Origin of the sequence: Mesorhizobium sp. CAU 1732 (genome assembly GCF_039888675.1) — a bacterium.
GTDB lineage: Bacteria > Pseudomonadota > Alphaproteobacteria > Rhizobiales > Rhizobiaceae > Aerobium.
The window spans coordinates 166,654-224,324 of record NZ_JBDQQR010000003.1 but is presented as its reverse complement, the minus strand read 5'-3'; the positions used below and the strand labels follow the sequence as shown (position 1 = coordinate 224,324).

Genomic DNA, 57,671 nt, shown 5'->3' with positions numbered 1-57,671 from the left:
TCGTGCAGCGAATCCACCTTGCCGCCGAAGCCGCCGCCCACCGTGCCGCCGATGAAGTGGAGGCGGTTCGACGGGGTCTTCAGGAGCTTCGACGTCGTGTCGAGCGAGAAGAACAGCGCCTGCGTCGAGGTATAGACCACGAAGCGGTCGTTGGTCTCGGGCGCGGCGATCGCGCCGCACGTCTCCGTCGGCGCCTGCTCGATCGGCGACATCTGGTATCGGCCTTCGATGATCTTGTCGGCCTGCGCGAAGCCGGCCTCAACATCGCCGAAGCGCAGCTTCTGGTGGTCGTATTTGCCGTGATAGACGAAGAGGTTCTTCGGATATGTCTCGTTGACCGACGGCGCGCCGGGCTTGATCGCCTCCTCGACGTCGAGGACGGGCGTGAGCTCTTCCCATTCCACGCGCACCTTGGCGACGGCGTCGCGCGCCTGCCGCTCGGTGTCGGCGATGACGGCCGCCACCGGCTCGCCCTTGTAGGCGACCTTCTTGTCGGAGAGCAGCGGCTCGTCGTCGAGGCCGAAATCGAGCAGGCTGAGCAGCGTGTTCAGATTGTGCGGCACGTCCTTGCCGGTGACGATGCGCACGACACCCGGCATCCGCTCGGCCTCCGACGTGTCGATCCTGCGGATGCGCGCGTGGTGATGCGGGCTTCGCACGCAGCGAATGTGCAGGAGCCCGTCGAACAGATGGTCGTCGTAATAGGGCGAGCGGCCGGTCACATGGCCGAGCGCATCCTGCCGCTGGGTCGGCTTGCCGATCTCGTTGAGATTGTCGTCTCGCTCGTCGGCGAAGTATTCCTTGCGGAACTCGATGGACATGCTGTCACCCGTAGCTGTGCGCGCCGCGCGACTTGGCGGCGTCGAGGATCGCGTTGATAATCGGCTCGTAGCCGGTGCAGCGGCAGATGTTTCCCGAGATCGCCTCGACCACGTCCTGCCGCGACGGGCTGGGGTTCTTGTCGAGAAGCGACTTCGCCGCCATCAGCATGCCGGGCGTGCAGTAGCCGCACTGCGCCGCGAAATTTTCCATGAAAGCGGCCTGCAACGGGTGAAGCTGGTTGCCCGTGGCAAGCCCCGCCGTGGTCGTGACCGTCCGACCCTCGGCGTTCTCGGCCAGCGTCAAGCATGACAGATGCGGGTCCCCGTCGATGAGGACCGTGCAGGTGCCGCATGTTCCCTGGCCGCAGCCATATTTGGGCGTCAGGTCGCCCACGCCGCGCCGCAGCACGTCGAGCAGGTTCTGGCCGTCTTCGACGAACACGGCCTTCTCGGCGCCGTTGAGGTGAAAATGGAGGGGTTTCTTGGCCATCTCTATCTCCGCTCCGCTGTCAGCAGCCGCTTCAGATGCACGCCCGCGACCTCGCGGCGATACCAGGACGAGGCGAGCGAATCCGTCGGCGGATCGAAGCCCTCGGTTGCGGCCGCCGCGGCGCGTTCGATGGTGGCGGCGTCGAGGGTCTGGCCCTCGAGGATGCGCTCCACAGCGGTCGCCCGGATCGGCGTCGGCGCCATCGCGCCATAGGCGACGCGCGCGCCGGTGATCCGGCCGCCGGACTGGGGCAGGAATGCCGCGATCGACATGACCGACACGCCCTTCGGCTTCACGCGGCTGACCTTTGCAAAGCGAAACGCGGAGGCGTCGCGCGGGCGGGCGACCGAGATCGACTGGACAAGGACGCCGGCGTTGCGGTCACGATCGCGCAGGAACTCGTCGATCGGCATGCCGCGGCCGGACTGTCCGGCGAGGTTGAGCGTCGCGCCGAGCGCGAGGAGCGCGGCGGTGAAATCGCCATAGGGGGAGGCGGCGAAGAGGTTGCCGCCCACGGTCGCCATGTTGCGGATCGCCGGACCGCCGATCACGCGCGCAACCGGTGCGAGGAAGGCCAGATCGCGATGCGCGACGATCGCCGCCATCGTGACGCCCGCGCCGAGCACCAGGTTTTCTCCTTCGATGCGGATGTCGCGGAAGGACGCGTCGCGCAGGCGGATGATCGTCTCGAAGGACTGGTCGGCCTCGTTGACCGCGCGCATGACGAGCGTGCCCCCGCTGAGAAACCGCGCGGAGCGGCTGGCGGAGAGCGCGCGCGCCGCGTCCTCCGTCCGGTCGTAGGTCTCGACTTTCACCGGCATCAAACCCCTCCACTAGACGCGGGCGCAAGCCCCATGAATTCGCGGACGGCGCGGAAGCCGCCTTCGTAGATGTCCTCGCCGACCTGGCGCTGCAGTTCGGCTTCGCGGCCGGGCGGTGTGTCGAAGCGCGATTCCCAGTGCCAGAAGGTCATGTCGCCATCGGTGACGGGGATGAGCCGCACGTGGGCCACGTAGTTCAGAAGCGGGATCGGCGTATCGAGCAGGCAGTAGCTGAAGGCCATGTCGATGTCCGAAAGCGCGAGCAAATGTTCCCGCAACTCGGACCCGTCCGCGAGATGGAAACGGCGAACGCAGCCCACCTTGTCGGAGGAGAGCCCGCGTTCGATATGGCTGTCCGCCACGGCGGGATGCCACCGGTCGTGGCCGTTGAAGTCGCGCAGGACCTCCCACACGGCCTCGACCGGCGCTTCCATGATCGTGCTCTTGACGATCTTCACCATGGTGCCGTCTATCTCGCAAAATGTCGTTTGAGCGCGTCGAAACCGGCCTGGAAGACGTTGCCGCCGATGCCGGCGACGAGATCATCCCCCTTGTCCTCATCGCACTCGAACTCGGCCGTCCATTCGCCGAATGTGCGGTTCCCGTCGGTGATGGGCGTCAGCCTTAGCGTGGCGACGTAGTCGGTCAGCGGCATCGGGCTCTCGAGGATCGCGTAGGTGCAGAACATGTCGTAGTCGGACAGGCCGAGCAGCTTTTCGCGGATGCGGTCGCCGTTCTGAAGGTTGAAGTCGCGCACGCAGCCGACCTTGTCGGACGGTTCGCCATTCTCGATGCGGCTTTCGCGGATGCGCGGATGCCAGCGGGGCAGGGCGTTGAAGTCGCGGATGCGCTCCCAGACCTTGGCAGGCGGCGCGTCGATGACGCTGGAGATGAACACTCTCGGCATGAAACGCCCCTATTTCTTCTTCGAGCCGGATGGCGTGTTGCCGTCGCCCGAACCGCCGCCGCCATCACCGGAACCGCCTTGCGGCCGCGATTGTTTCGACGCCTCGCTCGCGATGCGCTGCATGTCGGAGGCTTCGCGGATCAGGCCGCCCTGCTTGGAGAGGTTGCCCCCTTCGATGCCGATGTCGGCCAACAGGCTGTCGACCAGCGGCGCCTGCACGCGGTAGCGCAGGGCCGAGTTGATCACCTCGTCGGTCATGTTCCCGCGCTCGCCGCCATTGCCGCCGCCGAAGCCGTCCAACTGCATGATGCGGATGTCGTTGATCTTCTCCAGCGGCTTGACCGATGCGGAGACGATGCCCTCGACATGCTCGAGCAGCTTGCGACGGAAGAGCGAGTGACGCGCCGGATCGGTAAGCACGTTTTCCGCCTCGTTGAGCAGTTTCTGCGCCTCGGCCTCGACTGCGCGCCGGACCTTTTCCGCGTCGGCGGCGATCTTCGCCTCCTGTGCGCGCTTTTCCGCCATCACCACATCGACGCTGCGGCGGCGATTGGCTTCCTCGGTCTCGCGCGTCGTCTTGACGCGTTCCTCGGCCTCGGCAGCGTGGGCACGGGCGACGTCGGCTTCCGCGCGCGCCGCGGATTCCTCCAGCGACTTCTTGTAGAGGACGATGGCCTTTTCCATCTGCGCCGTCTCGACATTGCGCTCGCGCTCGACTTCGAGGCGCCTGCGCTCCGTCTCGTGGCTGATGCGGGCTTCGTCGATACCGCGTTCCGACGCGATCCGGGCGCGTTCGATCTCCTCCTTCGAGGCGATCTCGGCTTCGCGCAGCGCCTGGACCCGTGCGATTTCAAGCTGCTCGATGGAACGCTGGCGTTCCAGTTTCGCTGCGTCGACAGCCTGCATGCGCGACACGTCGGTCTTCTCGACATCGCGCTGTGCGGCGATCTCGGCCTGTCGAACCTTGGCGTCCGCCTCGGCGCGCGCGCTCTTCTTGGCGGCAAGCTCGATGGCGCTGGTCTGGTCCGCATCCTCGACGGCCCTGCGGCGCGTGATGTCGGAGACTTCACGTTCCTGCTGGGATGAAATGCGTTCCAGTTCCAGCGCGGTTTCCATCTCGATGCGCTGGCGTTCGACGGCGTCGCGACGGCGGATATCGATCGTCTCGATTTCCTTCTCGCGGTCGATCTCGCGCTGGCGCGTTTCCTGTTCGGCGGCGATGCGCTCGAAATCGAGCATCTTCTTCTGCGCGATCCGCGCGGCTTCGACCGCCTCGTCGGCTGCAACCTGTGCTTCGTCCAGCACCTTGTTGCGGTCGATCTCGCGGCTGCGGATTTCGACCTCGGAGGCGAGACGCTCGGTGTCCACCTTCATCGTCTGCGCGATGCGTTCCTGGTCGATGCGCGATTCCAGATCGATGCGCGCGGTTTCGACGCGTTCGCGCGCCGCGATGTCCGCCTCGTCGACGGCGCGGTTGCGGGCGATCTCGCGCTCGCGGGTTTCCTGCTCGTAGGAAATCCGCTCGGCCGCCAACTTCTTCTCGCGCGCGATCTTTGCGGCTTCCGTCGCCTGCTTGGATGCGATCTCGGCCTCTTCGAGCACGCGCTGGCGCTCGATCTCCAGGGTGCGGATCTTCCGATCCGTCTCGATGCGCTCCTCGTTGGTGTTCGCGGCTTCGAGGATGCGCAGTTTCTCGGTCGCCTCGCGTGCGGCGATTTCCGCTTCGTCGATGGCGCGGCTGCGTTCGATTTCGCGGCGGCGAATGCCTTCCTCGTTTTCGATGCGGGCGCTGGCGACTTCGCGCTCCTGCGCGATACGGGCCTTCTCGGTCGATTCCTTTGCCGCGATCTCGGCGTAATCGACATCGCGCTGGCGCGTGATTTCGCGCGTCTGCGTCTCCTGTTCGTTGACGATGCGCGCTTCCTTGATCGCGCGTTCCTGCACGATGCGCGCCTTTTCGATCTCCTCGCGGCTCGAAATCTCGACGGCGTCGATGGTCTTCTGCCGTTCGATCTCAAGGCGGCGAATGTCACGCTCCGACGCGATGCGGGTTTCGGCGATCGACTGCTCGTTGGCGATGCGGGCGCGCTCGATCGCCTCGCGGGCGGTGATCTGCGCGCTCTCGGCTTCTGTATCGCGCTCGGCGCGCTCGCGTGCCAGTTGCGCGCGCTGATGGGCGCGGCGGAACTCGACGTCGCGTTCCTGCTCAAGCCGTGCTTCTTCGCTCGCGCGCTCGATTTCGAGCGACTGCTTTTCGGCTTCGAGGTTGCGGGTGCGGATCTGGATCATCGCGCCCTGTTCGATGTCGTTGCGCAGCGTGCGGCGCTCCTCGATGTCCTTGATCAGCGAGGTGAGACCTTCGGCATCGAAGCGGTTCGACGGGTTGAAATATTCCAGCGCCGTCTGGTCGATGTCGACGATGGCGACCGATTCCAGCTCCAGACCGTTGCGCGACAAATCCTCCTGGGCCGCTTCGCGGACGCGGGCGACATAGACGCCGCGCTGCTCGTGCATCTCGCCCATCGACATCTCGGCGGCGACGGCGCGCATCGCGGATTCGAATTTGCCGACAAGGAGTTCGTGCAGGTTCTTCGCATCCAGAGTCCGGCGGCCGAGCGTCGATGCGGCGACCGAGACGGCCTCGCGGGTGGGGCGAACGCGGACATAGAACTCGGCCTCCACGTCGATGCGCATCCGGTCACGCGTGATCAGCGCCTGATCCTTGTTGCGCACGACTTCGAGCGCCAGCGTGTTCATGTTGACCGGCGTTATGTCGTGCACGATGGGCCACACGAACGCGCCGCCGTCGATCACCACCTTCTCGCCCAGGAAACCGGTTCGGACGAACGCGATCTCCTTGGTCGAGCGGCGGTAAAGCCACGTCATCACCCAGAAGACGATGGCGATGACGATTACGGCCGCGATGAGCCATAAAATGAGCTGACCTATGAGCTGTCCGGTCATATCGATCCCTCCCACGAAGGCGCCGTCGTCACGAATGTCGGTACGGTCGGCATGTCATTTCCCGCTGATTTGTTTGAACTGCCGCGTCTGCTCGGTGAGCGCGATTTCCGTCGGCAGCCGCTCCATCGAGGAGGCGCCGTAGAAGCCGTGGCAGTTGGTGGTGTTCTTGAGGATGAAGTTCGCATCGGCCGGCATGGCGACCGGGCCGCCATGGACGAGCACCATGATGTCCGGCCTCACCTTCAGTGCTGCCTCGGCCCATGCCTCGACGAGGGCGGGGCAGTCGTCCAGCTTGAGCGCGGTTTCCGCGCCGATCGAGCCGCCGGTCGTAAGTCCAAGATGGCACACGATAATATCGGCGCCGGCTTTTGCCATCGCGGCAGCGTCGTCTTCGTTGAAGACGTAGGGCGTTGTGAACATGTCCTTGCCGTGCGCCTTGGCGATCATGTCGACCTCCAGCGCGTAGGACATGCCGGTTTCTTCGAGGTTGGCGCGGAACACCCCGTCGATCAGGCCGACGGTGGGGAAGTTCTGCACGCCTGAGAAACCGATCCGCTTCAACTCGTCGAGGAAGACATCCATGATGCGGAACGGATCGGTCGCGTTGACGCCCGCAAGCACCGGCGTGTGCTTCACGACCGGCAGCACCTCGCGGGCCATGTCCACGACGATCTGGTTCGCGTCGCCATAGGCGAGCAGGCCGGCCATCGAGCCGCGACCGGCCATGCGGTAGCGGCCGGAATTGTAGATGACGATCAGGTCGATCCCGCCCGCTTCCTCGCATTTGGCGGACAGGCCGGTGCCCGCGCCGCCGCCGATGATGGGCTCGCCGCGCGCCTTCATCGCACGAAACTTCTCCAGGAGTTTTGCTCGTTCTATCGCCATTGCCTCACCTTGCCCGCGCGCGCCGCTGCGGCCGTCCGTCGCCATGAAGCGCGCGGTATGCCTTCGCCAGCGCGGCGGAGAATTCCGGATCGTTGATGTTGTGCGGCAGCCGGATCAACTGCCGCGTCGATGTCTGGCGCACGGTCGCTTCCAGCGCGCGGAACAGCGCGTCATTGGCGGCCGGGTCGTGGAACGGCTTGCCCGGCGCGTCGAGCGCGGAGACGCCACCCTCGGGAAGGAGAAACCGCACCGGCGCCTCCATCCTGTTCAGGCGCTCGCCGATCCAGCGGCCCATCGCGGCGTTCTCGTCCGCCGTCGTGCGCATGAGCGTGATCTGCGGATTGTGGCGGTAGAGGTTGCGGCTCCGGAATTTTTCCGGGACGGTTTCGAACGCGCCGAAATTGACCATGTCGAGCGCGCCGCAGGAACCGACATAGGGCATGCGCGTGCGGATGATCGCGCCCAGCCGGTCCTCGGTGGCGGGGAAGATACCGCCCACCAGCATGTCGCAGATCTCGGTGGTGGTGACGTCGATCACGCCTTCGACAAGGCGGGAATCGACCAGCTTTTCCATCGACTGTCCGCCGATGCCCGTCGCATGGAAGACGAGGCAGTCGTGATCCTTTTCGAGGTCAGCCGTGATCTGCTTCACGCATTGGGTCGTGACGCCGAACATGGTCAGCGCCACCGAGGGCAGCCCAGGTGCGGATGACGGCTTCGTGTCGCGCCGCGCGCGCACCATGCCGGCAAGCGCGTTGGCACCGTTTGCAAGAACCTGCCGGGTGATCGAGTTCAGGCCCTGAACGTCGGCGACGGCGTGCATCATCATGATGTCGGACGGGCCGACATAGGAACCGACGTCGCCCGAGGCGATCGTCGAGACGATGATTTTCGGCACGCCGACGGGGAGCGAGCGCATGGCCGGCGCGACCATCGCCGTTCCGCCCGATCCACCGGCCGAAATGATGCCGGCGATGCCGCTCTGCCGCGATATCCAGCGCTCGAAGGCCAGCGTCATGCCGGCGACCGATTCACCGCGATCCGTTGTGAAGACGCCGCTGGCTCCGCGTGGGTGGTAGGCTGCGATCTGGTGTGCGGGGATTTCCGCGCCTGAGTGTCGGCCGGTGGTCGTGGAGAGGTCCGCGATGCGCACGGCGAGCCCCGCATTGCGGATCAGGTCGCGCATGAACAGAAGCTCTTCGCCCTTGGTGTCGAGTGTGCCGGCGACGATCACGACCTGCTCGCCGGGAGACGCGAGCGAGCGCAGTTCGGCCTGCGGAGCGGGCGCGCCGGACCCTGCGGCAGTGCTGGTAACCGAGCGCGCCGACTGGATGATCTGCCGTACAGGGGCAGGCTTGCTCCACCGCGTGGGCGGCGTGGCATTCGAGACGTAGATTTTCTGGCTGGTCGCGATTGTCGGGGTCGCCGCTGCTTGCTCGCCCTCGGTCACCGCGCTGCCGGTCTGGCGGCGGCCGTCATCTTCGGAGTGCCGTCCGACGCCCAGAAGGCGCTGCTGCAGGTCGCGGTCGGCGGCAAGTTCGCCAGCATTGATCAGCCGATTGACCCGGCCATTGACCATGATGCCGACTGTTTCGGCCACGCCCGTTGCTACGCCGATATTCTGCTCGATCACGAGGATGTCGATGCCCTCGTTCTCGGAGATCGAATGCAGGACGTCCTCGACGTGGTTGACGATGACGGGTGCCAGTCCTTCCGTCGGCTCGTCCATGACAAGCAGCTTGGGGTTGACCAGCAGTGCGCGCGAGATCGCAAGCATCTGCTGCTCGCCGCCGGAGAGCTGGCCGCCGCCATTGTTCTTGCGCTCTGCCAGGCGCGGGAACGTCGCGTAAACCCGGTCGATGGTCCACGCGCCCTTGTTGGAGCCCGCGACCATGCGCAGATGCTCGTCCACGCTGAGCGAGCGCCACAGGCGACGGCCTTGCGGCACATACCCGATGCCGAGCTGTGCAATCTGCGACGGCGTCTTGCCGACCAGTTGCTCGCCATTGAAGACGATCGAACCGCTGGATACCGGGACCAGGCCCATGATCGCCTTGCACAGCGTCGTCTTGCCCATGCCGTTCCGGCCGACGACGGCGAGAACGCCGCTGCCGAGGGTCAGGTCGACGCCCTGCAACGCGTGCGATGCGCCGTAATAGACGTTGAGGTTGCGGACCTCGAGGGCAGGGGCTCCGATGCGGCGACGTTCAGCCCCTTGGCGCTCAACCATGCCCGCCTCCGAGGTAGAGTTCCTGCACTTCGGGATCGTTCTCGATCTCGCTCGGCAGGCCCTCCTTGAAGATGCGGCCATTGTGCATCATCGAGACGCTTTCGGCGACGCGAAGCGCCACGTCCATGTCGTGCTCGATGATGATGAAGCCGATATGGCGCGGCAGGCTGGTGAGGATCGTCACCAGGTCGGATCGCTCGGTCGGCGAGAGACCGGCCGCCGGCTCGTCGAACAGGATGAAGCGCGGCGCACCGGCGAGCGCCAGTGCGATCTCCAACTGCCGCTGCTGGCCATAGGAGAGTTCCGCAACCTTGGTCTCGGCGTGATCGGTCAGATGCACGGCGTCGATCAGTTCGGTCGCCGACTGCATCAGCGCGTCGCTGCGGCGCGGGCGGATCAGCGAGAACCGGCCGCGCGAGACGCCGCGGCAGGCGAGGTAGACGTTGTCGAGGACGGTGAGGCCGCCGAACAGAAGCGATATCTGGTAGGTGCGGCGCAGCCCGCGCCGGATCCGCTCATGCGCCGGAAAGCGGGTGACGTCCTCGCCGAACAGGCGGATCGTGCCCGATGTCGGCAGGAAGTCGCCGGTGACGCAGTTGAAGAGCGTGGTCTTGCCAGCCCCGTTCGAGCCGAGAACGCCGCGCCGCTCCCCCGGTTTCACCGTCAGCGTCACGTCGGTCAGCGCCGCGAGCGCGCCGAACATGCGCGTGACGCCGCGAAGCTCCAGCGCATTGCCGGTGCCGGCCGCGCCGAGAAGCTCGCCGCTGCTCCTGTTTTCGGCAAGGCTCATGTCGAGCCCTCCTTGCTGCCGAGAAGCGGGTCGGATCGTTTTCGCCTGCGATCGCGCCAACGGTCCCACAAGCCCATCACGCCATCCGGCGACCAGTAGACGACGGCAAGGAAGCCGATGCCGATCAAGAGCTTGAAGCGGTCGCCCGGCAGGCCGAGAACCTGCAGGATGTCGGGTGAGAAGGTCCGCAGGACGACGTAGATCAGCGCGCCGATGAACGGCCCGAGCGGGCGGCCAAGACCGCCGACGATGGCGATCACGAGCACGTCGATGACGGCGGGCAGGCCGGCCGTGCCGGGCGATATCTGTGAGTTCTGCCAGACCAGCAGGATACCGGCGACCGCTGCGATCGCGCCGGCAAGCGCATAAGCGGCGACGCGGTGAAAGAAGACGTTGAAGCCGAGTGCCGCCATGCGGCGCGGATTGTCCCGGACTCCTTGCAAAGCCAGGCCGAAAGGCGCGCGCGAGATATAGAGCACGCCCAGATAGGCGAGCGCGGCGCAACCCAGCGACAGGTAGTAGAACGGCACCGCGCGTCGCCAGTTGATGCCGAACAGCTCCGGCGGCACCACATTTGCGAAGCCGCTATAGCCGTTGAAGATCGTGTAGTTCTGGCGCGTGAAGTAGAAGAAGGCGGCCGCGATCGCGAGCGTGATCATGATCGTGTAGATGCCCTCGGTGCGAACCGCGAGCGCGCCGATCATCGTGGCGAAGAGCGAGGCGACGATGATCGCGACCGGGACGTAGAGCCACCACGGCCAGTTGAGGCTGATCGCCACGACGCCGCTCGACCCCAGGATCGCGACCATGTAGCCCGCAAGGGCCGCAACCGACATCTGCGCGAGGCTGACCATGCCGCCATAGCCGCCGAGAAACATCAGGCTGAGCGCGATCATGCCCAGGATGAAGGACCATCCGAAAATCTGGAACAGCACGAAATCGCCGGCCACGATCGGCATGCAGATCAGGGCGATGCCGACAACCCAATAGGCTGGTGGAATGCGCTCCAGCCAACCGATCACCCCGTCGCGCGCACGGGCGGGCGTCGTCACCGTGTTGCGCGTGAGGGGCTGTTCGGCAAGAGCCATCGATCAGCGCCCCAGAAGGCCCTGCGGGCGGAACGCCAGCACGAGCGCCATGATCAGGAACGTGAACACGACCGAATAGGTGGGGGCGTATACCGAGCCAAGCTGCTCGGCGAGGCCGATGATCGTGGCGCCCAGCGCCGCGCCCAGGATCGAGCCCATGCCGCCGACGATCACGACGACGAGCGAGGCAAGCAGGAAGCGCATGTCCTCGCCGGCGACGATCGACTGGAAGGTGCCGCCGACGATGCCGGCGACACCCGCAAGGCCCGCCCCGAACGCGAAGACGAGAACGAAGACGAACTGGACGCGCACGCCCGATGCCGCGAGCATGTCGCGATCATCGACGCCGGCGCGCACCAGCATGCCGATGCGTGTGCGGTTGAGCGCCAGCCACATCAGGACACCCAAGGCGATCGCTGCAACGAGGATGGCGATGCGCACGGCCGGGAAGGTGAGGTAGACGACTTCGCCTTCGCCGCGCACGCCTGCGATCAAAGGCAGGGTGACGGGTCCGCTCAGCCAGTCGGGCGAGAGGATCTGGTAGGACGAGCCGCCCCAGATCCAGAGCATGATGTCGGCCATCACCACCGAAATGCCGATGGTCACCAGCGTCTGGCGCAAATCTTCGCCCTCCATCCGGCGGAAGACGAGGAACTGCAGCGCGACGCCAAAAAGCCCGATCACGACGAAGACGACGACGAAGGACAGGAGCCACATTCCGGTCGCTTCGGCGAACTCGTAGCCGATATATCCGCCGAGCAGATAAAGCGAGCCGTGCGCGAGGTTGACGTTCTTCATCAGGCCGAAGATCAGCGTGAAGCCGCTGGCGACGAGAAAATAGAGAGCGCCGAGCGTGATGCCGTTGAAGACGGCATTCAGAAAAATGCGCTTGCGACCGAGGACGGCCTCAAGCCCCGCCGGCCACGGCGCGATCATAGCCCACAGGCATATCGCGACGACAAGCGCGACGATGACTGTCCAGACCGGGTGACGCTGAACGATACCGCTCACGCTGTCCTCCGGGCGTACGCTCCCGAGTCGATCATGCCAGCATCTCCTCCCAGGCGGGCGTGCCGTGGCTCATGAGCCATCCGGCCGTCCGTCTCTCCGAGAGCAACCTAAGCCTATCGCGTGGGATCGGTCATACCCGACAGTCTTTTGCCGTCGCTGATTATCGCAAAAGGCGCAAAACGATCGTCAGGCCATCGCTCAGGCGAGTTCAGCGAAATGGACGACGCGGCGATAATCGCTCGGAGCGATGCCGGCATTGGCGATGAAGAACCGGCTGAAGCTGGCCTGCGAGGAAAAGCCGAGATCGAGGCCGATATCCGTCACCGGCGAGCCCGTCGTGGTCAGGCGGTCGATCGCGCTCTCCATGCGCAGGGTGTTGAGGTAGATGTTCGGCGTGATGCCCACCTGCTGGCGGAAGAGCTTGTAGAAATGCGGGCGCGACAGGCCGGAATCGCGCGCGATGTTGTCGAGAACGATGCGCTCGGTCACGCTCTGCTTCATCAGCTTGACGGAGTTGCGGACGCGGAAATCGCGCGCCGGAGGCGCCAGGTTTGCAAAGTTCGCGCCATCGGCAACCCACTGCCACGACTGGTCGAAGCAGGTCTGCGTGAGTTCGTAGAGATAGCCGGCGACGAAGCTGTCGTCCGCATCCTCAAGCATCCCGGACGATATCTTCATCACAAGCCGGCCGACCGCCTCCGTCACGTCGATGGGATTGCGCCCGAAGCGGAGCGAGGCATTGGCCTGCCGGCTTGCTTCGAGAAACCAGAACGGCTTGATGTAGAGCGTCAGGAACAGCGTCGGCGCGCTTTCGTCAACCGAGATGTAGTTGTGCGGCTGCCAGGGGCTGACGGCGATCGCCTGTCCCTTGGAAAGCGGAAAGACATCTTCATCCACGCGGATCGAGGCGGCAGGTCCGTGCACGTGAAAAATGAGATGCCCTTCCCGGTGCGCATGCAACGCAAGAGACCGGTCCAGATTGTACAATGCCACCCGGCCGAACGGGCCATGGTGTACCGCCAGGGCAGTACTCATCTTCCTCCCTTTCCGCAATTCTTGCTGTCGCGGATTATTGAGCTCAGTCTATCCAAGCCTTTTCTGCTGTCTAGTCCTGATGCGATTCAAACAATCGGAGTGAAAGCGGCGATATATCCAAGCACCTACATCGCTGCCTGCATCATCGCCCAGTAATCATTGGCGGTAGCCCTGCGCGGATTGGTGCGGTTTGAATAGTCGAGCTCGGCGAAGGGCGCGGCGCGCGCGATGGCCTGACCATCGATGCCCATTTCGCCCAGCGTCGACGGCAGGCCGATGCGTTCGCGCAGCCTGATGACCGCTTCGCCGAGGTCGGCGTTCGACCTCAAACCGAACTCGCGTCGGATGTCGCGGTAGCGCTGGGCGACGGCTGGCGCGTTGAACGCGAGCGCATGAGGCAGCAGGACGGCGTTGAGCGCGCCATGATCGAGTTCATGACCGATCGCCGCGGCAAGCGCGTGGCTCATCGCGTGGACGGCGCCCAGGCCTTTCTGGTTGGCCAGCGCGCCGTTCAGCGCCGCTGCCATCATTTCGCGGCGCGCTTCGATGTCGTGACCGTCCGAGACGACACGCTCGATGCTCTGGACCGCGCGGCGCAGCCCGTCGCGCGCGATGCCGTCGGCGGGCGGGTTGTAGGCGGTGGCGATGTAGGTTTCCAGGCAATGGGTCAGGGCGTCCATGCCGGCGCCGGCCGATTGCCGCGCCGGCATGTCGAGCGTCAGCGTGGGGTCGCAGATAACGACGCGCGGCGTCAGGCAGGCGCTGACGAAGGTCGCGCTCGTGCCGTCCGACATCGAGAGGACGGAGGTGCCGATCGCCTCGGCGCACGAACCGGACGTGGTTGGAATTGCAATGACGCGCGGGATGGTGTCGCGGATGCGGGCGCGGCCGCCTTCGCCCGAATACTGATGCAGCGGGCCGTCATGGCTGACGCGCAGCCCAACCGCTTTCGCCAGATTGAGTGCCGCCGCACCGCCAAACCCGACCAGGCCGTCGGCTTCCTGCTCGATGAAGATCCGCGCGGCTTCGTCTGCCGACGCCTGGGTCGCGGTGTGCGAATTCATCTCGAACAGCAGCGGCGACATCGATCGCGGCACTGCCGCCAGCAACCGGTCGACCACGATCCGGCGCTGCGGACCATCATCCGAAATGATGAGAGGCCTGCGCATCGCAAGGCTCTCGAGTTCCGCCTCGAACGCGTCCTCGAGCACATGCTCTGCGAAGTGGATACGGGTGACGTAGCTGATCAGCGACATCGTGAGCCATCCCATCACTGCCGCCATGCCGCCGGCAATGTTCGGAGATTGCGAGAGACGGAACCCGCGAGCGAGAGGCTCGCGGGTTCGATCATGGCTCAGCCGCCGCGAAGCGCCGCGCAGTCAGGCGTATCGCGTGAGGGCAGGCCGATGGCGTCGAACTCTTCCTTCGACATGCCCAGCATCTGGTTCACATTGTCGACCTTCGCCTTGAAGGTGTTGTGAAGCCCGCCATCGGGTTCCTCGACTACTTCCGTGATGAAGATCGAGCCGATCGCCTGGCGGTTTTCGTCCAGCTTGATATGGCCGTTCGGTGCATCGAACTCGACCTCGGACAGGGCCTTGTGGAAATTGGCCTGATCCGCGTCCAGTTCGCCGCCGATCGCCTCAAGCGCCGTCAGCGTTGCGATCGTCGCGCCATAGTAATTGGTGGCGAAGAGCGACGGGCTCGGGAAACGCTCGTTTTCGGGGAACGTGTCCTGATAGTCCTTCACATAGGCCTGCCATGCCGGATCGTCCCAATCGTCAGCCTGAACGCCGGAGCTCGGCGTGCCAACCAGCATTTCCTTGGCGCGACCGCGTGCGGCCAGAACCGTCTGGTCGACCATGATCGTGCCGCCGATGATGTTGGCGTCGCCACCTGCCTGTTCGTACTGGTTCAGGAAGTTGATGGCGTCCGTGCCGCCGACGCCGAGATAGATGGCGTCGACATCGTCCGGCAGGGCCGCGATGATCGAGGCGAAATCGCCGCTGCCGAGCGGCAGCCAGAAGCGCTCGGCGATGTCGCCGCCCGCCTTGCAGAAGTCGACCGCGAAGCCCATGAAGTTGGTGTAGCCGAAGGAATAGTCGGCAGCGATCGTCGCGATCTTCTTCCAGCCCTTCTCTTTGACGACGTAGGAGCCGAGGCCGTAACCCCACTGCGCGCCATCGGGATGGTAGCGGAAGAAGTTCGGAGCCGGATCGACATAGGTCGTTTCCATGGCGCCGGATGCGGAGTTGACGATGGTCTTGTTCGGGATCGTCTTGGCGTAGTCGCGAAGCGCGATGCCTTCGGAGCCTGACAGCGGGCCGATGATGAAGTCGACGCCGTCCTGCTCGATGAGCTTGCGGGCGATGCGGCTGGCGGTATCCGGCGTCGCGTCCGTCGGTCCGAGGACCCACTCGATCTTCTTGCCGTTGATCTCGCCGTTGAACTTGTTGAGCGCGAGCTTGAAGCCGCGGATGCCGTCATTGCCCGGTTCGGTGAAGACGCCTTCCTGAGGCGCCATCAGGCCGATCTTGATGGTGTCGTCCTGCGACATGGCCGCCGTCGGCGCCAGGATGGCGATGGCGGCTACGGAGCCTATGAGTATGCGTTTCATGCTTGACTTCCTCCCTGATGAAACCGCCCGAAGGCGGCAGTGCGAAGTTGAGCTCTAGGCTGAATGCACTCCTCGCGGCTCGGTGCGCGCATGAGGGCAACGGCGCCCGGAAGCCGGAAGGCTCCGAAACGGCACCGGATTACTCGCGAGCGCGAGCCTGACCTTCATGCTGTCACCCCTCCCTGCGGGCGCCGGCGCGATGGTTCCTCCGATGCCGCACGTGTCGCGTCCTCCTCCGGACTACGGCGCGCGGCGTCATCGCGCCTCAGCACCTGGATCGTAGGTAAGGTTGGCGGCGGGACTGATCCCCAGCCGTTCCAGATTATATCCGAGGGTCTGATTTTCGGCCGGCTGGGTTCTTCCTTCTCCCCGTTCACGGGGAGAAGGTGGCACGCAGTGCCGGATGAGGGGCGGCGTGAAGGCGTCAGGTGATGGCTCCGATCCTTTTGACGTCCTTTTGAGGTCCGCAGAGACGTTCACTGTTCGCGCTGCCCCTCATCCGCCCTTCGGGCACTGGGGCGAGCCACGTGTCTCGCCCGTCCTTCGGACCCCCGCAGGCGGGGAGAAGGAAGTGCGCACTTCCTCGATGCCACGCCCCGTTTCCGGTCTGGCCATTTCGAGAATGCGTCTGCCGTCCCGCGCGATCATGACGTGTCGGGCCGCTCCATTGCCCAGGCGGCGAGGCCGTGCACGGTGTCGAGAATGTCGTGGACTTCGTGGGTTGGCCGCTTCTGCCAGCCTGGCGGGCGGCCGGGACGCAACGGCCAGACGCGGCGGATACGGCGGCTGTTTCGCGCGCTTGCGTGTCCGATATTTTGTGCGCTTGCGGCGTCGCGGCCCATACGTTGCGCACTGGCGTCGCGGGCCGCACGCCAGCGGGCGAAGCGCCGGGCCTGTCGCGGGAGGTCGTCCAGCGCGAAGGCGAGCGCGGTGAGGCGCCGATTGAGGCGGACAGCATTGACCGGGCCGCCCGGCGGGGACGGGCGGCGGATCGGAAACGGGTCGCTCAAGCCGGGGAAACAGATCCGCGGAACGCTGCTCCGCGACGACCGCCGAGGGCGGTGCTGGCGCGGCAGCGGGTCGAAGAGTTGAAAGCCGTGGCGGGCCGGGGACGCTTGGGGACCGGCGAGAACCTTCGGCCTGCGCAGGCGCGGCGGCGTAAGCGTGACGACAAGGCCACGCGCGGCAACGATGACCAGCCGCCGCGCCGCCGCCTCGGCCGGCCGCAGCAGGCGGAGCAAGGTCCGGTGGAGCATGCGCGGCATGGTGCGGTCCGCGCCGCCGGTGATGCCGGCCATCGCCACAAGGGTTACCAGCACGCGCTTCAGCGCCTGACGGTTCGTCTCGATCGCGGCCTTCCAGTCCATCGCATCCTCCGCGCCCCTTTGGTCAGGGCGGCGGGATTATTGCGCGGGTCGGGAGGGGGGTGGATAAAATGGCGGGGAGTTCGGAGGGGGTATTTCGCAAGTGGCTGATCGGGCTTGGGAAACGATTTCGGCGATGCGGAAATCTTTCCACCGGCGATCCACCTCAATTTCGTCATTCTCGGGCGATCGGAGCGCAGCGGAGGGAGACCCGGGAATCCATGCCTCGCCGGTGGGTGACGGGTGGGGTGGTCCCGATGGTTCACGGTCTCCGGTGACCCGGATAAGTCCCGGTTCTGGACCATCCTGCGGCGGGACCGGAGAGGCATGGATCCCCGGGTCTGCGCATCGAGCTTTACTCGACGCTCCGCCCGAGGATGACGAAGTGGGCGTGGGAAGGCTCACCGAAAACCGTCACCGCCTCCGAACTTGGCTCAGCCGAAACCAGCCCACCTTAGCGATCTCCACCCCACTTCGTCATTCTCGGGCGACCGGAGCGCAGCGGAGGGAGACCCGGGAATCCATGCCTCGTCGGTTGATGACGGGCGGGGTGGTGACGAATGGTCCGTAGTCTCCGGTGCCCCGGGTAAGTGCTGGGTTCTGCCCCATCCAGCGACGGAACCGGCGAGGCATGGATCCCCGGGTCTGCGCCTCGAGCTTCGCTCAATGCTCCGCCCGAGGATGACGAAGTGGGTGGGGGATGCTCATCGACAACCGTCAGTGTCTCAAAGCTGGCTCAGCCGAACCTCCCAACCTTGGCGATCTCCACCCCACTTCGTCATTCTCGGGCGACCGGAGCGAAGCGGAGGAAGACCCGGGAATCCATGCCTCGTCGGTGGGGGATAAAGCATTGCGGTGGTATCTTGCGCTGTGGAATTCGCCGGCTACCATCGAGCCATGACCGGCTATGTCTACATGCTCGCCAGCCAGAAACGTGGCACGATCTATATCGGCGTCACGAATGATCTGGGCCGGCGCATCCCTGAGCATCGCGATGGAACCGGCTCGAAATTCGCGGCGAAACACGGTGCTCTGCGGCTCGTCTGGTACGAGGAGCACTTTGACATTCGTGACGCGATCCAGCGGGAGACGTCGCTGAAGCGCTATTTGCGGCAATGGAAGATCGACCTGATCGAGAAGACCAACCCTGACTGGAACGAACTGCTGCGCGGCTGGGGGTGGTGAGGGCGGAGGAGCGTGGCGAGGGTTGGATGGCGTCGGGTTCTGCACCATCCTGCGGCGGGACCGGCGAGGCATGGATCCCCGGGTCTGCGCATTTCGCTTCGCTCAATGCTCCGCCCGAGGATGACGAAGTGAGGAGGTGAAGCGCATCGCCACCCGTCAGCGTCTCAAAGCTGGCTCGATCGAAACCACCCCACCTCAGCGGTCTCCACCCCACTTCGTCATTCTCGGGCGACTGGAGCGCAGCGGAGGGAGACTCGGGAATCCATGCCTCGTCGGTTGGTGACTGGCTGGGTGGTCCCGAATGGTCGCAGGCGCCAAGTTCTGCACCACCGAGCGACTGAGCCGGACAGGCATGGATCCCCGGGTCTTGGCATCGAGCTTCGCTCGACGCTCCGCCCGAGGATGACGAAGTGAGGAGGTGAAGCGCATCGCCACCCGTCAGCGTCTCAAAGCTGGCATCGATCGATGCCACCCAACCTTAGCGATCTCCACCCCACTTCGTCATTCTCGGGCGACTGGAGCGCAGCGGAGGGAGACCCGGGAATCCATGCCTCGTTGGTTGGTGAGGGGCGGGGTGGTCACGAATGGTCGCATGAGTGCCAAGTTCTGCACCACCGAGCAACGGAGCCGGCGAGGCATGAATCCCGGGTCTGCGCCGTGCCCTGCACATGCGTCTTTTCAGCAGATTGACCCAGGAACTGGTCGGCTGGCGGCTCGTTCCTCGTATCGACCATTCACCACCCCACGACACTTGACGCGCGCGAAAAGCGCGGCAATATTCCGCCACCAATGTGGGCGAATGACCACATTGTGGAAAGTCGTTCAAGGCCGGGTGCCGCAGTGTGGTCTATTTGACCCAGGCCGGATACAAAGCCGGTCGACACAAGGACTTTGCGAGGAGCCCATGCCAGACGATCAGAACTTGGCCGCCGGCAAGGGCAGCGACAAGTGGGTGCCGTACCGCAAGGCGCAGCCGCGCGAATCGCCGCCCGAGCTCGTCGTGCCGAACGCCATCCCGACCGATGAACGCATCTGGGTGCCGGTCGAGGAGAATGTGTGGTTCCGGCCGCTCCTGATGTGCGTGTCGCGCGGGTACTGGATGAACCTTCTGAAGGTTCGCAAGTCCGGCGTTCTGTCGCGCCACCGCCATCCGCTGCCCGTGCACGGCTATGTGCTGAAGGGCGAGTGGCGCTATCTGGAGCATGACTGGGTCGCGCAGGAAGGCTCTTATGTCTACGAGGCGCCCGGCGAGACGCATACGCTCGTCGTCGACGCGCATGTCGAGGAAATGATCACGATGTTCCAGGTCAATGGCGCGATGATCTATGTCGATCCCGACGGCAACACTGTCGGCTATGACGACGTGTTCACGCGCATCGACAAATGCCGCGCGCACTACGCCGGGAACGGCCTGGGCGAGGACTATATCGACCAGTTCATCAGATAGCGGATCTCGGCAGGCGGGGTCCAAACGGCCGCCCGGAGCTGTTCTCCGAGCTGCCGAACATTCCGGCCGATTCCGCGATTGGCGTCGGCTACACGTTCCAGCCCTGAGCGGGATGGTCTAAGTTGTCCCGTCGCCTCCAGGCGGCGGGATACGCACAGAAGTCAGGGTCCGTATGGGCCAAGGAGTGAAAGCAGCACGTCATGGATTTGGGAATCAAGGGCAAGACCGCAATCGTCTGCGGCGGATCGAAGGGGCTGGGCCGCGGCTCGGCTGAAAAACTCGCAGAAGCCGGCGTCGATATCGTGCTCGCCGCACGCACGCAGGGCCCGCTCGAGGAAACCGCAGGCAAGATCGCCGAAAAATACGGGATCAAGGTGACGCCGGTCGCCGCCGACGTCACGACGCCGGAGGGCCGCGCAAAGCTGCTCGAGGCAGCACCCGCCCCCGACATCCTCGTCAACAATGCGGGCGGCCCGCCCCCCGGCATGTGGCATGAATGGGGTGAGGATCAGTGGCAGGCCGCGATCCGCGCCAACATGCTCTCGCCGATCCATCTGATGACGGCCGTGCTGCCGGGCATGATCGAGCGCCGCTGGGGCCGCATCGTCAACATCACGTCGGGGTCGGTGAAGTCGCCGATCGCAGCCCTCGGTCTGTCGGGTGCCGCGCGAAGCGGCCTGACCGGCTTCGTCGCAGGCACGTCGCGCCAGGTCGCGCAGTATGGCGTGACGATCAACAACCTCCTGCCGGGCCAGCACGACACTGACCGTATCGAATCGCTGATCAAGAACACCGCCGGCAGCAAGGGCATCTCGGTCGAGGAGGCGAGGGCGGAAGCCCATGCCGCGAACCCGACGGGGCGTTTCGGCACGACCGAGGAATTCGGCGCCGCCTGCGCATTCCTGTGCAGCGCCTATGCCGGCTACATCGTCGGCCAGAACCTGCTGCTCGACGGCGGCGCGTTCAACTCGACACTGGGTTAAGCCCGCGATCGCGCGCCGGGTTCGTCCGGCGCGCCACGCGAACCACGCGCGATGACAGCGCGGGAGGAGGACCAATGAACGTTGCCGTCACACAGGCGGAGACGCTGGCGACCGACTGGGCGCGCGTCTTCTTCGCAGGCAAGAGCGTCCTCGTCACCGGCGGAACGTCGGGCATCGGCGCGGCGATCGCATCGGGCTTCGTGAGTTCGGGCGCGAGCGTCGTCGCGACGGGCGCCACGCTTGCCGAAGTCGAGCGGGCACAGAGCGAGCCGGGTCATGCCGGCATCGTGTTTCATGAGCTCGACGTGCGCGACGGCGAGGCCGTCACCGATCTGATCGGCTCGTTCGAACGGCTCGACGTTCTGGTCAACTGCGCCGGCATCATTCGGCGCGGCCACGAACTCGACCCCGACATCTTCGCGTCGGTGGTCGACATCAATCTCAACGGCACGATGCGGACATGCAGCGCGGCGCGTGCGCTCCTGGCGAAATCGGGTCAGGGCGCGATCGTCAACACCGCCTCCATGCTCTCCTTCCAGGGTGGCGGGCTCGTGCCGGCCTATTCCGCGAGCAAGGGCGGCATCGTCCAGCTCACCAAGTCGCTGGCCATCGCCTATGCGGACGACAACATTCGCGTCAACGCGGTCGCGCCCGGCTGGATCGCGACGCCGCTGACGGAAGCGCTTCAGGCCGATCCGGAGCGCAGCGAGGCCATTCTCTCGCGCACGCCGATGAAGCGCTGGGGCCAGCCGCAGGACATCGTCGGCGGCGTGCTCTTCCTCGCCTCGCCTGCCGCCGCCTTCGTCACCGGCGCGATCCTGCCGATCGACGGCGGCTACCTCACCACGTGAAATTCGGACATCGCCGGCTCGGCATTCCGAAGACGCTGTCGGACATGGGCGTCACGCAGGAGGTCGTCGCATGGACCTGCGAGCGGGCGCTTGCCGCCACAGCCACCGGACCAACCGCGCAGCCTGACCACCGCCGACTGCGCGGCGATTCTCCGGTCCGTGCTTTAACGCATCAGGCCGGTGTGAGACGGCTGCCGTTCACCGCGAACGGGATGCGGCTCGACGCAAACAAGGCTGCCTCGACGCGATTGCGCAGCCTGAGTTTCTTCAGGACATGGGTGAGATAGTACTTCACCGTTTTCTCGCTGAGTTGCAGGCGGTAGGCGATCTCCTTGTTGCTCAGGCCGTGCGACAGCAATTTGAGCACCTGTTCCTCGCGCTCGGTCAGCTCGATCGCCTCATTGGCATGCCCGTCGAGGGCGACGCTTGGGGCGGACAGGCGGCCGAGCATTTTGGCGGCCAGTTGCGGCGAGACGTAGAGGTCTCCCTGGGCGACGGACTTCACCGTCTCGACGAGCTCGTTCCGGCCGACGCCTTTCAGCAGGTAGCCCCGGACACCGCTGCGGAATGCGTTAGCCACGCTTTCCTCCTCGTCCACCACCGTCAGCATGAGAATGTTGGGGTGTGACGCACCCAGCATGATCTCGTCCACGGCCTCCAGGCCGCCGCCGGGCAGCTTCATGTCGAGCAGCATGACATGCGGTTGCAGATCGCGGGCCAGACGTATGGCGTCGGCAGCACTTGCGCCTTCGCCGACGACCTCGAAGCCATCATTCATGCTCAATGTGTGGACGACGCCGTCGCGGAAAAGCGGGTGATCGTCGACCACGGCAATACGGATCCGGTGTTCCATGTCGTTAGCTCGCTCCCAAAGGCAGCCAAGCCGTCAGCGTCGTCCCCGCCGCCGCGCTGCTTGTTACCGTGAATGTTCCTCGTATGCTTTCCAGCCGGCCGCGAAGGCCGATCAGACCCAGCCGGCCGGAGAAATCGGATGCCTGTCCGGGGGCGATGCCCGGACCATTGTCACGCACTTCGGCCCGGATGCCGGCATGGTCCGCGACCACCAGAACATGGTGGTCGGCCCGGCCCGCATGGCGGAACGCGTTCGACAGGCCTTCCTGAATGAAGCGGCACAGGCAGATCTTGATGTAGGGCGGGCAGGTCGCCGGCAGATTGTCGAAGCTGGCCGTGACCGGTTTTCCGGTCTTGTCTTCGTGACTCTTGATGGTAATCGCGAGGCATTCGCTCAGCCCGATATTCTCGAAATTGGGCAGCAGAAGTCCTGCGGAGATCGAGCGGATTTCCGCCATCGCTTCGGTCAGCGCCGCGCGCACGGCTGCGCGGTCGGGGTCGGCCTCGGCGGCTTCGATCGCGTCGAGCCGCAGGAGGCCGAGGCTGATCAACTGCGCGGGCCCGTCGTGAAGGTCCGAGCCGATGCCGCTCAGGAACCGTTCATTCTCCTCGATCACGTTGCGTGCGCCCCGCTCTATGCGCTCGCGCAGTTCGGAGTTGTTGGCGATCGCACGGGACAGGCTGGTGATATGCCGGGTCAGTTCGTCGCGCTGCAGCTCGATCGTGCGGCTGCCGTCGCCGACCAGCGTCGAGAAGCCGACGAAGATCGAGACAAGCACAAAGCCAGTCACCATCCAGCCCTGGATCTTCGCGTTCCTCAGATGCAGGAACAGATCGTCCGCCTGTTCGTAGAACTCTGCGACGGCGATGACCTTGCCGGTCGATTCCGCATGCACGGGGGCGTAGACTTCGAGAAGGATGCCACGGTCTGCGTATTCCGCCGCGCTTTCATGCCCGGGTTCGTTTTCGGCCGCGCTCTCATGCCCCGGTTCGTTGAACTCGGCGGCGATCGAGCCCTCCAATGCGCGCTCGAGCGTATCGTCGATCGGGAAGATGTCGCCGATGGATGCGCGATCGCTGCTGTAGAGGATGCGGCCGTCCAGACCCCATACCTTCATCGCCACCACGCGCAGGCGCACGGCGGCCGAGTTCAGGATGACGTCCAGCTCATCGAGGCGTGCGGGCGAGAGACGCCCTCGCGTTCCGATCTCCTGGACGGCCGGGGAGACGAAGTGGCCGATGTAGTTCGCTGCGGCACCCGCCTCGCGCGCCACCGCCGTCTGTTCGATCTTGGTGGAGACCCAGTTGCCGAGCGTCAGCGTGCTGACGAAGGACAGCGCGAGCGCGAGGATGGCGAACTTCTTCGCAAGCGTCAGGTCGCGCCAGAGCCGGGGCACTGACAGATGCATCGGTTGCTGCATCGCATGGATGCGGGTGTTCACTGGAAGGACCCCCCGGACCGTAATAATTTGAATCGAAACCCAAACAGAAAGCGGCGGCGACACTTCAGAAGGCACATGCTGTCGCGATCTGCCAAATCTTGTCCTGGATTGGGTAACAGGTCGGTGATTGGCCAGCAAAATGAACGTGCTGCTGTGATCCATCACCGTTGTGATACTCGATCGGGCGCGTGGCGTTCTAAAGAGGGCCGCCTACGGCTTTTGCAGTATCACCTCCAGACGTGCAGAAGCGGGAGGCGCGAGTGGTTCGGCCCGGCTGAGGGCTGCGCGGCCTCGCAGATGCAATGCGCTCGTTCCGGACGGCGGCACCTCGCGGGATGCTTGGTCAATCAGCGTTCCGGCATGGTCGCGGCTTCACGAGGGGCAGCCGGCACTCCCGCCCTTCGTCTCAGTCTCGACCAGACCTTAGTCCGATATCGGCCGGCCATTCGTCCACAGATGCCGCGGGCCTTTGTCCGTATAGGCAAAGAATCCTCCCAAGCGCATCGTCCGACGCTGAAACTGAACGGTGTAATGGCACCAACGGAGGGCGTCATGGTTTCCTATATTCGGTCGGATCTCGATTTCATTCTCGCGCAGATCAGAATCGCGGAGGCGCATGCCGATGGCGTGCCGCTTTACGGGCCCGGGGGGCAGATCCCCTCCTACAACATCTCGTGGGGCCTGCGCACGGTGGACGGCACCTACAATCACCTCCTGCCCGGGCAAGAGGAATGGGGTTCCGCCGATCAGCCCTTCCCGGAAGGACTGGGCACCGATTTCCGAACGATCATGGTCGACCCGGACGGCGCGGGGCCGCTCGGCCCGATGCCCGTCAGCTACAATCCGGGCGCCGACAATGACGGTCCCGGATCGGCCGGCACCGGTGACGTCTTCGACCCGACGGTGCGCACGATCTCGAACCTGATCGTCGACCAGACGCTTGGAAATCCGGCGGCCATCCTCGTCGCGCTCCAGCGCGCGAGCATCGTTCCAGCGGCTCAGCAGATGGCGGTGATGGGCACGATCAGCGCGGCCTACGACGCGATCGAGCCGCTTTTCGAGGCGGTAACGGCCGCCGAGGTGGCGTCGGCAGCCGCAACTGCGGCCGCGGCGGCCAATCCCGAGGATCCGGACCTGGCAGCCGCAGCGGCGGCGGCCCTTCAGCAGCTCGCAGACGCCGAGGCGGCGCTCACCAGCGCCAGCGGCGCGCTCGACGCCCTGCTCGAGGCGAACGGCATCGAGATGGAAGGCGCGAATATATCGCTACCCAACGTCGCGCCGGACGAAGGCCTGTCGGCCTCGTTCAACTCATGGTTCACCTTGTTCGGCCAGTTCTTCGATCACGGTCTCGACCTGGTCGGCAAGGGCGGCAGCGGGACCGTGTTCATTCCGCTGATGCCCGACGATCCGCTCTATGTCGAAGGCAGCAACACCAACTTCATGGTTCTGACGCGCGCTACGGTCGCGCCCGGCGCAGACGGCATTCTCGGTACGGCTGACGACGTTCGCCCGATCAATACGACGACGGCTTTCGTGGATCAGAACCAGACCTATGCGTCTCACGCCTCGCATCAGGTGTTCCTGCGCGAGTACGTTCTCAATGCCGCTGGTGATCCAGTCGCGACGGGCAATTTGATCCAAGGCGGCAATGGCGGCATGGCGACATGGGGCGACATGAAAGCGCAAGCCGCCGATCTTCTCGGCATTCAATTGCGCGACATCGACGTTGGCAACGTGCCGCTTCTTGCGACCGACCAGTATGGCAACTTCCTGCGCGGACCGAACGGCTATCCGCAGATCGTCACCACCGCCGGCCTGATCGAGGGCGATCCCTCGGCGAATGGCGGGCTGGGCATTCTGGTGGACGATCCGGCCCATGTGCCGCCTTATACCGCGATCCGCACCGGTCATGCATTCCTGGCCGACATCGCGCACAATGCCGTGCCGGACGGCCTGGAAGACGGCGACACCGAGATCGGCGGCAACATTCCAGCCGACGGCCAGTATGACGACGAGCTTCTCGACGCGCATTATGTCGCCGGCGATGGCCGCGCCAACGAGAATATCGGCCTGACGGCGGTCCATCACGTCTTCCACTCGGAGCACAACCGGCTGGTGCAGCACACCAAGGACGTCGTCCTGTCGGATGCGGCGGCCATGCTGGCAAACGGCGCGACGCAGGCCGAAGCCGTTGCGTTCCTCAACGAATGGCTGGTCGACGACGTGGCGGCGGTTCCCGGCTCCGGCGCCGGGCTGGTGTGGGACGGGGAACGTCTGTTCCAGGCGGCCAAGTTCGGCACCGAGATGCAGTACCAGCATCTGGTCTTCGAGGAGTTCGCCCGCAAGGTTTCGCCGAGCATCAACACCTTCCTCGTGCCGGACGGCTTCGACGCGACGCTCAACCCGTCGATCGTCGCCGAGTTCGCGCATGTGGTCTATCGCTTCGGCCACTCGATGCTGACCGAATCGATCGACCGCTTCGATCCGACGTTCCAGGCGGATCACATCAGCCTGATCGAGGGCTTCCTCAATCCGCTCCAGTTCGAGAACAATGGCGGGACCACGACCGTCGATGCAGACATCGCGGCCGGTGCCATCATCCGGGGCATGACGCGGCAGGTCGGCAACGAGATCGACGAGTTCGTCACCTCGGCGCTCCGCAACAACCTTCTCGGCCTGCCGCTCGACCTCGCGACCATCAACCTGGCGCGCGGACGCGATACCGGCGTTCCCGGGCTGAACGAAGTGCGGCGGCAGTTCTACGAAGCCAGCAACCAGAACGTCCTGCTCAAGCCCTATGAGAGCTGGATCGACTATGCGGGCCATCTGAAGAACGAGGCATCGATCATCAACTTCATCGCGGCCTACGGCACGCATGCGCTGATCACCAGCCAGACGACGATCGACGGCAAGCGCGACGCTGCGCTGACGATCATCACCGGCACGTCGTTCGGTGGCTTGGTCGTACCTGCCGATGCCGAGGACTTCCTGAACGGCACGGGCGCGTATGCCACTGATCTCGGCGGCCTCGAGAATATCGATCTGTGGATCGGCGGCCTTGCGGAAGAGATCATGCCGTTCGGCGGCATGCTCGGCTCGACCTTCGGCTACGTCTTCGAAATCCAGCTCGAAATGCTGCAGAGCGGCGACCGCTTCTACTACCTGCAGCGCCTCGACGGGCTGCACCTCTTCGGGGAGATGGAGAACAACTCCTTCGCGGCGATGATCATGCGCAACACCGATGCCACGCATCTGCCGTCGGACGTGTTCTCGACCCCCGGCCTCATCCTCGAAGTCGACCAGACGCGTCAGTTCAACGATCTCGACGGCAATGGGACACTGGAGAGCGGCGATCCGGTTGGAGAGGGCATCCTCACCCAGCTCGTCATCCGCAACAATCCCGCGACCGTCGGCCCGGACAGCAACTACCTGCGCTATACCGGCGGCGACCACGTCGTTCTGGGTGGCACCAACGGCAACGACATCCTCATCGCGGGCATCGGCGACGACACGCTCTACGGCGATGGCGGCAATGACCGGCTCGATGGCGGGTTCGGCAACGACATCATCAATGGCGGCGATGGCGACGACATCATCGTGGACCAGGGCGGTGACGACAACATCAAGGGCGGCGCCGGCAACGACGTCATCCATGCCGGTCCCGGCCTCGATCTCGTGCTTGCAGGCGCGGGCAAAGACTTCGTCTTCCTCGGCACAGACGAGGGCTCCGAAGTCTTCGCCGGCGAGGGCGACGACTTCATCTACGGCAACAAGAACGCCGAACGCATTCTCGGCAATGAAGGCAATGACTGGATCGAAACCGGCACGTTCGACGGCGCACCCGGCGACAATTTCGACGAGGTCTTCGCCCATGACGGCATCGACGGACACGACGTGTTCCTGGGCGACGGCGGCTTCGACGAGTTCATCGGCGAGGGCGGCGACGACATCATGGTCGGCAGTGCCGGGCGCGGAAAGATGGTGGGCATGTCCGGCTTCGACTGGGCGACCTACAAGGACAACACGCGCGGCGTGAACGCGGACCTGTCCATCCCGATCATCTTCGACGAGAGCCCGGTCCTGCCTGAAAACGCAGCGCTCGACGAGTACGAATCCGTCGAGGGTCTGTCGGGAACGCGCTTCGACGATATCCTGCACGGCACGGATGAGGACGCGACGAGCTTGCTGCCGACAGCGCAGGGCGGCACCGGCGGCGGCTATCGCGGCAGTTATCTCGATGCGGACGGTATCGCGCTCATCAACGGCCTCCAGGCGGTTCTGGGAGCGGGCGTGACCTCGTTCGGCGCCGGCGACATCATCCTGGGCGGCGACGGCAACGACACGATCACCGGCGGTGGCGGCAACGACATCATCGACGGCGACAAGTGGCTCAACGTGCGCATCAGCGTTCGCCAGAACGCCGATGGCACCGGGCCGGAAATCGCCAGCCACACCAGCATGACGACCCTTGCGGCCGCCATGTTCGCGGGCACGATCAATCCCGGACAGCTCGTGATCGCTCGTGAAATCCTGACGGCGAACGGGGCAGGCGACATCGATACGGCCGTGTTCTCCGGCAATCGCGCCGAATACACGATCAGCCGGGACGCAGCCGGTCGCTTCGTCATCACGCATACCGGTGGAACGCAGGCCGATGGCGTCGATACGTTGACGAACATCGAGGCCGCGCGGTTCGCCGACCAGACGCTTACACTCGTCAACGCAGCCGCGACCGGCGCACCTGCCATAAGCGACATGACGCCGACGGAGGGGCAGGTCCTTACCGCGTCGATCGGCACGATTGCCGACGGCAACGGGATCACGCCGGGAAGCGTCACCTATCAGTGGCAGCAGGATACCGGCGCAGGTTTCGTCAACATCGCCGGCGCGACCAACGCGAACTTCACGCCCAACCAGACCCATGTGAACAGGCCGCTGCGCGTCGTGGCGACCTTCACGGACGGGCTGGGCAATGTGGAGCAGCGCATATCGGCCGTGACCACGGTGGTCGGCGACCTCTATGTCGGCACCGCAGGCGTCAACACCTTCATCGGCACGGCAGGGCAGGACAACGCGTCCGGTCTCGGCGGCAACGACACGCTGCTCGGCATGGCGGGCAACGACCTGCTCGACGGCGGCACCGGCAACGACACGCTGGACGGCGGAACGGGCAACGACACGATGATCGGCGGCATCGGTGACGATACCTACCTCGTCGATTCAGCTCTGGACGTCGTCACCGAACTGGCCGGTCAGGGAACCGACACGGTCGAAACGACGCTGGCGTCCTATCTGCTCGGTGCCAATGTGGAGAACCTGGTCTTCATCAATGGGGGTAATTTCTCCGGTACCGGCAACGCGCTGAACAACGTGATAGACGGCGGCAACGGCAACAACACGCTGAGTGGCCTTGGCGGCAACGATACGCTGAGCGGGCTGGGCGGCGTCGATGTTCTCGACGGAGGGACCGGCAATGACACGCTGAATGGCGGGGCCGGAAACGACACGCTGATCGGTGGCGACGGGAACGACACGCTCGACGGCGGCACCGGCAATGACGGCATGATCGGTGGAACCGGCGACGACACATTCGTCGTCGACAGCGCCACGGATACGGTCACCGAGGGTGCCGGCGGCGGAACGGATATCGTCCAGACGACGCTTGCCAGCTACACGCTCGGCGGAAATGTCGAGAACCTGACCAAGACCAATGGCGGAACGTTCTCGGGAACCGGCAATACGTTGAACAACGTCATCACCGGTGGGTCGGGAAACAACACGCTCAGTGGCGGCAGCGGCAACGACACGCTGATCGGGCTTGGCGGCAACGACATTCTCGATGGCGGCACCGGCAATGACACGATGATCGGTGGAACCGGAAACGACACATTCGTCGTCGACAGCGCCACGGATACGGTCACCGAGGGTGCCGGCGGCGGAACGGATGTCGTTCAGACGACGCTTGCCAGCTACACGCTCGGCGGAAACGTCGAGAACCTGACCAAGACCAATGGCGGAACGTTCTCGGGAACCGGCAATACGTTGAACAACGTCATCACCGGCGGGTCGGGAAACAACACGCTCAGTGGCGGCAGCGGCAACGACACGCTGATCGGGCTTGGCGGCAACGACATTCTCGATGGCGGCACCGGCAATGACACGATGATCGGCGGCACCGGAAACGACACATTCGTCGTCGACAGCGCCGCGGATACGGTCACCGAGGGTGCCGGCGGCGGGACGGATGGCGTCCAGACGACGCTCGCCACTTATACGCTCGGCGGAAATGTCGAGAACCTGACCAAGACCAATGGCGGCAACTTCGTCGGAAACGGCAATACGTTGAACAACGTCATCACCGGCGGTACGGGCAACGATACCCTGACCGGCAATACCGGCAACGACACCCTCAATGGTGGCGGCGGAAACGACACGCTCAATGGCGGCGCGGGCGCCGATACGTTGAATGGCGGGGCCGGCAACGACGTCTTCGACTTCAACGCGATGACCGACACCGGGACGACAGCGGCCACGCGAGACACCATCACCGGGTTTGACGGACGCGGCGCGGCGGTCGGGGATCTGATCGACCTCAGCGGAATCGCGGGTACGTTCACCTTCATCGGAACGACCGCGTTCGCGTCGAGTGGCGTCAATCAGGTTCGGTTCCGGTTCGAAGGTGGGAACACCGTGGTCGAGATCGACAATGACGGCAGCAATGACGTCGATGCCTCGTTCGTGATCACGGGCACCGGAAACCTGACGGCGGCGGACTTCCTGCTCTAGGTCGCGTCTCGACGGTCGCGCGCCTCGCGATCGCACGGATGGGCGTGGCCTAGGCAGCCTCGATGCGGTCGGACTCCCGTACCGCATCGAGGAACGCCACGCCGATGGAGAGGGCCGGACAGTTCAGGCAACAGTCCGGCCCGACCCTTTCAGCACAGAAACGCCTGGAGAGATCCGCTCGACAGGCCAGTGGCACAGGGGGCAAACCGTGTCGACTTCACAGGAAATGGCAGCGATCGCATCGCGCAAACGGGCATTCATCGGCGTCGCCCTCCTGAGCGCGATCGTCAACGTGCTGCATCTGACCGGTTCGTTGTTCATGCTCGAAATCTACGACCGGGTTCTTCCCAGCCGCAGCATCCCGACCCTTATCGGGTTGGCGGCGATCGTCGTTCTTCTCTACGCGTTTCAGGCGTTGTTCGATATTTTGAGGGGACGCATCCTTTCGCGCATCGGTGTCGCGATCGACGAGACGCTCGGCGTCGGAATCTTCAAGAGCGTTCTGGCGCGGCCGCTTTCGGGCAAGCGCGACGGCGACGGACAGCAGCCGCTGCGCGATCTCGACCAGGTGAAGAGCTTTCTCTCCGGCGCGGGTCCGTCGGCTCTGTTCGACCTGCCGTGGATGCCGCTCTATTTGTTCATCTGCTTCTCGTTCCACACGATGATCGGCCTGACCGCCCTTGGCGGCGCGTTGCTGCTCGTCATCGTCACGCTGCTGACCGAAATGATGTCCCGGCGCACCAGCCGGGAATCCGGCGCGGCCCAGCAGCGCCGCAACGGCGTGACCACTGCCGGCCAGCGCAATGCCGAAGTCGTTCACGCGATGGGGATGGCAGGCCGGCTCGGCGATCGATGGTCGCAAGCCAACACGCAATTCGTCGGGCACCAGCAGCGCATGTCGGACATCACCGGCGGCTTCGGGTCCGTGTCGAAGGTCGTCAGGCTCCTGATCCAGTCCGCCGTGCTCGCCATCGGCGCCTATCTGGTGATCGGCGGCGCGGTGACGCCGGGCGTCATGATCGCAAGCTCCATCCTGGCCTCGCGCGCTCTGGCGCCTGTCGAACTGGCGATCGCCAACTGGAAGAGTTTTACCTCCGCGCGGCAGAGCTGGCGGCGCATCAAGGAACACGTCGCCGCCCGTGCTAATGCGAAGCCGCCCCTGGCGCTTCCCGCGCCGCGGCTGTCGCTGTCGGTCGATATGGTGAGCGGCGGCGCGCCCGGATCGAACCGGCTTCTGGTGGATGGTGTCAGCCTGCGCCTTGCAGCCGGCGACGGGCTCGGCATCATCGGTCCGAGCGCATCGGGAAAATCGTCGCTCGCCAGAATGCTGGTCGGCATCTGGCCGAACTGGCGCGGCAAGGTGCGGCTGGACGGTGCGGCCATCGACAACTGGACATCCGAGGCGCTGGGCAAGCACATCGGCTACTTGCCGCAGGACGTCGAACTGTTCGCCGGCACGATTGCCGAGAACATCTGCCGGTTCGAGGAGAATCCCGAGCCAGAGGCGATCATCGCAGCCGCGAAGTCGGCCAACATCCACGAAATGGTCCTGCAGTTTCCCGAAGGCTACGACACCGAGATCGGCGAGGCGGGTGCGGCACTTTCAGGCGGCCAGCGTCAGCGCGTTGCGCTTGCACGAGCGCTCTACGGCGATCCGTTCTTCGTCGTTCTCGACGAGCCGAATTCCAATCTCGACAATGAGGGCGACCAGGCCCTGACCGACGCGCTGTTCGGCATTCGCAACCGAGGCGGCATCGTCGTGGTCATCGCGCACCGGCCGAGCGCGCTTGCCGGCGTCGATCAGGTTCTGGTCATGGCCGAGGGGCGCTCGAAAGCTTTCGGGCCCAAGGAAGAGATATTGAGCAAGCTGGTGCGGCCCGTCGCGACGCCGGCAAAGATGCCCACCGCCGCGCCGTTCGAGGTCGTCGGTCTGAAGGGAGCAGCATCATGAAAAAGACCCCGGAAAAGACCGCGAACCGATCGATCGATCGCCATTTGCGGACCGCGATGCTGGCGTCGAGCATTCTCGTCCTCGGCTTCGGCGGATGGGCGGCCACGACCGAACTGTCCGGAGCGATCCTCGCCAGCGGGCACGTCGTGGTCGATGCGAACGTCAAGAAGGTGCAGCACCCGTTCGGCGGCGTCGTTTCGCGCATCAACGTGAAGAACGGTGAGCGCGTTCGCGAGGGCGATGTCCTGATGAGCCTCGACCCGACGGTGGCGCGCGCCAATCTCGGCGTCATCACCAAGAACCTCGACGCGCTCGCCGTCCGGCAGGAGCGGCTCGAGGCGGAGCGGGACGGTCTCGACGGCATCGATTTGCCGCGCGAACTGAGCGCGCGGATCGACGCAGCGGAACTGGAAACGCTGATGGAAACCGAACTGTCCTTCTTCCGGTCGCGACGCAGCGTTCGTGATGGCCAGCGCGCCCAGCTTCAGGAGCGCATCCTTCAATCCGAGCAGCAGATCGGCGGGTTGCACCTTCAGGTGAGCGCGTTCGAGAACGGCATCGAACTCATCAGCGAGGAGCTGGAAGGACTGGAGAAGCTTTATACGAAGAAGCTCGTTTCCGTGACACGGCTCATGCAGTTGCGGCGCGACGAGAGCGAAATGCGCGGCTCGCATGGGCAGGCGATCGCCGAGATCGCGCAGGCCAAGGGGCGCATCGCGGAAGTGAAGCTGCAGCAGCTTCAGATCGACGAGGATCTTCGCGCCGAAGTCGCGGGCGAACTCGCGCAGGTCCGCGAAAAGGCGACGGAGCTCGTCGAGCGGAAATCCGCGGCGCTGGATCAGCTCCAGCGCATCGATTTGCGCGCACCGGCGGACGGGATCGTGCACGAGCTCTCGGCCCATACGGTCGGTGGCGTGATCGAAGCGGGGGCTGCCCTGATGCTGATCGTGCCGGATACAGGCGATCTTTCGATCGAGGCACGCATCGAGCCGCAGGATCGCGACCAGATCTATGTCGGCCAACCGGCAATCCTGCGCCTGACCGCATTCAACCAACGCACGACGCCGGAGTTGAAGGGCGAGGTCAAGGTCGTCGCGGCCGACCTCGTGGAGGATGCGCGGACGGGGATGCAATATTACCCGGTCCGGATTTCGCTGATGTCGGGGGAAAGCGCGAAGCTGGAGGGCAAGGCGCTCTCGCCCGGAATGCCGGTGGAGTCCTTCGTCCAGACCGGATATCGAACGGTCATGTCCTATCTCGTGAAGCCGCTCGCGGATTATCTGATGCGCGCGTTCAGGGGAGACTGATCGGCGGCCATGCCGACGGCTTGCGGCGCAACGGCGACAAATTTTCCGATTTCCGATCGCAAATTAGCACCCTGTGCTTTCTAGCCCTGTCGCCCGCACCCTAACCTCCGAATTGATGGAATTCGGATCGTTGCCGGATTGAATGACTGGCTCTGCCGAGAGGTCGGCGGGGCCTTCACTTTGAAGAGGAGGAACTCATGTCGAAATCCGGCATATCGCGACGTATATTCATGGCCCTTGCCACGCTCGCTTCCGTTGGCCTCGCTTCGCCGGCGTTCGCGCAGGTGAAGGAGGTCACGATCGACTTCGCAACCTACAATCCGGTCGGCCTGCTGCTCAAGAAGAACGGATGGCTCGAGGAAAGCCTCAAGGAAGACGGCATCTCCGTGCGCTGGGTTCAGTCGCTCGGGTCCAACAAGGCGCTGGAATTCCTCAATGCGGGCTCGATCGATTTCGGCTCGACGGCCGGGGCCGCCGCGCTCATCGGCAAGATCAACGGCAATCCGATCAAATCCGTCTATGTCTATTCGCGTCCCGAGTGGACCGCGCTCGTGAAGCCGGAAGGCAGCGACATCGGTGCCGTCGAGGATTTGAAAGGCAAGCGCGTCGCTGTCACGCGCGGCACCGATCCGCACATCTTTCTCATCCGTGCGCTGGCGGACCACGGACTGACCGAAAAGGACGTGCAGTTCGTGCTTCTGCAGCATCCGGACGGCAAGGCCGCGCTGGTGCGCGGCGACGTGGATGCGTGGGCGGGACTGGACCCGCTGATGGCAGCCGCGGAAGTCGAGGACGGCGCCGAACTGTTTTATCGCAAGCCGGAGCTGAATAGCTGGGGTGTCCTCAATGTGCGCGAGGCCTTCGCTCAGGAGAACCCGGAACTCGTCACGCGCGTCATCGAGGCGTATGAGCGTGCGCGTGAATACTCCATCGAGAACCCGGCTGAACTCGTCGCCGCGCTTGTCGAGGTCGCGCGGCTTCCCGAAGAGGTGATCGCACGCCAGATCGAGCGGACCGAAATCACACACAGCCGGATCGGCGACGACCAGAAGGAAACCATCCTTCAGGCGGGTCTCGCTTTGCAGAGTGCAGGCGTCGTCGAGAACGGCGTCGACGTGAAGGCAGTGGTCGACAACCTCATCGACCCAAGCTACCACCCCTCCGAAGACTAAGGAGGCGTGCCATGACAACCGTCGACATCGTGCTGCCGACGGCTGCGAATGTGGCCACGACCTCGACGGGCCGGCGGCCCGGAAGCTTCTGGCGATCGGCCATGCTGGGGCTCATCCTTCCCGTCACGCTCGCGGCAGGATGGGAAGTCGCCGTGCAGGCCGGTTGGGCGGAAGGGCGGCTTTTGCCGCCACCCAGCCGCATCGCCGCGACGTTGTGGTCGCTGACCGAAGACGGCGAGCTTCTGATCCATATCGGCGCGACGCTCTGGAGGGTGGCGGTCGGGTTCCTACTGGGTGCTGCACTGGGCATCGCGGTGGGGGCTGTGGCGGGTTATTCGCGCCTGTTCAGAGCGCTCGTCGATCCGACCATTCAGGGCCTTCGGGCGATCCCATCGCTGGCATGGGTTCCGCTGTTCATCCTCTGGCTCGGCATTTTCGAGGAATCGAAGGTGGCGCTGATCGCGGTCGGCGTGTTCTTTCCCGTCTATCTCGGTGTCACCGGATCGGTGCTCGGCGTCGATCGCAAGATCGTCGAGGTCGGCCGCATCTTCCGGCTCAAGGGATACAAGCTGGTGACGCGCATCCTCGTGCCGGCGATCCTGCCGAACGTCGTTCTCGCGCTGCGGACGGGCCTGGGGCTTGGCTGGATGTTCGTGGTGGCCGCCGAGATCATGGGCGCGGCCGAAGGGCTGGGCTACCTGCTGGTCGACGGCCAGCAACTCGGCAAGCCCGACCAGATCGTCGCGGCCATTCTCGTCTTCGCGGTCATCGGAAAGATCACCGATGCGCTGATCGTCGCTGCGAGCACGCCATTCCTGCGCTGGCAGGATTCCTACGAGAGCAGCACCTGACATGCTCGAACTCAGACATCTCTCAAAAACCTATCCGAACGGCACCGCCGCTCTCCACGACTTCACCCTGTCGATGCAAAGCGGGGAAGCCGTCGCGATCGTCGGCGGCTCGGGCTGCGGCAAGAGTACGTTGCTGCGCCTGATAGCGGGGCTCGACCAGCCGACCGGCGGAGAGGTTCGGGTCGATGGAGAGCGCATTTCGCAACCGCATCCGGCCGTCGGTCTGGTGTTTCAGGAACCGCGCCTGCTGCCCTGGCTGAGCGTTGCCGACAATGTCGGTTTCGGGCTCGATGGCGTTGCGGCCGAGGAGCGCCGCAGCCGCGTGCACGAAGCGCTGAAGAGCGTCGGCCTCGCGGAGCAGGCAGGCAAATGGCCGCGCGAAATGTCCGGCGGGATGGCACAGCGCGTGGCACTCGCCCGCGCGCTCGTCACAGGCCCGAGCGTGTTGCTGCTCGACGAACCGTTCTCGGCGCTCGACGCGCTGACGCGCGCGGGCCTTCAGGATCACCTGGTCAAGCTCTGGGAAAAGAGCCGCCCGACGCTGGTTCTCGTGACGCACGATATCGAGGAAGCCCTTGTGGTGGCCAACCGGGTGGTCGTCCTGCGGCCGAGGCCGGGCCGCATCGATGCGATCCTCGACGTGCGGATCGCGCGGCCGCGCGATCGCGATGCCGGGGATTTCGAGACCCTCAAGCACGAGTTGCGGGTAGCCCTCGATCGCTCGCTGAGCGAGGCGCAGCGTATGGCGGCCGAATAGCTCAGATTTGGAGGGTTCCGACGCTCGCGCCGCCGCAGACGTAAAGCGTCTGGCCGGTGACGAAGCCGTTCCTCGGGTCCGAGAAGAACATGAAGGCGTTGGTGACGTCCTCGACGGTGCCGAGACGACCGACCGGAATGCGGGTGGCGAGCGTGCTTTCGGCGTCGCTGCCCTTCGGCACGATGCCCCAGAAATTGTCGGTGAGGATCGGGCCGGGTGCGACGACGTTCACCGTGATCTGATGTTTGGCGAGTTCGAGCGCCCATGTCCGCGCCATGCCGATCATGCCGGCTTTCGAGGCGCTGTAGGCGGTGCGCGTGGGCGCACCCAGTGCCGCGCGTGACGCGTTGAACATCACGCGCCCGAAACGACGCGCCTTCATGGCGGGCAGCACGGCCTGAAGCAGGGTGAGCGCCGATCCGAGATGAAGCTGGGCAAGGCCGGTGATGTCCTCGGGTTTCGCTTCTTCCACGAGGTTCGGCCAGATCAGTCCGGCATTGTGGATCAGATGCGACACGTCGTGGTTCGCCGCGATCTCCGACGCCGCCTCCTTCACCGCCTGAGGATCGAGAAGGTCGGCCTCGACCGACGAGAGCCTGTCATGCGTGAAGTCTGGCGGGCGTCGCGCGACCGAAATCACGTGGTAGCCTTCGCCGAGCATGCGCTGCGCCAGATCCGCGCCGATGCCCTTGTTGCCGCCGGTGATGATGGCCGTGTAGGTCTCGCTCATCTCAGTTCCCTTGTCCCGGAACGAGCGCAATGACGCGCAACGGGCTGCCGGTTCCCTGCTTGATCTTCAACGGTGTCGCGATCAGCATCGCGCCGGTCGGCGGGAGGCGGTCGAGATTGTTGAGGCACTGCAGGCCGTAGCGGCCCGCGCCGTGCAGGTAGAAATGCGCGGGGTAGGGCGGGGTGTAGTGCGCGCCCTGGCCCGCATCGGTGCCGACCGTCTCCGTACCGAAACCACGCACGCCGCGCTCATCGACGAGCAGGCGCATCGCCTCAGGCGTCGGGCCGGGCGAGTGCGGGCCATCGTCGCGCATGTTGAGATAGGCCGCGCCGCGGCGTTTCGACCAGTCGGTGCGCATGAGAACCCAGCTTTGCGCCGGGATGCGGCCATGGGTCTTTTCCCAGCCAAGAATGATGTCCGGCGTCAGCTCGAAATCATCGTCCGTGCTGGCGCCCTGCGAGCAATCGATTACGCAGACCGGTCCGACGAAGTTTTCGACGGGGATCGTATCGACGCTGCCGTTCGGCACGTCGCGGCCGGAAATCCAGTGCGACGGGGCGTCGAAATGCGTGCCCGTATGCTCGCCGCAGGTGAAGTTGTTCCACTTCCAGGCGGGGCCGCGATGATCGTAGGCGGAAATCTCCTCCATGCGGAACCGCGCGCACTGGCCGAATTCCGGCGGCAGGACGATGACAGGAAAATCCGGGTCGAGCGTGTGCGTGAGATCGACGACCTCGATCGCGCCAGTGGCGATCGCAACACCCATCTGGCCGAGGAGTTCGGTTCCGTTCGGCATGTTCATGCTCCACCTCCAGACGTCATTTCCAGTTCGAGCACTTTCGGCCCCTGCCGCCAGCGCTCGATGAAGTCTTTCGCGACGTCGCCGACATAGACGTCTTCGAGACCGTCCCGGAGACCCGCGACGACGGCTTTGGCGAGCGCCGAGGGCGCGACCTTGGGTGGCGGAAGCGGCTGGTGCCACTCATCGTCGGTCGGCCCGGCATAGACGTTCATGACACGTATGCAGCCGGGCGCGAATTCCGCGCGCAGGCATTGCGAGGCCGACATGGCCGCCGCATTCGATGCGGAGAACGAACCGAAGGCGGGCATGTTGGAATAGGCGTAGACCGACAGGAGATTGACCCACGCCACGGCACTGTTGGTGCCGTCCGCGCCGCGACCGCGCATCGCCGGGCCGAAAGTCTGCGCAAGGCGCATCAGGCCGAGCACGTTCACCTCGAACTCCTCGCGCGCAAAGACCGTGTCGCCGCGATCCATGATGCCGCCCGGTCGCATGAAGCGCGCATTGTTGACGAGGATATCGACCTTGCCGCCGATCTCGCCGCAGAGTTCGTTCACGGATCGAATGTCGGTCACGTCGAGCGGCAGGATGGAGACCTTGGGCATGTCGGCGAGCTGATCGCGGTGCGGGTAGGGCCGCCAGCTTTCCGATTCACCGACGAAGATCGCCGAGGCGCCGGCATCGGCCAGCGCGCGGGCAAGCGCGACTGTGTTTTCATTGCGCGCATCCGTGATCAGGATGCGCCGGAATTTCGGGTCGCAGCTCAGTTCGCGCACGATCGGATCGTCCTCCATATGGGGCGTTGGCGTCGTCGGCATGGCAAGGATGACGCCGCGACCGGAACGGTCGAGGCGGTTGACGAGTGTCACGCGCGCACCGCGCTCGACGTCGCCATGGAGATGGCACATGATCGACGGCCCGGCATCGAGCAGGACCGTGCCGACACGCCATGGCGTGCGTTCACGGAAATAGACGTTCGTGCTGGTGCGCACCGTCGTCTCTGCGATCAGCTTGCCGGACGGCGGCACATCCTGCCACTGCAGGTCGATGCCCAGACAGCGCTGGCAGGCATCGCGGGGCGGATATTGCAGCGTGCCGCATTCGGTACAGCATTGCAGCATGAACCGACCTTCGGCGGCTGCGGCCGTCAGGCCGAGGGCTGCGCGGCTGCGCGCCTTTTCGGGCTGGGACGGCGAGCGGGCTCGCGTCTGCGGGTTCTTTTTCGGCGGCGGCGCGATGGGTGTCGTCATGCGTTCGTCCCGGAGATGATCGCCGCGTTGGAGCAGACGCCACGATCGTAATTGATCATGCCGAAGCCGGATACGAGCGCGGTCGTTGCGTCCTTCACCTGCGTCGGGCCTGCGGTCCCGGTCACCTGCCGGATCGCTTCCACGAGGCCGATGAAACCGCCGGCCGCGCCCGCCTGTCCGGCGGACAACTGCCCGCCAGAGGTGTTGTGTGGCAGGTCGCCGTCGACGGTGAGATCGCGGTCCCGCAGGAAGGCCGGGCCTTCTCCCTTCGCGCAGAAGCCCAGATCCTCGACCTGCATCATCGAGATCACCGGGTAGTCGTCATAGGTCTGCAAAAGGTCCATGTCGGCCGGCTTCGCGTCGGCCATTGCATAGAGTTCATCGATGTCCATCGCCCAGCCGCCGCGCATCTGGATCGGGTCCTCGGGAAACGCGTTGTGGCGCTCGATCGTCGAGCGGATATGGGCGTAGGGGATGCCGGCGGCCTTCGCGTCGTCCTCGCGCATGACAAGGAACGCTTCGGAACCTGCGACCGGCATGACGCAATCGAACAGCGCGATCGGGTCGGAGATCATGCGGGCCGAGAGATATTGATCCATCGTGAGCGGAGATTTCATCACCGCATGGGGATTTTTGAGCGCATTGGCGCGCTGGGCGACACAGATGCGGCCGAAATCCTCGCGGGTCGCGCCGTAGGCCGTCATGTAATGGTCGGTCAGGAGCGCGAAGCAGGCGTTGGGACCGCCGGCCCCGTAGGGATAGGACGCGTCCTGTGCAAAGCGCGAGAAGCTCGACAGCATGCGGCGAAAACTGTCGACGTGGTTGGTGTCGCCCGCGACGCAGGCAACGACGCGCGCGTCACCCGCCTGTACGGCACGTGCCGCGCGCCTGATCGCTGCAATGCCGCTCGCGCCGCCCATCGGGATATGGTCCAGCCAGCGCGGCGACAGGCCGAGATGCTGGGTCAACCCGACGGCGGTGTCGGGGAACAGGCTGAAGCTCGATACGGAGAATCCGTCGATCTCCTGCGGTGACAGGCCGGCCTGTCTTATAGATGCGGATAGTGCGCGCGCGATCCACCAATGCGCGGTCTGCGTCGAGAAGCGCTCGTAAGGCACGGTCGCCGGTGCCGCGAGCACGACGCCGTCATAACCTCGTCGCTGAAAGCAAGATGCCATCTAGGCTGCCTGCCGCTTCTTCATCGCGCAGGTGTTCACCGTCGCGGGATCGAGCGCGAGACGTGCGGCGAGACCTTTCAGTTCGCTGCGCTGGATCTTCTGGGTCGCGGTCAGCGGCAGGGCGTCGACGAAGGCGATATAGCCGGGCGCCTTGTAGTAGGCGACGCGCTCAAGGCACCATGAGACGATCGCGCGCGCCTTGGCCTCGTCGCCGCCGCCATCGACGACGAGGCAGGCGAAGACCTCGTCGCCGCGCAGTTCGTCCGGCAGTGCGGCGACACCGGCGGCCCGGACGTCGGGGTGCTGCATCAGGATCGATTCGACCTCGACGGCCGCGATGTTTTCGCCGGAGCGGCGGATGACGTTCTTCTTGCGGTCGACGAAAAAGACGTCGCCGTCGGCGTCGCGGGCGACGATATCGCCGGTGTGGAACCAGCCGCCGTCCCATGCCTCGGCGGTGGCGTCCGCGTTCTTGTAGTATTCGGTGAAGAAGCCGTAGCGCGGGTCTTCGCCGGCATGGCGGACGAGCAGTTCGCCGGGTTCGCCCGGAGCCGCATCCTCGCCGGCGTCGGTGACGATCCGCGCCTCGACGCCGTCGCGCGTGCGACCAAGGCAGCTCGTGCCGCGCTTGCGCGGCTCGTGGTTTGCCGCGATCACCGCGCCGGCGCCGGTCTCCGTCATCGCCCACGCTTCGACGAGCGGAATGCCGAAACGATCCTCGAACGGGCCGTGAAGCTTCGGATCGATGCCCGCGCCGAATCCGAAGCGCACCGCATGGTCGCGGTCGGCGGCGGAGGGTTCGGCTTTCATCAACATGGACGGCATGACGCCGAGATAGTGCAGGCAGGTCGCTTTGCTGTCACGCACACTTTGCCACCAGCTTCGCGGGTGGAAACGATCGAGCGCGGTGAGGCATCCGCCGACCGAGACCATCGCCATCAGTGAATAGGCCATGGCGTTCATGTGGAAGATCGGCAACGGCGTGATCATGCGCTCGCCATCTTCCGTCAGGCTGCAATAGCCGCCGGCATCGGCATACCAACGGCCCGCCGCGAGGAAATAGAGGTTCGACAGGACGCAGCCCTTGGGCTTCCCGGTCGTGCCGGAGGTGTAGAGCATCGCCGCCTCGCGGCGCAGCGGGGTTGCAGATGCATCCTTGCAGAAACCGGCCAGGTGGTCGGAGAGGGGAGGCGGTGCATCCTCCGGCGTGATCACCGGAAATCCGACGCCCGATGACGCGCTCGCCTTTTCAAGGTCGGAGACGCGCGCGGCGATCGCTACGGCGAGCACGGGCTCGGCATGGCCCGCCATGTAGTCGAGTTCGGACGATTGCAGGTCCGGGTTGACCGGCACGACCGACAGGCCCAGCGCATTCAGCGCAAACCAGTGCAGGAAGAAGGCCGGGCGATTCTCCATCAGGAGCATTACGCGGCCACCAGCGCGGTAGCCAGCCGCCTCATAGGCCAGACGAAGACGCTCGATCTCCGCGAATGCCTGCGCGTAGGTCCATGCGCGCGGCTCGATGCCGTAGACTGCCGCGGTTTCCGGAAGGACGTTCAGGAAATCGCGCGCGCCGAACCGCTCCGACGCCGACTTGACCGCGCCGTAGACCGTTGCGTCATCCGGGATTTGTCCTGCCACGGTTGCCAACTCCCTCACAGGAACATCTGGATGTTGCCGAAGGCGGCGTCGCAGTTGAGAAGATCGACCCGCTTGAGCCTGATCTTCAAGGCACCGTCGACCAGCTCCAGTTCGTGGCGCGCATTGGCCGCCAGCAATGTCTGGTCGTCCAGGCGCGTCTCGACATAGTGGAACGGCGTGTGCGTGACGAAACGTCCCGCCTCGTGATCGACCTCCTCGATGAACGGCCGCTGGATGACGTGATGGCAGCGGGTTTTCGGCTTCTGCGAGAAAGTACGCTCGCCCTTGAAGCGTTCGACGCGCAGCTTGATCATGAAGAAATCCTCATGCAGCAGCGAGGTCACATGCTTCGCGTCCTGCTGGTTGTAGTCGAGCGGCATCCAGTACATGCCGTCCGGCTTCCACAGGGCAAGCCACTCGTCGAAGCGCCCGTCATCGAGCATGCGGGCCTCGTCGTAGACGAAGTCGATCAGATCGTCGCGCGACGGGAAGGTCATCGTGCGCCTCCGTCCATGCTCATCGTCATGTATTTTGTCCAGGCATGGAACTGGTTGCGCATCTGGCGTTCGGTCGTGCCGTTCTCGATCGCCTCGTCCTCGAAGTCCTCGCCTTCAACGTAGAGGCGCTGGACGTTGACCCATTCGAGGCCGTCCGAATGAAGCCCCTCCTGCGCGCGCTCGTACATTTCGAGATCGTCGTGCCCGACCATCGAGGTCGGGGCGTTGATCAGGCGGTTGTACATGGCGGTGCGCTCGACCAGCATGTCGGGGGCGTCGACCAGACGGTAGATGTAGCTCTCGACCAGCGTCCTGCCGGCCGAGATCGGCTTGAACAGACGAAGCTGCTGGATCGGCCCCTTGATCATGATGTTGGGGAAATAGATCGTGTTGTGCCGGCTCTCGCCGAGGATCGCGCGCGCCTTTTCCTCGCCATAGGCTTCGACCATCTGTTCGAAATAGCCAGGGATGGCCGAGTAGTCGGAGTGGATCGAGTGATGCACGCCGGTGTGGCCATGGCCGTTCGGCCATGTGCGGATGCCCATGTTCTCGAAGAATTCGTAGGACGACATGAAGGGCGCGATGACTTCCATCGCCATAGGGGTCTTCGTGCCCTCCGGCTTGTCCATTTTTTCCCACAGATCGATCGCGGTGCCGGCAGAGCTTTCATGCGCGACCATCGGATGGCAGGTGTCGGTCTGGTTTTCGACCAGCATCTTCCAGTTGCAGCGATGCATGTAGCGGAGCGGCGGGCCGGAGACTTCGAGACGCCCGGCCGGCGAGCGATCGACCATGTTGTCGATCGAGCTCAGGGCGTTGCCGAAGAAGGTGTCGAAGTCGATGCCGTCCTTTGCGAGCCTTGCGAAGACGAAGCCGCGATAGTTCTTCACGGCCCCGACGGGCGCCATGCCGTTGACGGAATGGCTCTCTTCGAGGCCGGTATCCTTGTAGCCTTTGCGCAGCGGGATCGCGAGCAGGCACCCGTTCGTCTTGAACGACCACGCATGATAGGGGCAGCGGAAGAACTTGCCCGTATTGCCCGCCCGGTCGATCGCGATCTTGGTGCCCTTGTGGGGGCAGCGATTGTGCAGCACGTAGATCTGGTCGTCGGAGTGGCGCACCATGATGACGGGTTGGGTGCCGATCTCAGTCGTGAAGTAGTCGCCCTTGTTCGGCGTCTGGCTGTCGTGACCGACGAACACCCAGGTGTTGGCGAAGAGATGCTTCATCTCCAGCTTGAACACGTCCTCGTCGATGTAGATGTCGCGATGCACCTCGGTCGGCCGGACAAGGGCCTCGATGGCGGCGGTGTCATTGGCATAACGGCTCATGACGGGCGTTCCCCTGTGCTTGGAGGTTACAGGTCGAGTACGAGTTTGGGCGACAGCGCGCGCGACACGCAAATCTGCATCACGTCGTTGGATGCGCGTTCGTCGTCGGTCAGGATGACGTCCCGGTGGTCGGGAATGCCCTTGATCACCGTGGTCTGGCAGATGCCGCAATCGCCGCGCTGGCAGTCGTAGATCAGGTCGACGCCGCCTTCTTCGAGGATCTCGATGATGGTCTTGCCGGGCGGCACGGTGAAGATTTGGCCGGTGGACGAGATTTCAACCTCGAAGGGCTTGTCGCCGGCCTGCTCTTCGACGCGCTCGAACAGTTCGAAATGGATGCACTCCTTGGCGAAACCCTGCGCCAGCGCACGCTCACGCGCGGCCTCGATCATGCCGCGCGGCCCGCAGACATAGATGTGGGCGTCCGTGGCGAGGGATTTCGTCAGGCGCTCCAGATCAATGCAGTTGCCGTCCTCGTCGTCGCAATAGACGCGCAATGCGTCACCGCAGGCTTCGCTGATATCTTCCACGAATGCCATGAGCGTGCGGGAGCGGCCGCTGTAGTGGAACTCGAATGGCCGGTCCGCGCGCTTCAACTCGGCGGCCATCGCGACGATGGGCGTGACGCCTATGCCGCCGGCGATCAGGATGGCGGGGCCGTCATGGGTGGCGACGGAGAAGTCGTTCTTTGGCGGTGCTACCGTGATGACATCGCCGACCGCCAGATCATGCATGTAGCGGGAGCCCCCGGTGCCGGCCTCCTCGAGCAGAATTCCGAGCCTGTAGCTCTGGACGCCACGGGTCGTATCCGTCGTTGAATCGGTGTTGATCAGCGAATAGTGGCGCTCGCCGCCCGCCGGTAGCTGGATGCGGATGTGCGCACCGGCGGTGTAGCCGGGCAGGGACGATCCATCCTCCGCAACAAGCACCACGCTGCGGATGCGCGCAGTGATCGGTTCGGCCTCGAGGACCTTCAGCCGCAGATGCGACATGTGCTTTACCTCCGCTCTTGTTCTGGCGGTTGCCGGGTCGAGGCGCACAAGCCTCCTCCATTCGAGGAATATGAAATATCATGTTTTGACGTGTCAATGGCTCGAACGGCATTAGATGCAATTTCATCGTTTTAAGCTTGAAGAGTGATTTGAGCTGTGTCAGCATTTGGTTAGTGCTGCCGACAAAAAAGGGGAACCACGGTGAGCTCAGCTTTCAAGAAAATTGCGAATGCATCTATTTTCTTTCTGGCAATGAGTGTCTCTGCGTCCGCGCAGGAGACGGTTCTGCGCCTGTCCAACTGGCTTCCTGCCTCGCATCCGATCGTCAAGGATATGGTGATGCCCTGGGCCGAACAGCTCAAGGAGGCGACCGACGGACGCGTCACCGTGCAAATCCTCGACGCGCCGCTTGGGCCGCCGCCGGCGCATTTCGATCTGGCCGCGAACGGTGTCGCCGACCTGACCTTCAGCGTGCACGGCTACACGCCCGGCCGCTTCAGCCTGACCGAAATCGCCGAACTTCCGTTCCTCGCGGATTCGGCGGAAACTCTCTCGGTGGCCTTCCAGCGCCTCTACGAGAGCGACCTTGCGGAGGCTGGAGAGCATCGCGGCACGAAGGTGATCGGCGTGTTCACCCACGGGCCCGGCCTGCTCTTCACCAAGGGACGGCCGGTCACCCCTCTCGATGAACTTTCCGGGGCGAAAATCCGCATCGGCAATGGCGTGATGGGGATGCTCGCAGACCGGCTCGGCATGGTTTCCATCCAGGCTCCGTCGCCGCAATCCTACGAAATTCTGTCGAGCGGCGTTGCCGACGGCATCTTCTTCCCGATCGAATCCGTGCCGTTCTTCAAGATCGAAGCGCTCGTCGACACCGCGCTGCGAGCTCCTGGCGGTCTCTACAATTCCTCGTTCTTCTTCGTCATGAACCAGGCAAAATATGACAGCCTGTCCGAGGAAGACAGGGCCGCGATCGACTCGATTTCCGGTGAGGCATTCTCGCGCATGGCCGGCCAGGCCTGGGATCGCGCGGACGCTGCAGGCGCCGAAATCATCAAGGACACGGTCACCTATCACGACGCGACCGAGGAGGAGATGACCGCGCTGCGCGAAGCCGCCCAGCCGATCTTCGACGACGTGGCGGCGAAATACGAAGCCAAGGGCCTGGACTTCGAGGCGCTTCATGAAAAGCTTCTCACCGAAGTGAAGGCAGTCGAGGCGGAATGACCCCCGCCCCGACCGAAGCTCTCGCGACGAGGGTTCGGAAGGGTCTGAGATTGGCGACCGCGCTCCTGTGCGGTTCGCTGCTCATCGCCCTGACCTTCGTGACCGTAGTCGATGTGTTCGGACGCTACCTTCTCTTGCGGCCTCTGCCCGGCGCGCCCGAATATACGGAACTGCTCCTGATGGCGATCATCTTCACCGGACTGCCGGCGGTGTGCCTAGACGACGGACACGTCAGCGTGGATCTGTTCACGTCGAAGTTCACGGGCTGGCTCGCAGCCGTCCAGCTTGCCTCGGCGAGGCTTGCCGTGTCGGTCGTCCTGGCGATCGTTGCGTGGCAGTTGTGGGAGCACGCGGTCCGGCTTGCGACCTATAATGAGGTGACGGTGTTTCTGCGCATGCCGCTCGCGCCGTTCTGCAAGGGCGCGGCGGTGATCGCCGGGGTCTCGTCGCTCGCGACGTTTGTCATGGCCTGCCTGCGCCTGTCGCGTGGACGCGAGGGAGGCATCTGATGGCCTGGCCTCTCGGCATAACACTCATGATGCTTCTGATGTTCGCCGGCATGCCGATCGCGTTCGCGATGGCTGGCGTCGGGCTCGTCGGTGTTGCCTCGATCATCGGCTGGCAGCCGGCGCTGTCGCTGATCGGGCAGACCTATTTCGACGCGGGGCGCAGCTACACGCTGTCGGTGGTGCCGCTGTTTCTGCTGATGGGCAATTTCGTCGTCCAGTCCGGCGTCGCGCAGGATCTTTACACGGCTGCGAATGCCTGGCTCAGGCACCGCAAAGGCGGGCTCGCCATGGCGACGATCGTCGCATGCGGTGGGTTCTCATCGGTCTGCGGTTCGTCGCTTGCAACCGCCGCAACGATGGCCCGTATCTCGCTGCCCGCCATGCGCAGCTTCGGCTATTCCGACCGGCTGGCGGCGTCGTCGGTCGCGGCAGGGGGGACGCTGGGCATTCTCATCCCGCCATCGGTCATCCTCGTCATCTACGGCATCCTGACGCAGCAGAATATCGGGATGCTCTTTCTCGCCGGATTGCTGCCCGGGCTGATCGGCATCATCGGCTATGTGCTGGCCGTTCGCCTGTCGCTGGTGATGTACAAGGAGGACCTTCAGGTCCTGCCAAAACTGCCGCTGATCGAGCGCTTCCGCGCGCTCAAGGGTGTCGTGTGGGCGCTGCTTCTGTTTACATGCGTGCTCGGCGGCATCTATGTCGGCATCTTCACGGCCACAGAGGCCGCGGGCGTCGGCGCCGCGGGCGCAATGCTGCTGACGGCCGCACGCGGAAAGCTGACACTGCGCGAGACGCTGACGACGTTGTTCGATACGGCGAAGACCACAGCGGTGATGTTCTTCATCCTGTTCGGTGCGCTGTATTTCCTGAACTACGTCAATTTCTCGGGTCTCACCACGGACCTGCGTGGATGGGTCAATGCGCTCGGTGCCGGCCCGTATCAGGTCATTCTGTCGATCGTGGTCATCTATCTGGTTCTGGGCTGCCTGCTCGAAAGCCTGTCGATGATCACGCTTACCGTACCGATCCTGTTTCCGATCGTGACCGGGCTCGGTTTCGACCCGATCTGGTTCGGCATCTTCGTCGTGGTCGCAGCCGAACTGAGCTACATCACGCCGCCGATCGGCATGAACCTGTTCGTCCTGCGCTCGGTCGCGCCGGAGATACCGATCGAGCGCATGTATGTCGGCATCGTGCCGTTCGTGATCGTCGACGTCCTGCGCCTGCTGTTGCTCATCGCGGTTCCGTCGATGGCGCTGCTTATCCCGTACTCGATGTGAGGTGTCCGGCATGAGCACGAACCCTCCGCCAGACAAGCGCCCCGACCTTCCTGAGGATGGGTTCGTCTCGAACTATCTTCTCTATCTGCTCGCCGCCGCCAGCAACGCCATCAGCGAGGAGTTCCATGCGGTGGTGCGGGATCGGGGCGTGCGGGTGCCGGAATGGCGTGTGCTTGCCTGCCTTTCCGACGCCGACGGGCAGATGGTCACCCAACTGGCGACGCTTGCCCTGATGGAGCAGTCCCGGCTCACCAAGATCATCGACCAGATGGTCGCCCGCGATCTCGTGACGCGACGGTCCGACGCGCGCGATCGACGCAGGGTGCGGGTCTATCTCACCGGAAAGGGCAAAAAGCTCGCGGTCGAACTCGTGACGGCCGCGAAGGATCACGAGGCCGGAATCGTGGCCCAGATCACACGTGGGGAGGCCGATATCCTGATCGGCGTTCTCAAGCGCATCAACAGCCTGCACGGGCATCCTCCCCATGCAGTTATCGACACCGAGGAGAGTGGCGAATGAACCAGCCTGTCGACGACGTCGTGGAGGCGCCGCAATCCCTGACGCATCGTGTCCTGCAGCCTGAAGGCTGGCCCGTCCCGAAGGGCTATGCGAATGGCGTGATCGCGCAAGGCCAGATGATTTTCACCGGTGGTCTCGTCGGGTGGGATCGCGACGGGCGCTTTGCGGACGGTTTTGTGGCACAGGCGCGCCAGACATTCCTGAACATTCGCGACGTGCTCGCGGTGGCGGGTGCTGGCCCCGAGCATCTCGTTAGGCTCACCTGGTACGTCACGAGCATCGACGACTACATGGCCGACCAGAAGGGGCTGGGGAGCGCCTACCGCGAGGTATTCGGGCGCAGTTTCCCCGCGATGGCGACCGTGCAGGTGGTGCGGCTGGTCGAGGCTGACGCGCTCCTCGAAATCGAGGCGACGGCAGTGCTGCCTGCATCGGCGTGACGATGGCCGGAATATTCAAAGGGGGATTGATATGAAGATTGCTGTTCTGGGTGGCGGAAACGGTTCTTACGCGGCGGTGGCGGATTTCACCGAAGCCGGCCACGACGTTGCATGGTGGCGTCGTGATCGCGCGAGTTTCGCCGACATCGCGGCAGCGGGCGCAATCACCGTCACCGATCACCAGGGCAGCCGCAAGGTCGCCGTATCGCCCACCGACGATCTCAAGGCCGCGATCGATGGCGCGTCGCTGATCGTCGCGCCGACGCCGGCTTTTGCGCAGGAGGACATGGCAACGGCGCTGGCGGCCCATCTCGTCGATGGGCAGGTCATTTATCTGCCGCCGGGCACCTTCGGCTCCTACATCATGCTGAAGCGGATTCGCGATGCGGGCTCGACTGCCGATATCGCGATAGCGGAGACCGGCACGCTGCCGTGGCTGACGCGGAAGCAGAATTCACTCGAGGTCCGTATCACGACGCGCGCGTCGCGCCTGCCGACCGGCGTGCTGCCGGCGCGGCTGACCGATCATGCGATCGACATCATCTCGCAGGCGTTTCCCGGCGCGATCGAACCGGTCGAGGACGCGCTGTCGGGCGCACTGATGAATGCGGGGCCGATCATCCACCCGCCGCTGATCCTGATGAATGCCGGCGCGATCGAGCATTTCGACAAATGGGACATCCACAACGAGGGCACGCAGCCGGCGATCCGCCGCACGCACACCGCGCTCGACAATGAACGCATCGCGATCCGCGAAGCGCTCGGCTACGGCGCGCCGCATTTCCCGCTCGCGGACCATTACGAAACCAGCGACTGGATGTATGGCAACCTCGCACACGACAAGCTGGTCGGTTCGGGCGACTGGCACGAGACGCTTGATCTCAAGAACCATCGCTACATGCTGGAAGATGTCGGCCTCGGCCTCGCCTTTCTGGTCTCGGTCGGCGAATGGGCTGGCGTGCCATGCCCGGTCGCGACCGGTCTCCTGTCCGTCGCGGGCGCGGTCGCCGAGCGCGATTTCCGCAAGGACGGGCGCACGCTGGAAAGCCTCGGCCTGGCCGAAAAGGGCAGGGCGGACGTTCAGGCGATGTTGCAGGACGGCCTGTGATGAATAGTGCCGTCATAGGCTGCATCGGTGCGGGACGCATGGGGCGCGGTATCGCGCAATGCGTTGCCTATGCGGGGCATGAAATCCGCCTTCTGGATGCCAAGGCGCGCGATGCAGCGGCCTTCGAGACGTTCAAGGCGGATGCCCTGAAAGAGATCGAGCAGGCGCTGGCGTCGATGGCGGCGCTTGGTGCGTTCGACGCCGGTGTGCTGCCGACGATCCTCTCGCGCGTGTCCGTCTGGCCGCTCGAAGACGCGGCGGCGGCACTTACCGACGTGACGCTGGTGTTCGAGGGCGTGCCGGAAGTCGAGGACGCGAAGCGGGACGCGTTCGCGCTGTTCGACGCCCATGCCGGCGACGATGCGATCCTGGCATCGACCACGTCCACGATGCTGTCGACGCATCTGGCGAAGTTGACGCGTCACCCCGAGCGCTTCCTGAACGCGCATTGGCTCAACCCGGCGTTCCTGATGCCGCTGGTCGAACTCAGCCCGGCCGACGAGACCTCGCCGGAGACTCTGTCCGCGACCAAGACGTTTCTGGAGAGCATCGGCAAGGTGCCGATCGTCTGCAAGGCATCGCCGGGCTTCATCGTGCCGCGCATTCAGGCGCTGGCGATGAACGAGGCCGCGCGGCTGGTCGAGGAAGGGGTGGCAAGCGCCGAGGACGTCGACAAGGCCGTGACCTACGGTTTCGGGCTTCGCTTCGGCGTGCTGGGGCTGCTCGAATTCATCGACTGGGGCGGCGGCGACATCCTCTATTACGCGAGCAATTATCTGGCCAAGGCGTTCGAGGACGAACGCTTCGCGCCGCCGGATATCATCTCCGAGAACATGGAAAAGGGCCGCATCGGACTGAAGTCCGGGGCCGGCTTCTTCGACTATGCGGGCGTCGACGTCGACGCCTACCGCGAGAAGCGCATGGCAGCGTTTCTCGTGGCTCTGAAAGGAGCAGGGCTCGTTCGCCCACCCGTAGCCTGATCAATCAACCCGCAAGATCGGTGGAAAGCCGACAATCAACCGACAGAGGAATGAACAGATGACGCTTACCTTCACCAGACGTACCGCAGTTTCGCTTCTTACAGCCACCGCCGGCATCGCCGCGTTGAGTGTGCCTGCCAGCGCGCAGGACACCATCCGCGCCATTTCTGCCTTCCCGCAGACTTTGGCGTTTTCCGAGAGCTTCAAGGGCTTTGTCGACCTCGTCAACGAGCGCGGGCAGGGCGTGGTTCAGATCACCTATGCCGGCGGACCGGAAATGTTTCCGCCCAACCAGCAGGTCGATGCCGTTCGCCGCGGCGTGATCGACATGCAGTATGGCCCGGCCTCCTACTATCTGGGCACGATGCCCGAGGCGGATGCCTGGGTCGGCTCGACCGTGACCGCAGCGGAGGCCCGCGAGAATGGCGGCTTCGCGCTGATGCAGGGGGCATTCAAGACCAAGCTCGGCGTCGAACTGCTCGCGCATCTCGATACGGGCGTGGAATTCCACGTCTATACGATCGGTGAGCCGAAGCGCACCGAAGCTGGTGGCGTGGACCTTTCCGGTCTGCGTATCCGTTCGCAGCCCATCTACAACGCGTTCTTCGAGCAGATCGGCGCGATCCCGGTCTCTGTTCCGGTTCCCGACGTCTACACCGGTCTCGAGCGCAGCACGTTCGACGGATCGGGATGGCCGATCATCGGCATCGAGGATCTCTCGTGGGACAAGTTCCTGCGCTACCGCATCGATCCGGGCGTCTTCCAGACCGACCTTGCAGTCGTGATCAATCCCGCGAAATGGGAATCGCTGACGGAAGAATCGCGCGCGCTTATCACCGCCGTCGCGGAGGAATACGAGCAGATTTCCTACGAGAATTTCCAGACGATGGCGACGGAGATCGACGCGCGCGTCAAGGAAAAGGGGATGACGGTGATCACGCTGGAAGGTGAGGCCGCCGACACGTTCCGCGAGCAGGCGTTCGAAAGCGCGTGGGCCCGCATGAAGGCGGCAGGCAGCGAGCATTACGACGCGCTGCGCAAAGCCTATTACGGCCGCTGAGCAAAACGCAGCGCAGGATCGCCAACAATCACACAGAACAGGTGGATGAGATGCATTTGGTGCGAGTTTACGACCGCCTGATCCTGGGATTGGCGGTCCTGGGCGCAACGTCCCTTGCCATCGCGACGATCATGATCGTGATCGACGTGATCCTGCGCAATACAGGGTTTCGGCCCTTTCAGTCCACGAGCGCCATCGTCGAGTACGTCATGATGTTCTCGACGATGGCGGCGGCTCCGTGGCTCGTCCGGACCGGGGGGCACGTCGCGATCGATTCCTTCGTCGCGAAGCTCCCGGACACCGCGCGCATGTGGGTCGGCCGTGTCCTGACGTCGGTGACGATTTTCATTCTGGCGCTGCTGGCCTGGCGCTCCGGCGTCGTCGGGCTGGAGATGATCGCGTCGCGTTCGGTCGACATGCGGTCGATCAACATTCCCGCATGGGTGCTCTACGCCATGCTCACCGGCGGCTTTGGCCTGATGGCGCTTGAATTCCTGCGGATTCTGATCGCCGGGCGCGCCTATTCAGGGTCGGGAGCCGCACACTGATGGCCTGCACGACAACCGTTAGCCCGAGGGCCGTCCGATGATGATGGAATGGTACGAAGCCACGCTGCTGATGGTGGGTGGCCTTCTGGTTCTGATGCTGTCCGGCATGCCGGTGGCATTCGCATTTCTCACGATCAATGTGGTCGGCGTCTACATCTTCATGGGCGGTATGGTCGGCATCGACCAGCTCGTGGCGAACGCCTCCACGTCCGTGACCAGCTTCGCGCTGGTGCCGGTGCCGCTGTTCCTGATCATGGGCGAACTGCTGTTCCATACGGGGCTGGCGTTCCGCGTCTTCGATGCGCTGGACAAATGTCTCGGCGGCATCAAGGGCAGGCTGTCCTATCTGACGGTCGGCGGTGGAACGATCTTCGCGACCCTGTCGGGCTCTTCGATGGCGAACACGGCCATGCTCGGGACCACGCTCATGCCCGACATGATCAAGCGCGGATACAAGCCGCATATGATCATGGGGCCGATCCTTGCAACGGGCGGTCTGGCGATGATCATCCCGCCGTCGTCACTGGCGGTTCTGCTCGGATCGCTCGGGCGTATCGACGTCGGCGCGCTTTTGATCGCCGGCCTTCTGCCGGGTCTGATCCTTGCGGTCCTGTACGCGATCACGATCCGCATCCAGATCGCGATCGATCCCGATGCCGCGCCGGGCTACGCCGCCGAGCGCGCGCCTGCCCGTGAAATCATCAGAGGGCTGATCGTGGACGTGCTGCCGATGGGGCTCGTCATTTTCGCGGTCATCGGCCTCATCCTGCTTGGTTGGGCAACGCCGACCGAGTCCGCCGCCTTCGGCGCGCTTTCCGTGGTGATCCTGGCGATCTGCTATCGCGTCCTGACGTGGGAGGCGATCGTCAAGGCGATGCGCGGAACGCTGGCCGTGTCGGTGATGATGATGACCATTATCGTCGGCTCGACGACGTTTTCGCAAATCCTCGCCTTCTCCGGCGCATCCTCCGGGCTGATCGCGTTCGCGACCAACTTCGACGTCAGCGCCTACATGATGCTGTTCATGATGTTCCTGGTCCTGCTCCTGCTGGGCATGTTCATGGACCAGCTTTCGATCATGATGCTGACGCTGCCGATCTTCATGCCGATCGCCGCGCTCTACAGCTTCGATCCGGTGTGGTTCGGCGTCATCATGCTGCTGGCGCTGGAACTGAGCCTCGTCACGCCGCCGTTCGGGCTGCTGCTGTTCGTCATGGTGGGCGTCAGTCCCAAGGGCACGACGATCGGCGACGCGGCGCGCGCGTCGTTCCCCTACATCTGCTGCACGCTTTTGCTGGCGGTCGTGATCGCGATCTTCCCGCAAATCGCGCTGTGGCTGCCGAGCATGATGAGGTAACGGGCGATGCGTATCTGGTATCAGAGCTATGTCGACTACGAGAACGGCGCGACCTATTGGGACGAGTTGCGAAAGCACCTCGACGCGATCGTCGATCCGGGCACGACGATCGACATCAAGGGCATCACGCCGCACGATTCCTACGCGCATCCGATCGTCGAGTTCCGCTGCGCGCGCGAGGTGATCTGCAATGCGGTGAAGGCCGAGCGCGAGGGCTACGACGCTTTCGTGATCGGCCATTTCCAGGATGCGGGGCTCTACGAGGCGCGCTCGGTGGTGGACATTCCCGTTCTCGGGATGGGCGAGGCGTCGATGCTGCATGCCTGCCAGCTTGGGCAGCGCTCCGGCATCGTGACGATCAACCGGCGCTACATTCCCTGGTTCCATCACCAGATCGGGCGCTACGGGCTGGAAAAGCGCGTCGCCGGCGTTCATGCGATGCAGTTCGAGCCGGGCCAGATCCTGGCCGCATTCGGTTCCGACGAGCGCCTGGCTGAGGTGCGCAACCTGTTCGAGGAACAGGCGAGACCGCTGGTGGCGGACGGCGTGGATGTCCTGATCCCCGGCGGCGGTATCCCGATGCTCCTGTTCTCGCAGATAGAGGCGCACCGGGTCGATGGCGCGCCGGTGATCAACGGCATTCCGATCGTGGTCAAGCAGGCAGAAATGCAGGTGCGCCTGAGGCGGCTTTCGGGGCTTGGCGTCAGCCGCACGTCCGACTACGTGAAGCCGCCGCTCGAGATCATCGAGGAATTCATGGCGCACCCCAAGGGGCTTTAGCCAGTTCGGGTTTGGCTGGAAGAACCCCCACCCCTAACCCCTCCCCACAAGGGGGAGGGGGATTCGCTGGCCGCCATGTCGCACGAACCCTCGACGATCACTGTCTGGCGGGATCGTCACCAAGTTCCCCTCCCCCTTGTGGGGAGGGGTTAGGGGTGGGGGTAGATCGACACGCTCAACCGCTGCCGAATTGAAGCGGACCGCCGGACCTACAGCGTAGCGATCGTCTTCAACGCGCCATCCAGCGCCTTGCCGTCTTCGTCCATCAGGGCTGCCTCGCGCAGGCGGCGCAGCCAGTCGGCGGCGTCGCTGCGAGATGCGATGACGGGCAGGCCCGACAGGACACGGGCATACTTCGAGTGACTGCGCGCGTGGGTGTCCGAGTAACCCTTGATCAGGCGGCGGCACTTCAACACCTCGACGCCGAGGTCGTAATTGGACACCACCGTCGTCTGCGCGGTCGCGAACCATGTGTCGAGATGCGCTTCCTCGACCTTGTGCCGCAACAGGCTGCGCCGCCATGGGCGCAGCGTGCCGATCACCCATAGCATGACGTAGCCGCTGAGGCTGTCGGTGCGTATGCGGCGGCCCTTGTTGATGCGGCGGTCGAGCCAGGCGGCGAGCTTCGGGCGGCTTTCGATGAAGCGGCCGATCGGGGGGGGCAGCGTGCCGCACACTTCCTCGATACGCGGATGGAAGTATTCCGTCACCTGCACCACGACATCGCCCTTGATGTCCTGCTCGCGGCGGAGACGGTCGTCGCGCGCGCTGCGCGTCTTCAGATCGGCAACGCGGATGATGTCGTCATAGACCATCGCATTGGCGAGATATTTTGCCGCCTCGATCGCATAGCGCCATTCGGCCGCCGCGCTGTCCTTCGCGATCGCAGCGTCGAGGCGATCAAGGTAGGCCGCGCCATAGGCGGTGTCCTGATAGTCCACGACTTTGCGCAGACCGCGGCCGGCCATATCCCGGACCGCCTTCGGAAGCGCGTCCACGCGTGACGTGAGCACGCGCCATGCGTCGAGAAGCGCTGCAGGCCCGACAGGGGCTGTCGTATACGTTGCTTTGGCCGGCGTCGGGGCGGTATCGCGGCCACCCGCTTCCGCCTGGTCGCAGGCGGCGCGGAATGCGCGCAGGCTGGCCTCCACGCCGCGCCCGGAATCCCGAATGGTCGCCTCATAGGTCTCACGCGCGAAGGGCAGGGCGCCCGACCCCGCGAGCGCGCCGAACAGGCTGGAGGAGATGACGCTTCCAGCATCGAGCGCGATCTTTTCCATGTCGAAGCAGATGAGCTTGTGCGATGCGCCTTCCGCCGTGATCTCCACGAAATCGCGATCGGCGCGGCCGTCTCCCGGCACGATCTTTTCCGATACGGCAAGCACGCGGTGCGACGATGCGATGAGCGTGGTCCGGTCGGGCGTAACGAAGCCGCGCACGATCGCGCGGCCGGCCTCCATCAGTTCGGCCGCGATCAGGATATCCACGTCGCCCTGCGACGGGCTGAGCGAGAAGACGGGCGCGCGGCCGGTGTCCGGTGCCATCTCGACATAATAGATCGTGGCGCCGGTGCGTTGCGCGACGCCTGCGACGGATGTCGACTGCGCGCGATAGCCGTTCGCCTCGGCGACCGCCGTGATCCAGTCCGTCAGAACGCCGCCGCCCTGGCCGCCCACGGCCAGAACCGCGATCTTGATGATGGAGCGCGTCGTGTCCTCGCCGCGCCGCGGGAGATCGGGGAGTGCGTGTACGTTCATGGTCATACGCTCTCGAAGACGAGGCGGCGCTTTTCGCGGCGCGCCTGCATCCAGCCGATGACGCCACGACGGACGCGGTTGGCGAAGCGGTCCAGACCGGTCGGATTGTGGACGACGTCGGCGCGATAGAAGGACGGGCACAGCACCGCCGCGTCGGCGACCTCGCCGCAATTGCCGCAGCCAACACAGCTCTGGTCGATCGACGCGACGGGGTCGTCGCGCAGCGGGTCGTCGAGCTTCTTCACAGACAGCGACGGGCAACCGGAAAGCCGCATGCAGGCGTGATCGCCGGTGCACACGTCCTCGTCGACACCGAAGCGGGGTTTGACGACGCGCTCGCCGCCCTTCATCGCCTTGGCAATGATCGGCTTTTCGCGGCGCTGCTTGTTCAGCATGCACTCCGACGACGCGATGATGACCTTCGGGCCGGTCTGCGGCGTCGTCAGGGCTTCCTTCAAGGTGTCGCGGACCTTGGTGACGTCGTAGGTACGATCGATCTGGCGCACCCATTTCACGCCCATGCCGCGCACCGCTTCGGCAATCGGGTGCTTGGTCGATTTCGACTTGTTGTCGGCGCGGGACGACAGAATGTCCTGCCCGCCGGTCGCGGCGGAATAGTAGTTGTCGACGATGACGATGACACTGTCATTGTCGTTGAAGACGGCGTTGCCGATCGAGGAGGTGAGGCCGTTGTGCCAGAAGCCGCCATCGCCGAGGAATGAGATCGACCGCTTCCTGGCGTTCTTGTCGTTGAAGGCCGAGGCGGATGCCGGCCCGAGGCCGTAACCCATCGTCGTCGCGCCGAGATCGAAAGGCGGCATGATCGAGAATAAATGGCAGCCGATATCGGATGCGATGTGGTGCTCTCCGAGTTCCTTTTCGACCAGCTTGGTCGCTGCGAAGATCGGCCGCTCCGGACAGCCGGTGCAGAAGCCCGGCGGGCGCGCCGGGACGACGTTGGCGAGGTTCTTTGCGGCTACCGGCAGGGGCGGCGTGTTGGGCGCGCGGCCGCGCGAGGGGAGCATCTCCGATGCATGATCGGCCAGAAAGGTGCGGATCGCGTCGGTCATC

The 57,671-nt window shown here is 64.6% G+C and carries 48 protein-coding genes (2 of these 48 only partly in view); 21 read left to right on the top strand and 27 right to left on the bottom strand.

What is annotated here, in order from left to right; genetic code table 11:
• From AAFN55_RS22710 to AAFN55_RS22640, 15 genes are all read right to left on the bottom strand, one after another.
• Positions 1 to 821 carry the 5' end (the start) of a molybdopterin cofactor-binding domain-containing protein gene (locus AAFN55_RS22710; protein ID WP_347801261.1) on the bottom strand. It extends 856 nt beyond the left edge of the window, so the window shows 821 of its 1,677 coding nt (coding positions 1-821); the start codon lies at positions 819 to 821; the stop codon falls past the left edge of the window.
• Positions 822 to 825: 4 nt separating this feature from the next.
• Positions 826 to 1,311, bottom strand: coding sequence for a (2Fe-2S)-binding protein (locus AAFN55_RS22705; RefSeq protein ID WP_347801260.1), 486 nt, complete (start codon positions 1,309 to 1,311; stop codon positions 826 to 828).
• 2 nt (positions 1,312 to 1,313) lie between these two features.
• Complete coding sequence (locus AAFN55_RS22700) at positions 1,314 to 2,132, bottom strand: FAD binding domain-containing protein (protein ID WP_347801259.1); 819 nt, start codon at positions 2,130 to 2,132, stop codon at positions 1,314 to 1,316.
• Positions 2,132 to 2,593, bottom strand: coding sequence for an SRPBCC family protein (locus AAFN55_RS22695; RefSeq protein WP_347801258.1), 462 nt, complete (start codon positions 2,591 to 2,593; stop codon positions 2,132 to 2,134). The genes AAFN55_RS22700 and AAFN55_RS22695 overlap by 1 nt, the downstream gene beginning before the upstream one ends.
• Before the next feature lie 8 nt (positions 2,594 to 2,601).
• Positions 2,602 to 3,039 carry an SRPBCC family protein gene (locus tag AAFN55_RS22690; RefSeq protein ID WP_347801257.1) on the bottom strand — a complete coding sequence of 146 codons (438 nt, stop codon included), beginning with the start codon at positions 3,037 to 3,039 and terminating at the stop codon, positions 2,602 to 2,604.
• A gap of 9 nt (positions 3,040 to 3,048) precedes the next feature.
• Positions 3,049 to 6,003 (bottom strand): flotillin domain-containing protein, encoded by a 2,955-nt coding sequence (locus tag AAFN55_RS22685; protein ID WP_347801256.1) that lies wholly within the window; start codon positions 6,001 to 6,003, stop codon positions 3,049 to 3,051.
• A gap of 54 nt (positions 6,004 to 6,057) precedes the next feature.
• A complete protein-coding gene (locus AAFN55_RS22680) occupies positions 6,058 to 6,888 on the bottom strand; it encodes a phosphoenolpyruvate hydrolase family protein (RefSeq protein WP_347801255.1) in 831 nt (276 codons plus the stop codon).
• Between the two features lie 4 nt (positions 6,889 to 6,892).
• Positions 6,893 to 9,118, bottom strand: a complete 2,226-nt coding sequence (locus AAFN55_RS22675) for an ABC transporter permease (protein WP_347801254.1) — start codon at positions 9,116 to 9,118, stop codon at positions 6,893 to 6,895.
• A complete protein-coding gene (locus tag AAFN55_RS22670) occupies positions 9,111 to 9,908 on the bottom strand; it encodes an ABC transporter ATP-binding protein (RefSeq protein WP_347801253.1) in 798 nt (265 codons plus the stop codon). Before AAFN55_RS22670 ends, AAFN55_RS22675 begins: the two co-directional genes overlap by 8 nt.
• On the bottom strand, positions 9,905 to 10,996 hold the full coding sequence (locus AAFN55_RS22665) for a branched-chain amino acid ABC transporter permease (RefSeq protein WP_347801252.1): 1,092 nt from the start codon (positions 10,994 to 10,996) through the stop codon (positions 9,905 to 9,907). Before AAFN55_RS22665 ends, AAFN55_RS22670 begins: the two co-directional genes overlap by 4 nt.
• Before the next feature lie 3 nt (positions 10,997 to 10,999).
• Entirely contained in the window at positions 11,000 to 12,007 is a 1,008-nt protein-coding gene (locus tag AAFN55_RS22660) for a branched-chain amino acid ABC transporter permease (RefSeq protein ID WP_347801251.1), read from the bottom strand.
• Between the two features lie 198 nt (positions 12,008 to 12,205).
• Positions 12,206 to 13,042, bottom strand: coding sequence for an AraC family transcriptional regulator (locus AAFN55_RS22655; RefSeq protein ID WP_347801250.1), 837 nt, complete (start codon positions 13,040 to 13,042; stop codon positions 12,206 to 12,208).
• A 125-nt stretch (positions 13,043 to 13,167) separates the two neighbouring features.
• Complete coding sequence (locus tag AAFN55_RS22650) at positions 13,168 to 14,313, bottom strand: iron-containing alcohol dehydrogenase (RefSeq protein WP_347801249.1); 1,146 nt, start codon at positions 14,311 to 14,313, stop codon at positions 13,168 to 13,170.
• Positions 14,314 to 14,396: 83 nt separating this feature from the next.
• Positions 14,397 to 15,659, bottom strand: coding sequence for an ABC transporter substrate-binding protein (locus AAFN55_RS22645; protein ID WP_347801248.1), 1,263 nt, complete (start codon positions 15,657 to 15,659; stop codon positions 14,397 to 14,399).
• A gap of 644 nt (positions 15,660 to 16,303) precedes the next feature.
• Positions 16,304 to 17,026: a hypothetical protein gene (locus AAFN55_RS22640; RefSeq protein ID WP_347801247.1), complete on the bottom strand. Its 723-nt coding sequence runs from the start codon at positions 17,024 to 17,026 to the stop codon at positions 16,304 to 16,306.
• Between the two features lie 894 nt (positions 17,027 to 17,920).
• Here AAFN55_RS22640 and AAFN55_RS22635 point away from each other — a divergent pair.
• From AAFN55_RS22635 to AAFN55_RS22620, 4 genes are all read left to right on the top strand, one after another.
• Positions 17,921 to 18,208 carry a GIY-YIG nuclease family protein gene (locus tag AAFN55_RS22635; protein ID WP_347801246.1) on the top strand — a complete coding sequence of 96 codons (288 nt, stop codon included), beginning with the start codon at positions 17,921 to 17,923 and terminating at the stop codon, positions 18,206 to 18,208.
• A 904-nt stretch (positions 18,209 to 19,112) separates the two neighbouring features.
• Complete coding sequence (locus tag AAFN55_RS22630; RefSeq protein WP_347801245.1) at positions 19,113 to 19,655, top strand: 2,4'-dihydroxyacetophenone dioxygenase family protein; 543 nt, start codon at positions 19,113 to 19,115, stop codon at positions 19,653 to 19,655.
• Positions 19,656 to 19,855: 200 nt separating this feature from the next.
• Positions 19,856 to 20,638, top strand: coding sequence for an SDR family oxidoreductase (locus tag AAFN55_RS22625; RefSeq protein WP_347801244.1), 783 nt, complete (start codon positions 19,856 to 19,858; stop codon positions 20,636 to 20,638).
• A 74-nt stretch (positions 20,639 to 20,712) separates the two neighbouring features.
• Positions 20,713 to 21,489 carry an SDR family oxidoreductase gene (locus AAFN55_RS22620; protein ID WP_347801243.1) on the top strand — a complete coding sequence of 259 codons (777 nt, stop codon included), beginning with the start codon at positions 20,713 to 20,715 and terminating at the stop codon, positions 21,487 to 21,489.
• 172 nt (positions 21,490 to 21,661) lie between these two features.
• On the opposite strand, the gene AAFN55_RS22615 is transcribed toward AAFN55_RS22620, so the two are convergent.
• Both AAFN55_RS22615 and AAFN55_RS22610 read right to left on the bottom strand, forming a co-directional pair.
• Complete coding sequence (locus tag AAFN55_RS22615; RefSeq protein ID WP_347801242.1) at positions 21,662 to 22,342, bottom strand: response regulator transcription factor; 681 nt, start codon at positions 22,340 to 22,342, stop codon at positions 21,662 to 21,664.
• A 4-nt stretch (positions 22,343 to 22,346) separates the two neighbouring features.
• Positions 22,347 to 23,783, bottom strand: a complete 1,437-nt coding sequence (locus tag AAFN55_RS22610) for an ATP-binding protein (RefSeq protein ID WP_347801241.1) — start codon at positions 23,781 to 23,783, stop codon at positions 22,347 to 22,349.
• A gap of 552 nt (positions 23,784 to 24,335) precedes the next feature.
• Between AAFN55_RS22610 and AAFN55_RS22605 the strand changes: the two genes are divergently transcribed.
• The 6 genes from AAFN55_RS22605 (at position 24,336) to AAFN55_RS22580 (ending at position 36,607) form a co-directional block, all read left to right on the top strand.
• Positions 24,336 to 30,569, top strand: coding sequence for a peroxidase family protein (locus tag AAFN55_RS22605; RefSeq protein WP_347801240.1), 6,234 nt, complete (start codon positions 24,336 to 24,338; stop codon positions 30,567 to 30,569).
• Positions 30,570 to 30,795: 226 nt separating this feature from the next.
• On the top strand, positions 30,796 to 32,520 hold the full coding sequence (locus AAFN55_RS22600; protein WP_347801474.1) for a type I secretion system permease/ATPase: 1,725 nt from the start codon (positions 30,796 to 30,798) through the stop codon (positions 32,518 to 32,520).
• Entirely contained in the window at positions 32,517 to 33,827 is a 1,311-nt protein-coding gene (locus AAFN55_RS22595; RefSeq protein WP_347801239.1) for an HlyD family type I secretion periplasmic adaptor subunit, read from the top strand. The genes AAFN55_RS22600 and AAFN55_RS22595 overlap by 4 nt, the downstream gene beginning before the upstream one ends.
• 230 nt (positions 33,828 to 34,057) lie before the next feature.
• Positions 34,058 to 34,999: an aliphatic sulfonate ABC transporter substrate-binding protein gene (locus AAFN55_RS22590; protein WP_347801473.1), complete on the top strand. Its 942-nt coding sequence runs from the start codon at positions 34,058 to 34,060 to the stop codon at positions 34,997 to 34,999.
• 11 nt (positions 35,000 to 35,010) lie between these two features.
• Positions 35,011 to 35,850 carry an ABC transporter permease gene (locus AAFN55_RS22585; protein WP_347801238.1) on the top strand — a complete coding sequence of 280 codons (840 nt, stop codon included), beginning with the start codon at positions 35,011 to 35,013 and terminating at the stop codon, positions 35,848 to 35,850.
• A gap of 1 nt (position 35,851) precedes the next feature.
• On the top strand, positions 35,852 to 36,607 hold the full coding sequence (locus AAFN55_RS22580) for an ABC transporter ATP-binding protein (protein ID WP_347801237.1): 756 nt from the start codon (positions 35,852 to 35,854) through the stop codon (positions 36,605 to 36,607).
• A gap of 1 nt (position 36,608) precedes the next feature.
• Here AAFN55_RS22580 and AAFN55_RS22575 read toward each other — a convergent pair whose 3' ends face one another.
• From AAFN55_RS22575 to AAFN55_RS22540, 8 genes are read right to left on the bottom strand one after another with little or no spacing between them, the layout of a single operon-like run.
• Entirely contained in the window at positions 36,609 to 37,337 is a 729-nt protein-coding gene (locus tag AAFN55_RS22575; protein WP_347801236.1) for an SDR family oxidoreductase, read from the bottom strand.
• A 1-nt stretch (position 37,338) separates the two neighbouring features.
• A complete protein-coding gene (locus tag AAFN55_RS22570; protein WP_347801235.1) occupies positions 37,339 to 38,139 on the bottom strand; it encodes a cyclase family protein in 801 nt (266 codons plus the stop codon).
• On the bottom strand, positions 38,136 to 39,389 hold the full coding sequence (locus tag AAFN55_RS22565) for an SDR family NAD(P)-dependent oxidoreductase (protein WP_347801234.1): 1,254 nt from the start codon (positions 39,387 to 39,389) through the stop codon (positions 38,136 to 38,138). Before AAFN55_RS22565 ends, AAFN55_RS22570 begins: the two co-directional genes overlap by 4 nt.
• Entirely contained in the window at positions 39,386 to 40,567 is a 1,182-nt protein-coding gene (locus AAFN55_RS22560; protein WP_347801233.1) for a thiolase family protein, read from the bottom strand. The genes AAFN55_RS22565 and AAFN55_RS22560 overlap by 4 nt, the downstream gene beginning before the upstream one ends.
• Positions 40,568 to 42,208 carry an AMP-binding protein gene (locus tag AAFN55_RS22555; protein ID WP_347801232.1) on the bottom strand — a complete coding sequence of 547 codons (1,641 nt, stop codon included), beginning with the start codon at positions 42,206 to 42,208 and terminating at the stop codon, positions 40,568 to 40,570.
• A 14-nt stretch (positions 42,209 to 42,222) separates the two neighbouring features.
• On the bottom strand, positions 42,223 to 42,705 hold the full coding sequence (locus AAFN55_RS22550) for an aromatic-ring-hydroxylating dioxygenase subunit beta (RefSeq protein WP_347801231.1): 483 nt from the start codon (positions 42,703 to 42,705) through the stop codon (positions 42,223 to 42,225).
• Positions 42,702 to 44,036 carry an aromatic ring-hydroxylating dioxygenase subunit alpha gene (locus AAFN55_RS22545; protein ID WP_347801230.1) on the bottom strand — a complete coding sequence of 445 codons (1,335 nt, stop codon included), beginning with the start codon at positions 44,034 to 44,036 and terminating at the stop codon, positions 42,702 to 42,704. The genes AAFN55_RS22550 and AAFN55_RS22545 overlap by 4 nt, the downstream gene beginning before the upstream one ends.
• Before the next feature lie 26 nt (positions 44,037 to 44,062).
• Positions 44,063 to 45,028 carry a PDR/VanB family oxidoreductase gene (locus AAFN55_RS22540; RefSeq protein WP_347801229.1) on the bottom strand — a complete coding sequence of 322 codons (966 nt, stop codon included), beginning with the start codon at positions 45,026 to 45,028 and terminating at the stop codon, positions 44,063 to 44,065.
• Positions 45,029 to 45,229: 201 nt separating this feature from the next.
• On the opposite strand from AAFN55_RS22540, the gene AAFN55_RS22535 reads away from it, so the two are divergent.
• Genes AAFN55_RS22535 through AAFN55_RS22485 form a run of 11 tightly spaced genes read left to right on the top strand, consistent with a single transcriptional unit; the run spans position 45,230 to position 54,843 of the window.
• The gene (locus tag AAFN55_RS22535) at positions 45,230 to 46,255 is read left to right on the top strand and encodes a TRAP transporter substrate-binding protein (protein ID WP_347801228.1); all 1,026 of its coding nucleotides are present in this window, start codon (positions 45,230 to 45,232) and stop codon (positions 46,253 to 46,255) included.
• A 50-nt stretch (positions 46,256 to 46,305) separates the two neighbouring features.
• Positions 46,306 to 46,764, top strand: coding sequence for a TRAP transporter small permease (locus tag AAFN55_RS22530; RefSeq protein WP_347801227.1), 459 nt, complete (start codon positions 46,306 to 46,308; stop codon positions 46,762 to 46,764).
• Positions 46,764 to 48,050 carry a TRAP transporter large permease gene (locus AAFN55_RS22525; RefSeq protein ID WP_347801226.1) on the top strand — a complete coding sequence of 429 codons (1,287 nt, stop codon included), beginning with the start codon at positions 46,764 to 46,766 and terminating at the stop codon, positions 48,048 to 48,050. The genes AAFN55_RS22530 and AAFN55_RS22525 overlap by 1 nt, the downstream gene beginning before the upstream one ends.
• A 10-nt stretch (positions 48,051 to 48,060) precedes the next feature.
• The gene (locus AAFN55_RS22520; RefSeq protein WP_347801225.1) at positions 48,061 to 48,570 is read left to right on the top strand and encodes a MarR family winged helix-turn-helix transcriptional regulator; all 510 of its coding nucleotides are present in this window, start codon (positions 48,061 to 48,063) and stop codon (positions 48,568 to 48,570) included.
• Entirely contained in the window at positions 48,567 to 49,010 is a 444-nt protein-coding gene (locus AAFN55_RS22515) for a RidA family protein (protein ID WP_347801224.1), read from the top strand. The genes AAFN55_RS22520 and AAFN55_RS22515 overlap by 4 nt, the downstream gene beginning before the upstream one ends.
• 31 nt (positions 49,011 to 49,041) lie before the next feature.
• Positions 49,042 to 50,118, top strand: coding sequence for an NAD/NADP octopine/nopaline dehydrogenase family protein (locus AAFN55_RS22510; protein ID WP_347801223.1), 1,077 nt, complete (start codon positions 49,042 to 49,044; stop codon positions 50,116 to 50,118).
• Entirely contained in the window at positions 50,115 to 51,098 is a 984-nt protein-coding gene (locus AAFN55_RS22505; protein WP_347801222.1) for a 3-hydroxybutyryl-CoA dehydrogenase, read from the top strand. The genes AAFN55_RS22510 and AAFN55_RS22505 overlap by 4 nt, the downstream gene beginning before the upstream one ends.
• A 58-nt stretch (positions 51,099 to 51,156) precedes the next feature.
• Complete coding sequence (gene dctP / locus AAFN55_RS22500) at positions 51,157 to 52,158, top strand: TRAP transporter substrate-binding protein DctP (RefSeq protein ID WP_347801221.1); 1,002 nt, start codon at positions 51,157 to 51,159, stop codon at positions 52,156 to 52,158.
• A gap of 50 nt (positions 52,159 to 52,208) precedes the next feature.
• Complete coding sequence (locus tag AAFN55_RS22495; RefSeq protein ID WP_347801220.1) at positions 52,209 to 52,706, top strand: TRAP transporter small permease; 498 nt, start codon at positions 52,209 to 52,211, stop codon at positions 52,704 to 52,706.
• 43 nt (positions 52,707 to 52,749) lie between these two features.
• The gene (locus AAFN55_RS22490) at positions 52,750 to 54,063 is read left to right on the top strand and encodes a TRAP transporter large permease (protein ID WP_347801472.1); all 1,314 of its coding nucleotides are present in this window, start codon (positions 52,750 to 52,752) and stop codon (positions 54,061 to 54,063) included.
• Between the two features lie 6 nt (positions 54,064 to 54,069).
• Complete coding sequence (locus AAFN55_RS22485; RefSeq protein ID WP_347801219.1) at positions 54,070 to 54,843, top strand: aspartate/glutamate racemase family protein; 774 nt, start codon at positions 54,070 to 54,072, stop codon at positions 54,841 to 54,843.
• 209 nt (positions 54,844 to 55,052) lie between these two features.
• Here the strand turns inward: AAFN55_RS22485 and AAFN55_RS22480 are convergent, their stop codons facing one another.
• Together AAFN55_RS22480 and AAFN55_RS22475 are read right to left on the bottom strand one after the other, a co-directional pair.
• A complete protein-coding gene (locus AAFN55_RS22480) occupies positions 55,053 to 56,600 on the bottom strand; it encodes an indolepyruvate oxidoreductase subunit beta family protein (RefSeq protein ID WP_347801471.1) in 1,548 nt (515 codons plus the stop codon).
• A gap of 2 nt (positions 56,601 to 56,602) precedes the next feature.
• Positions 56,603 to 57,671, bottom strand: the 3' end of a protein-coding gene (locus tag AAFN55_RS22475; RefSeq protein WP_347801218.1) for an indolepyruvate ferredoxin oxidoreductase subunit alpha. It continues 1,085 nt past the right edge of the window; only the last 1,069 of its 2,154 coding nucleotides appear in the window; its start codon lies off the right edge, out of view — the gene reads right to left on this strand; it ends in the stop codon at positions 56,603 to 56,605.

What these genes read in the sequence shown, in the direction of transcription:
- AAFN55_RS22705 (WP_347801260.1), bottom strand. Translation starts at nt 1,311, where the DNA reads ATGGCCAAGAAACCCCTCCATTTTCACCTCAACGGCGCCGAGAAGGCC.
- AAFN55_RS22700 (WP_347801259.1), bottom strand. Translation starts at nt 2,132, where the DNA reads ATGCCGGTGAAAGTCGAGACCTACGACCGGACGGAGGACGCGGCGCGC.
- AAFN55_RS22695 (WP_347801258.1), bottom strand. Translation starts at nt 2,593, where the DNA reads ATGGTGAAGATCGTCAAGAGCACGATCATGGAAGCGCCGGTCGAGGCC.
- AAFN55_RS22690 (WP_347801257.1), bottom strand. Translation starts at nt 3,039, where the DNA reads ATGCCGAGAGTGTTCATCTCCAGCGTCATCGACGCGCCGCCTGCCAAG.
- AAFN55_RS22685 (WP_347801256.1), bottom strand. Translation starts at nt 6,003, where the DNA reads ATGACCGGACAGCTCATAGGTCAGCTCATTTTATGGCTCATCGCGGCC.
- AAFN55_RS22680 (WP_347801255.1), bottom strand. Translation starts at nt 6,888, where the DNA reads ATGGCGATAGAACGAGCAAAACTCCTGGAGAAGTTTCGTGCGATGAAG.
- AAFN55_RS22675 (WP_347801254.1), bottom strand. Translation starts at nt 9,118, where the DNA reads ATGGTTGAGCGCCAAGGGGCTGAACGTCGCCGCATCGGAGCCCCTGCC.
- AAFN55_RS22670 (WP_347801253.1), bottom strand. Translation starts at nt 9,908, where the DNA reads ATGAGCCTTGCCGAAAACAGGAGCAGCGGCGAGCTTCTCGGCGCGGCC.
- AAFN55_RS22665 (WP_347801252.1), bottom strand. Translation starts at nt 10,996, where the DNA reads ATGGCTCTTGCCGAACAGCCCCTCACGCGCAACACGGTGACGACGCCC.
- AAFN55_RS22655 (WP_347801250.1), bottom strand. Translation starts at nt 13,042, where the DNA reads ATGAGTACTGCCCTGGCGGTACACCATGGCCCGTTCGGCCGGGTGGCA.
- AAFN55_RS22650 (WP_347801249.1), bottom strand. Translation starts at nt 14,313, where the DNA reads ATGGGATGGCTCACGATGTCGCTGATCAGCTACGTCACCCGTATCCAC.
- AAFN55_RS22645 (WP_347801248.1), bottom strand. Translation starts at nt 15,659, where the DNA reads ATGAAACGCATACTCATAGGCTCCGTAGCCGCCATCGCCATCCTGGCG.
- AAFN55_RS22640 (WP_347801247.1), bottom strand. Translation starts at nt 17,026, where the DNA reads ATGGACTGGAAGGCCGCGATCGAGACGAACCGTCAGGCGCTGAAGCGC.
- AAFN55_RS22635 (WP_347801246.1), top strand. Translation starts at nt 17,921, where the DNA reads ATGACCGGCTATGTCTACATGCTCGCCAGCCAGAAACGTGGCACGATC.
- AAFN55_RS22630 (WP_347801245.1), top strand. Translation starts at nt 19,113, where the DNA reads ATGCCAGACGATCAGAACTTGGCCGCCGGCAAGGGCAGCGACAAGTGG.
- AAFN55_RS22625 (WP_347801244.1), top strand. Translation starts at nt 19,856, where the DNA reads ATGGATTTGGGAATCAAGGGCAAGACCGCAATCGTCTGCGGCGGATCG.
- AAFN55_RS22620 (WP_347801243.1), top strand. Translation starts at nt 20,713, where the DNA reads ATGAACGTTGCCGTCACACAGGCGGAGACGCTGGCGACCGACTGGGCG.
- AAFN55_RS22615 (WP_347801242.1), bottom strand. Translation starts at nt 22,342, where the DNA reads ATGGAACACCGGATCCGTATTGCCGTGGTCGACGATCACCCGCTTTTC.
- AAFN55_RS22605 (WP_347801240.1), top strand. Translation starts at nt 24,336, where the DNA reads ATGGTTTCCTATATTCGGTCGGATCTCGATTTCATTCTCGCGCAGATC.
- AAFN55_RS22600 (WP_347801474.1), top strand. Translation starts at nt 30,796, where the DNA reads ATGGCAGCGATCGCATCGCGCAAACGGGCATTCATCGGCGTCGCCCTC.
- AAFN55_RS22595 (WP_347801239.1), top strand. Translation starts at nt 32,517, where the DNA reads ATGAAAAAGACCCCGGAAAAGACCGCGAACCGATCGATCGATCGCCAT.
- AAFN55_RS22590 (WP_347801473.1), top strand. Translation starts at nt 34,058, where the DNA reads ATGGCCCTTGCCACGCTCGCTTCCGTTGGCCTCGCTTCGCCGGCGTTC.
- AAFN55_RS22585 (WP_347801238.1), top strand. Translation starts at nt 35,011, where the DNA reads ATGACAACCGTCGACATCGTGCTGCCGACGGCTGCGAATGTGGCCACG.
- AAFN55_RS22580 (WP_347801237.1), top strand. Translation starts at nt 35,852, where the DNA reads ATGCTCGAACTCAGACATCTCTCAAAAACCTATCCGAACGGCACCGCC.
- AAFN55_RS22575 (WP_347801236.1), bottom strand. Translation starts at nt 37,337, where the DNA reads ATGAGCGAGACCTACACGGCCATCATCACCGGCGGCAACAAGGGCATC.
- AAFN55_RS22570 (WP_347801235.1), bottom strand. Translation starts at nt 38,139, where the DNA reads ATGAACATGCCGAACGGAACCGAACTCCTCGGCCAGATGGGTGTTGCG.
- AAFN55_RS22565 (WP_347801234.1), bottom strand. Translation starts at nt 39,389, where the DNA reads ATGACGACACCCATCGCGCCGCCGCCGAAAAAGAACCCGCAGACGCGA.
- AAFN55_RS22560 (WP_347801233.1), bottom strand. Translation starts at nt 40,567, where the DNA reads ATGGCATCTTGCTTTCAGCGACGAGGTTATGACGGCGTCGTGCTCGCG.
- AAFN55_RS22550 (WP_347801231.1), bottom strand. Translation starts at nt 42,705, where the DNA reads ATGACCTTCCCGTCGCGCGACGATCTGATCGACTTCGTCTACGACGAG.
- AAFN55_RS22545 (WP_347801230.1), bottom strand. Translation starts at nt 44,036, where the DNA reads ATGAGCCGTTATGCCAATGACACCGCCGCCATCGAGGCCCTTGTCCGG.
- AAFN55_RS22540 (WP_347801229.1), bottom strand. Translation starts at nt 45,028, where the DNA reads ATGTCGCATCTGCGGCTGAAGGTCCTCGAGGCCGAACCGATCACTGCG.
- AAFN55_RS22525 (WP_347801226.1), top strand. Translation starts at nt 46,764, where the DNA reads ATGGCCTGGCCTCTCGGCATAACACTCATGATGCTTCTGATGTTCGCC.
- AAFN55_RS22520 (WP_347801225.1), top strand. Translation starts at nt 48,061, where the DNA reads ATGAGCACGAACCCTCCGCCAGACAAGCGCCCCGACCTTCCTGAGGAT.
- AAFN55_RS22515 (WP_347801224.1), top strand. Translation starts at nt 48,567, where the DNA reads ATGAACCAGCCTGTCGACGACGTCGTGGAGGCGCCGCAATCCCTGACG.
- AAFN55_RS22510 (WP_347801223.1), top strand. Translation starts at nt 49,042, where the DNA reads ATGAAGATTGCTGTTCTGGGTGGCGGAAACGGTTCTTACGCGGCGGTG.
- dctP (WP_347801221.1), top strand. Translation starts at nt 51,157, where the DNA reads ATGACGCTTACCTTCACCAGACGTACCGCAGTTTCGCTTCTTACAGCC.
- AAFN55_RS22495 (WP_347801220.1), top strand. Translation starts at nt 52,209, where the DNA reads ATGCATTTGGTGCGAGTTTACGACCGCCTGATCCTGGGATTGGCGGTC.
- AAFN55_RS22490 (WP_347801472.1), top strand. Translation starts at nt 52,750, where the DNA reads ATGGAATGGTACGAAGCCACGCTGCTGATGGTGGGTGGCCTTCTGGTT.
- AAFN55_RS22485 (WP_347801219.1), top strand. Translation starts at nt 54,070, where the DNA reads ATGCGTATCTGGTATCAGAGCTATGTCGACTACGAGAACGGCGCGACC.
- AAFN55_RS22480 (WP_347801471.1), bottom strand. Translation starts at nt 56,600, where the DNA reads ATGAACGTACACGCACTCCCCGATCTCCCGCGGCGCGGCGAGGACACG.